We start from the raw sequence: 56,429 nt of genomic DNA, 5'->3' as shown, positions 1-56,429 counted from the left end.
GCAACCGATTCAAACATGAAATGTAAATTTGCGAATGTCTTAAAATGGACACGCGCAGGCGTCTTACTTTGATCGTTATCCGTCGCGTCGGGGTGGAACCGCGGAGCACGCGCGTTGCAGCCGTCGCATTTTCGCGGAAAGGAATTTTGCCGATGGCAACACGTCTACAAAGACTTGCAGAATTTGATGGCAATGGCGAACCGTCTCCCGATGAGGCGGTGCAGGTTTTATGCGAGGATAAGAGCGGGACCTATCAGCTTCCCTTCGCATGCCGCCGGGTCAACGGCGAATGGCGCAACAGCGAATCCGGAAGTCTTGTCGAAGCGATGGTCGTCGGGTGGAGGCGGCCCCGGGAGGCGCGATCCTGACTGAAGAGCCGCAGCAGCCTTCAGACGCGATCACGCCCCGCGCCGACCTGATGCTTACTTCTTCGCCTTGGAAGCAGCGTAACGCGCCTTGGTCTCGGCGTTCATGGGATAGAGGCCGGGCAGTTCCGCGCCGTTGTTGACCTCGTTGACGATCCAGCCCTCCATCGCCTCCTGCTCCGGACCTTCCGTCAGGATCAGCTCGAGGAATGCCTGCGGGATCAGCACCGCGCCATCCTGATCGGCCACGATCACGTCATCGGGAAACACGGCGACCCCGCCGCAGCCGATCGGCTCGCCCCAATTGACGAACGTCAGTCCGGCGACCGACGGCGGTGCAGCAGCCCCGTCGCACCATACCGGCAGGCCGGTGCCGAGCACGCCCTCAACATCGCGCACCACGCCATCCGTCACCAGCGCCGTGACGCCGCGCTTCGCCATGCGCGCGCAGAGAATGTCTCCGAAGATGCCCGCGTCGGTGATGCCCATCGCGTCGACAACGGCGATGCAGCCCGGCGGCATCGCTTCGATGGCGGTCCGGGTTGAAATCGGCTTCGACCACGATTCCGGCGTCGCAAGATCTTCCCGCGCCGGCACAAAGCGCAGCGTGAAGGCCGGACCGACCAGACGCTCCTGTCCCGGACGCAACGGCCGCGACCCACGCAGCCACACATTGCGGAGCCCCTTCTTGAGAAGGATGGTCGTGATGGTGGCAGTCGTGATTTTCTTGAGCGTGGCGATGGCTTCAGGCGAGAGCGACATGGGAAAACTCCGGTGTGGTGTGCCACGCCTTTTTGCGAAAGCCCGGCTTGGCGTCAAGGCGACATTCGCGTGACCGGTAATGTCCGCTTATGTGCGGCGATAACACCAACTTATTTGCCATTTGACCTGGAGTATCGGACAAAGGGGCGTCGATATCGAGATCCGGCCCGTCGATGACCCCGCCCCGCATCCTCCCGTCTGGAGACACTGCCTTGGTGGTCGAATTCGGCCGCAGAATCGATCCGGTGGTCAACCGGCAGGTCCTTGCGCTTGATCGCGAAGTCGCCCGCGAAGCCGTCACCGGGGTCACGGAGACTGTTCCGACCTATCGCTCGCTGCTGGTTCATTACGATCCGCTGCGGATCGATTTCGCAACCCTGTCGGAGAAACTGCTGACGCTCGCGCAGCGGCCCGTTCCCGCGCAAGCCGTCATCAGGCGCTGGCGTGTTCCGGTGGTCTATGGCGGTGAGCACGGTATCGACCTCGACGATGTCGCGCGTGCGCATAACATCTCGACTTCCGAGGTGATCGCCAAGCATACCGGCGGCGACTACCGCGTCGCAATGATCGGCTTCACGCCGGGCTTCGCATATCTCGGCGGCCTCGATCCCACCATCGCCACGCCGCGGCGTGAGACCCCGCGGACCGAAACACCGCCCGGCACCATTTCCATCGGCGGCGTGCAGGCCTGCGTGCAGTGCCTCGCCGCTCCAAGCGGCTGGCACCTGCTGGGGCGAACGCCTGTCCGCACCTTCCATCCGCATCGCGATCCGGTGTTCCTGATGGAGCCAGGAGATGCCGTCACCTTCCATGCCATCAAGGCCAATGAATTTGCCTCGCTTGATCGCGCTGCTGAGCAAGGCGAAGCCGTCGCCGAACTGATTGCGTCATGAGCAAACTCGTCGTCGTTACAACCGGGCCCGCAACCTCGGTTCAAGATGCCGGGAGGTTCGGCGCACAACGCTACGGTCTCACCACCAGCGGCGCGATGGACCGTGTGTCGCTGGCGATGGCCAATACTCTTGCAGGAAATTCTCCGCTGGCCGCGGCCATTGAGATCGGGCCATTCGCGACCGCTTTCACGGCACGCAACGGAGCCGTGCGCGTCGCACTATCGGGAGCCGCGCGCGTCGCGGACGTTGCAGGCTCGCCGCTGCTGACGAATGAAACAGCACTGATTGCGGAGGGCGAAACGCTCAGGCTGGGCGCAGCGCGGAATGGCATGTTTAGTTATCTCGCGATCGAAGGCGGCATCGCGGGTGAGCCGGTTTTCGGAAGCCTGTCGGTCAACGCTCGCGCCGATCTCGGCAGTCCCTTCCCGCGCCCGCTGCAGGTGGGCGATGCGCTGGACGTCGGAACCGCGCAGATTGCCCCGCACGAGCGCGCGCTGGATACGTTCGACATTCCACAGGCACCTATTCGCGTCGTGATGGGACCGCAGGATGACGAGTTCGGCGCTGCGTGCGATGTGTTTCTCAACAGCGAGTGGCGGATCTCCGCCACCAGCGACCGCATGGGCTATCGGCTGGAAGGACCGAAAGTTGTTCACCCAGGCGGCCATAACATTGTTTCCGACGGCGCGGTTCACGGCAGCATTCAGGTGCCGGGTAACGGACAGCCCATCGTGCTGATGGCGGATCACGGGACGACCGGGGGTTATCCCAAGATCGCAACAGTGATCAGCTCCGACCTTGGACGATTGGCGCAGGCGCAGTCTGGCGCCATCATTCGCTTCAAGGCCGTCAGTGTCGAGGACGCGCAGACCGAAGCGCGCAAACTTGCGAAATTCATCCACGACCTGCCCGGCCGCCTTCATCCCGCGGGTGGATCGAGCCTCAATCTTATCGAACTGCAAAAGGCCAATGTCGCCGGCGTCGCGGTGAATGCCATCGACGAGCCGTAACCTGATTCACGAGGCGTATCATGAGCGTTGATCTCAACAGCGATCTCGGCGAAGGATTCGGTGCGTGGGACATGGGCAGCGATGACGCCATGCTCGGCCTCGCCAGCAGCGTCAATGTCGCCTGCGGTTTTCACGCCGGTGATTCCGACATCATGCTCAGGACTGCGAAGCTCGCAAAGGAACGCGGCGTCAGCATCGGCGCGCATCCGGGCTACCGCGATCTGCACGGTTTCGGGCGGCGGCCGGTGCCGGGGCTGAAATCGTCCGAGATCGAGACCATGGTTGCCTACCAGATCGGCGCCTTGCAGGCGGTCGCCGCACTGGCCGGTCACAAGGTGACCCACGTCAAGGCGCACGGCGCGCTCTCGAACGTTGCATGCGCAGACGACATGACCGCGCGCGCTATCGCGGCTGCGATCAAGGCTGTTGATCCGAACCTCTATTTTGTGGTGCTACCAAACACCGCGCTGGTCCGCGCGGGCGAAGCCGCCGGGCTGAAGCTGATTTATGAGGTGTTCGCCGACCGCGCTTATGAGGACGACGCGCAACTGATGGCACGAAGCAAACCGGGATCGGTTCTTCATGACGCCGACCAGATCGCGCAGCGTGTGGTTCGCATGGTTCAGGACAATGCCATCACTGCCGCATCCGGGAAAATCATTCCGGTGAAGGTCGATACCGTCTGCATTCACGGCGACACGCCCGGCGCGGTCGACATCGCACGCAGGGTGCGCACTGAACTGGAGAATAGCGGCGTTACCGTCGCGCCGTTCAACTCGCGGCGCTAGCTTCCATCGGTTGAACGACGTCTGTCTGCGCGATCAGCCGCTTCAGTTCCGGAATGCACGAGCCGCAATTGGTGCCCGCTTTCAGTTTTGCGCCGATGTCAGCCGCAGTACGCGAACCTTCCGCGATTGCACCACAGATCGCATTCCGCCCGACGCCGAAGCAGGCGCAGACCACGGGACCATCGCTCGCGACGCCATCCGCTGATTTGCCAGACAGCAGAAGTCGCCGCTGGTCGTCGCTGACCGCTTCTGCAGCGAATGCCACTTTTACCGCGTCCCAATTCAGCGCGTCGGACGCCGGCCCGATAAACAGGCAGGCTTCAAGCATGTCGCCGGAGAACTGTGCCGCGCGGTACACCCCGTGAGCCGCATCTTCGTACTCGGCGACGTGTCCTGTCTCGCCCTGCGCCGCGAGAAAGGTTCTCCAGTTTGTGGCATCGAGATTGCTGGCGAGCAGATAACCATATCCGCCGGTGACCGCCACGCGCGACCACCACACGCCTTTCGGAAACGCCACGGGCTTGCGTGACAACACAAAGCCGCGTTGCGCGAACGCAACCGCCTCGATCGCGACCGGCGTGGCCTTGTTCTCCGGCTGACCGGAGAACGGATCGGTGAACGGCGCAACCAGCGCCCCTATTCGCCCGGACGCAGAATTTTCCTGACTCCAGTGAATTGGCGCGAACAGCATGCCGCGCTGCTGCCGCTCGCTGACGACGACCTTCAGGATGCACTGCCCGAGATCGGTCGCAAGACGCGCATAACCACCGTCAACGATGTCAGCCTGCGCGGCGTCGGCCGGATGAATCTCCACATATGGTTCGGGCAGATGCTGACCGAGACGCGGACTGAGACCGGTGCGCGTCATGGTGTGCCACTGGTCGCGGATGCGTCCGGTGTTGAGCCGCAGGGGTCGCGCCGCCGAGATTTCTCCGCGGAGCACCGGCACGTCCGGCGCGATAAAGTGCCCCTTGCGATCCGGCGTGAAATATCGCCCGTCGGCGAAGAAGCGCGACTGCGGTTCTGTCGTTCCTTTCGGAGCCGGCCACATGAACGACGGCATCGTGTCGAACTCATCGTCGGCAACCGACGCCATCGCCCCGATATCGAAATCGCGGCTGCCGCCATTTTCAAACGCCGACAACTCGACGTGCTCGCGGAAAATGTCGGCGGCTGAGTTATAGGCGAATGCCGCGCCGTAACCGAGGCGCTTCGCAACCTCGCTCATGATCCACCAGTCCGCTTTCGCCTGCCCCGGTGGCGGCAGGAATGCGCGCTGACGTGAGATCCGCCGCTCGGAATTGGTCACCGTACCGGACTTCTCGCCCCATGCATGTGCGGGCAGCAGCACATGTGCGCCGGAATTGATGCTGTCGTTGGACTGCACATTCTCGGAAATCACCAGCAGATCGAGCTTGCGCATCGCTGCGCGCACGGCGTCCGCGTTCGGCAGCGACACGGCGGGGTTGGTGCCCATCACCCACAGCGCCTTAATCTCGCCGCGGCCGATGGCCTGGAACATCTGCACCGCCTTGAGCCCTTCATGGGTGGCGATGTGCGGTGCTTTCCAGAACCGGCGTACGCGGTCGATGTCCGGCGGCGTGAACCCCATATGGGCGGCGAGCTGATTGGCGAGACCGCCGACCTCACGGCCGCCCATGGCGTTCGGCTGACCAGTCAGCGAGAACGGTGAAGCCCCCGGCTTGCCGATACGCCCGGTCGCGAGATGGCAGTTGATGATCGCATTGACCTTGTCGGTCCCTTGCGCCGACTGGTTGACCCCCTGCGAATAGAGCGTCACGGCACGCGGCGTTTTGGCAAACATCTGGAAAAAAGCCGCGACGTCGGATTCGGAGAGGCCCGTCGCGAGCGCAGTCGCGGGAATGCTGCCGGCAATGCTGCGCGCCTTCGCCAATGCTTGATCGAACCCGGCCGTATGCTCCTCGATGTAGGCGCGGTCGAGCGCGCCGTTATCCGCGAGGTATGTCAGCAGTCCGCTGAACAACGCCGTATCGGTACCGGGCTTAAGACCAAGAAACAGATCGGCGTCGCCTGACGTCTCGGTCTGACGCGGATCGATGACCACGATACGCGCGCCTCGCGTCTGCTTGTTGGCGATCATCCGCTGAAACAGGATCGGATGACACCACGCTGCATTGGACCCGACCAGCACCAGCAGATCGGCCTGGTCGAGATCTTCGTAGCAACCGGGCACCGTGTCCGAGCCGAAGGCGCGGCGATGCCCTGCGACCGACGAGGACATGCAGAGCCGCGAGTTGGTGTCGACATTGGCCGTGCCAATGAATCCCTTCATCAGCTTGTTGGCGACGTAGTAATCCTCCGTCAGCAACTGGCCTGACAGATAGAAGCCGACCGATCCGGGTCCATGCTTGGCGATAATGTGCTGAAGCCGGTTGGCGATGTGATCCAGAGCATCGGTCCACGCCACCTGCTCAAGCTTGCCGTTCGAGCAGCGGATCATGGGATCCAGCAATCGCTCGCCGAGGCCCAGAGTTTCGCCAAGCGCCGAGCCCTTGGAACACAGCCGGCCGAAATTCGCCGGATGTTCGGGATCACCCGCGATTGTCGCGCCGCCCTTGCCGTCGGGCGCGGCGATTACGCCGCAACCAACGCCGCAATAAGGACAGGTGGTTTTTGTGGGAGCGAGGGATGGACCGGCGTTTGTCATGCGGTTCCCCGCACGACAAACGGATCAGAGGTCAGAACGGATGGTACGAGAGCGTGCCGAACACGATGGCAGCGATCAGTGCGAGCGCGCTGTAGACCGCGAGCGTATGAACGCGATCGTCCGGCTCCGCTTGGGCGGAGGCCGCCCGGGCATGGGCTTCTATTCCAGACGCAATATCGCTCATCGCCGATCTCCAACCGATCACGTGAGACGATATTGAATTGCTTTATCAGCCACTTACAAGGCGCGCCGCGAAAAGACGATAAACTTGCCCCGCCCTGCGCCACAGGAGAGAAAATTCCTCCCCTGACGGTCTGCAGAGGATGAACTGTCTCCGGCGGAACCGGCGATTTACCCCTGCCTGCCATCAATAGACGTCCTGCTGATAGCGGCCCTTCTTCTTCAGATCGGCTACGAAGGCGATCGCTTCGTCCGTCGATCGCGCGCCGAACTGCGCGGTGATGTCGACCAGCGCGCGCTCGACATCCTTCGCCATTCGCTTGGCGTCACCGCAGACATAGACATGCGCGCCGTCCGCCAGCCAGTTCCACAGCTCGCGGCCAACCTCGCGCATCCGATCCTGCACGTAGAATTTCTCTGCGCCATCGCGCGACCAGGCCAGCGACAGCCGCGTCAGCAGACCGGATGCCTTCATCGCGTTCAACTCATCGGAATAGAAGAAATCGTATTCGCTGCGCTGATGGCCGAAGAACAGCCAGTTTCGGCCCGGCGCCTTGGTCGCCTGCCGGTCATGCAGGAACGCGCGGAACGGCGCGATGCCGGTGCCCGGACCGATCATGATGATCGGCGTGTTCGGGTCCTGCGGCAGGCCGAAGCCATGCGCCTTCTGAACGTAGACACCAAGCTGCTCGCCGGGATTGATCCGCTCGGCGAGAAACGTCGATGCAAGGCCAAGGCGCTTGCGTTTGCCGATGACGTAGCGCACCGCATCGACGGTCAGGGACAGCTTGCCCGGCGTGGCGTTATGCGACGACGAGATCGAGTACAGCCGTGGCTGCAATGGCTCCAGCGCCTCGATGAAGGCTTCGGGATGCGGTCGGACGCCGGCAAACTTCTGCAATGCCGCCAGCACGTCGAGATTGGCTGCATCGCCGTCCGGATCATCGCCCGACGCCAGCGCCCGCGCCTTCTCGCGCTGTGCGCCGCCGGTCACGAACGAAATCAGCTCGAACAGCGTATCCGGCGCAGGAGACAGGGACACATCGTTGAGCAAGACCTCGCGCAGCGGCTTGCCGTTCACTTCCGTCATGTGCGACGCGCCGAGCATTGCAATGATCTGGTCCACGAGACCGAGATCGTTGGCGGCGAACACGCCGAAGGAGTCACCGACGACATAATCGAGACCAGCCTGCGAAAGGTCGAACTCGATGTGCCAGGTCTCCTTTTCCGAGCCGGGCTTGTTGACCAGGCGGCGCGACAGGAAGGAAGCCTTTACGGGATTGTCACGCGATCGGCCCGGTTCTCCCGTCGGCGCGGCGGCGACAGGCGCTGCGGCGGGTGCACTCGCAGGCGCTGATGCGGCAGCGGGCGCTTTCTCGAGCTCCTCGTAAAGAGACTTGAGCATCCGTGCGGTTTCCTTGCCGCCCGGAACGCAGAGGTTGAGCCGTGCCTCGGACTTGTTGGCGATCACCTCCGAATAATCGTGGCAGTTGTAACCGCACTGGCCGCAATCCTGCTGCGCCATCGCCGCCATCATCTTGCGGCGGATCGGACGCCCCTCGGCAAGTTTCATGCGCTCCGCGATAGGCATGGTCTGATCGTGCCATGGCGCTTCGCCGTCATCGCCATCGCCAACGGCGCCATTCATCACCGCCGCGCCCTGCTCCGCCGACAGCGGCGTCACGGCGTTGTCAAGCGACACGAGACCGGCAAAGAACCCATTGAGCCAGGAACGCTGCTCCTGCGAAAACGGCGCGGTTTCCGGAATGATCTGAAGCTGCGCAGGAGGTGTAATCTGGTTCATCACACAGCCTCCAGTTCGGTCATGCGCTTGAGGTCGTCGATCTCGGTTCGCTTGGCGAAAGCGATAAACGTCTCGTCTTCGGAGGCACGATTGGCGACATACGCCTTCAACACACGCTCGACGGTACGCGGTGCATCCACCGCCTTCACGTTCTGGAACAGCTCGCGGCCCATCGTAGCTTCGGTACCGAACCCGCCGCCCACCAACAGGTGATACCCATCGACGGTGTCACCATCGTCATTGATCGGAACACGTGCACCGATCAGGCCAATGTCGCCGATATAGTGCTGCGCGCATGAATGGTGGCATCCGGTGAGATGAATGTTCACCGGCGTTTCCAGCGGCACGCGCTCCTCACACCACGCGGCAATCTCGTCGGCGCTCTCCTTCGTGTGAGCCGCGGCGAAGCGGCAACCGGTCGCTCCTGTGCACGCGATCAGGCCGGCACGCAGTGCGGACGTCGTTGTCGCCAACCCCAAAGCCTCGATGGCAGCGGTGACGGTCGCAACGTTGCCGTCCGACACTCCGGAAATCAGCAGATTTTGCCAGACCGTAAGACGGATATCGCCATCGCCGAAATCCGCCGAGAGCTTTGCAAGTCCGCGAATTTGCTCCGGTGACAACCGTCCGAGCTTCAGCGCAACGCCAATCCAGTTCAGGCCTGCCTGCTTCTGCGGGTGCACGCCAATATGGGCCAGGCGATCATAGGCCGGGCGCGGTGCGATGGCTTCCGCGGGGACACGCGCCAGCTTGCGGCCGAGCTTCTCCTCGACGGCGGCGAGAAACCTGTCGAAGCCCCACGAGTCCAGCACGTACTTGAGCCGCGCCTTGTTACGGTTGGTCCGGTCGCCGTGTTCGATGAAGACGCGCACGATCTTGTCGGCAACGTCGGTCGCTTCCTGCGGCTTCAGAATGACGCCGGTGTCGCGGGCGAAATCCTTATGGCCGGTGATGCCGCCCAGCGCCAGCCGGAAGTAAATGCCGGGCTCGACACCGTGACCATCAAGCACCTCGACGGCCTGAAACGCGATGTCGTTGGTCTCTTCCAGAGTCGCAATGCGCCCTGCTCCGTCGAACGCCACATTGAACTTGCGCGGCAGGCCGTACAGCGAACGGTCGTTAAGAATGTGGAAATGCCATTCGCGGGCATAACGCCGCGTATCGAGGATCTCCTGCGAATCGATTCCCGCAGTCGATGTACCGGTGACGTTGCGGATATTGTCAGCGCCAGAACCGCGCGAACAAAGACCGAGATCCTGCAACCCCTCGATGATGTTGATTGCGTTCTTCGGCTCGATCTCGCGAAGCTGGAGATTGGCGCGCGTGGTTACATGCGCATAAGGGCCGGCGAAATTCTCGGCGAGATCGGCCACACCTGCGAACTGCCAGTGCTTGAGGATGCCGTTCGGAATCCGCATGCGGCACATGTAGGATGCCTGCGTCGGCGCAACGTAGAAGATGCCGTAATAGCGCCAGCGGAAATTGTCCGGCGGCTTCGGCGCTTCGTTGTTCTCCGCCTGCTTCACCAGCCGCGGATAGGCATCGAACGGATGCTCCTCGCGCTTGAATTTCTCCTGATCGTTGAGCTTGCCGCCAGCGGCAACGGCGCGGTCCTGTGCCTTGATGTGAATGGCGTCAGGCCCAACCGGCTCGGACTTCGTCGGCGCATTGGTGCGTGCAACACGCGAGGCAGAGAGCCCTGACACGAATCCTTCGAGATATCGCTTCTGGTCCGGAGAAAAATCGCTGGACATGTCTCATGCGGCCTTCGGTTGTGCAAGCGCGCGGCCGAACATCATGTCGCCACGGATCGCTTCGATGGACGCCGTTGTCCTGATCAGTTCGAGGTACCAGAGCGCGTCCTGCGTATCGCCGACCAGGACCGCTCCCTTGAGGCGGCCATCGGCCACCACAAGCTTCTTGTAAGTGCCACGCCGTTCGTCATTGAACACAAGCGTCTCGGCGCCGGACTCGCCGAGGAAATCGCCAGCCGAAAACACGCTGACGCCGGAAACCTTCAAATTCGTGGAAACGACGCTGCCGTTGTACTGCGCCGAACCACCCGCAAGATGATCGGCAAGGACCCGCGCTTGCTCATAAGCGGGTTCAACGAGCCCGTAACACGTGCCGCGATGCTCAGCACATTCACCGAGCGCAAACACATCGGCATGGCCCGTCCGCAACTGATCGTCGACGACGATGCCGCGATTGACCGGCACGCCAGCATCCTTCGCCAGCGCGACATTCGGCCAGATGCCTGCGGCGAACACCACGGCGTCGGCGGCGATCACCCGCCCGTCCGACAGTTCGATACCCTGTGTCGTGTCTTCGCCGAGGATCTGTTTGGTGTTGGCGCCAAGCAGAACTTCAATGCCCTTGCTTTCCACCAGCCGCTTCAACAGCGCTGCCGCCGGCGCATCGAGTTGCCGTTCCATCAGGCGGTCCATCAGATGCAGCAACGTCACCTTCGACCCCGCCTTGGCAAGGCCGTAGGCTGCTTCAAGACCGAGCAGTCCGCCGCCAACCACCACCACGCGCTTCTTCTCACGTGCCAGTTTCAGCAGCAGATCCACGTCACGGCTGTCGCGAAACGTATGAACGCCCGGCAGGTCCGCGCCGGGCACATTCAGCCGGATCGCAGTAGAGCCCGTGGCAATGACCACCTTCGAGAACGGAACGGCTGCGCCGTTCGCCAGATGAATCATGCGGTCCATCAGATCAACAGAGGTGGCGGCGCAGCCGTATGTCAGCGTGACGCCGCGATCGCGCCACCACGAGGCCGACCGTAGTTCGATCTCCTGCGAGGTAGCCTCGCCCGCCAGCACCGACGACAGCAGCACGCGGTTATAGGCCAGCCTCGGCTCGTCACCGATCACGGCAATGGCGTAACGGCCGAGTGCGCGCTTCGCCATTTCGTCGACAAAGCGGGCTGCGGCCATTCCGTTGCCAATGATGACAAGAGGTTCGCTCACGTCACGTCCTCACACCAATGCCTCGATCAAGCCGCCTCGACGAAACGATGACGCTCATAGAGGAATTCGAGGACGCGCTGGCGGCACTTGAGGTAGATCGGGTTGGACGCCAGTTCGAGCCGCTTGCGCGGGTGCGGCAGCGGCACGTCCAGCACTTCACCGATTCGTGCGCTCGGGCCGTTTGTCATCATCACAATGCGGTTGGACAGCAGCACGGCTTCATCGACGTCGTGGGTGATCATCATCACCGTGTTGTTGAGCTTCTGGTGCAGCGCCATCACCGAATCCTGGAGATGGGCGCGGGTCAGAGCATCGAGCGCGCCGAACGGCTCGTCGAGCAGCAGGACCTTCGGCTCCATCGCGAGCGCACGGGCGATGCCGACGCGCTGCTTCATGCCGCCCGAAATTTCCGAGGGACGCTTGTCCTTGGCATGGGTCATCTGCACGAGATTGAGGTTATGCAGCACCCATTCATCTCGTTCGGCGCGGGTCTTGCTCGATCCGAACACCTTGTCGACGCCGAGGCGGACGTTGTCGTAGACCGTCAGCCACGGCAGCAGGCTGTGGTTCTGAAACACCACGGCGCGATCCGGGCCCGGCGAATTAACCTCGCGGCCTTCGAGCAGCACGCCGCCCTGGGTCGCCGTCGTCAGCCCGGCGACGATGTTCAGCAGCGTGGACTTGCCGCAACCGGAGTGACCGATAATCGAGACGTAATCGCCCTGCTCCACAGTAAGATTGATGTCTTTCAACACCTCGCTTTGAGTAGAACCGCGGGTGAAGACCTTATCGACATGATCGAGCTTGAGATAAGCCATTGTCATTCTCCCTCAGCTTGCCTGAACGCCGCGCGTCGCGATGTTGCCGACGAAGGCAACCATGCGATCGAGCACAAATCCGACGATGCCGATGTAGGCAAGCGCCACGAAGATGTCGGACAGCCGTGATGAATTCCACGCGTCCCAGATGAAGAAGCCGATGCCGACGCCGCCGGTGAGCATTTCAGCCGCGACGATCGCGAGCCACGACAGGCCGATGCCGATGCGCAGACCGGTGAAGATGTAAGGTGCCGCCGACGGGATCATGATCTTCCAGAAGAATTCGAGCGGATTCAGCCGAACCACGGCGGCGACGTTGCGATAGTCCTGCGGAATATTGCGGATGCCGACCGCGGTGTTGATGATGATCGGCCAGATCGAGGTGATGAAGATCACAAAGATTGCCGATGGATTGCTGTCACGGAAGGCCGCGAGCGAAATCGGCAGCCACGCCAGCGGCGGAACCGTGCGCATCACCTGGAAGATCGGATCGAGACCGCGCATCGCCCAGACTGACTGGCCGATGATCGCGCCGACCAGCACTCCGACCACGCTCGCAAGGCCGAAGCCGACAGCGACGCGCTGAAGTGATGTCAGCACGCGCAGACCGAGACCGATATCCTGAGGCCCGGCGACGAAGAACGGATCGATGATGAGGTCCTTGGCATCGGCCCAGATGCGGGACGGCGACGGCAGCGTCGCGCCCGGCTTCATGCAGAGAATCTGCCAGACGCCGAAGATCAGGACGAGCATGATGAACGGCGGGACCACACGGGCCGCCAGCGCACGTAAATTCGGAAACAGCGTGTCCGTCAGAAAACTGCGTGATGACTTCGGCAGCGGGACGACCGCTGCGGTCGAAGCCGGCGACGGCGCCGGTGTCGGAAGAGTGCTGGTCGTTTTGGCGAGCGGCATGTTCATGAGATTGCCTCGGTTGTGTTAGGTGCGAGGCCGCCCCTGCGTGGGGCGGCCCGCAGGGTCTCAGGCATCGATACGCTTGATCGACAAACTCTTGAGGTACGCCGACGGATTTTCAGGATCGAAGACCTTGCCGTCGAAGAAGGTTTCCTTGCCGCGCGACGTGCTGGCCGGAATGTCGGCCGCGGCGACGCCGAGCGCCTTGGCTGCCGACTTCCAGATGTCTTCGCGGTTGACCTTGTCGACCAGCGCCTTGACGTCCGTCGTCGGCTCGAACTTGCCCCAGCGGATGTCTTCGGTGACGAACCATGCGTCATGGCTCTTGAACGGGTAAGACGCGTGGTCCTGCCAGAACTTCATGAACTGCTTGGTGCCCTTCTCGACGCGGCCGTTGCCGTAGTTGATGTCGCCGTTCGCGCGGCCGATGATGTCGGCGACCGGCACGTTGAACCACTGACGGCGTCCGACGATCTCGGACATTTCGGCGCGGTTCGCGGGCTTGTCGCACCACTGCTGCGCTTCCATCACGGCCATCAGGATGGCCTGTGTCGCCTTCGGATACTTGTCGGCATATTCGGCGCGAATGCCGAGCGCCTTCTCCGGATGCTTGGACCAGATCTCGCCGGTCGAACACGCCGAGAAGCCGATGCCCTGATTGACGAGCTGTTCGCCCCACGGCTCGCCGACGCAGAACGCGTCCATGTTGCCGACCTTCATGTTCGCCACCATCTGCGGCGGCGGAACGACGATGGTCGAGACGTCCTTGTCGGGATCGATGCCGCCGGCAGCGAGCCAGTAGCGGATCCAGAGGTCGTGGGTGCCGCCGGGGAAGGTCATGGCGACCTTCACTTCCTTGCCTTCGGCCTTCTTCTTGGCGAAGGCTTCCTTCAGCGCGGATGCGTCCGCGGTGACCTTGAGATCCTTGTAGTCGTTGGAGACCGAGATCGCCTGCGCATCGAGATTGAGGCGTGACAGGATGTACATCGGCGTCGGCACGTTGTTCTGCGTCACCTTGCCCGCCGAAATCAGATACGGCATCGGCGTCAGGATGTGTGCGCCATCGATGCCGTTCTTCTCGCCACCGAGGACGAGGTTGTCGCGCGTCGCGCCCCAGGACGCCTGCTTGGTGACTTCAACGTCCGGCACGCCATGCTTTGCGAAGATTCCCTTTTCCTTGGCGATCACAAGCGGCGACGCGTCCATCAGCGCAATGTAGCCAAAGATCGCCTTGGTCACTTCCGGTCCGGCGGTCTGCGCGAATGCGCCGCCGGGGAAATTCAACCGCGCCGCCGCCAGCAATGCCGCCGTTCCCGCACCGGCCTTGAGCAGCGCACGGCGGCTCATCTTGCTGTCCATCGCCATTCCCGCTTTGCCCCGCTTCGTGATCTTGGTCATCGTGTCTGGTGTCCTTGTCCGGTTGCCATTGTCCTGTTGCCTTGTCGGTCCGCCTGCGCTCACGTCCTCGTCGCCCAAACAAAAAGCCGCCCTCGAGGTGCGCGAGTGCGGCTCCTCGAGACAGCGGCGTTGCTGCGTGGCTCATCGTGGAGCCGTAGGCCTTCGTCCTGACCTGCAACTACCTATTCAAGGATCGTGCCAGCCGCGTGCGACGCAGCAAATTCATATTTTTCAGGGAGTTATGTTGGTGCCCTTGCAGAAGGCAGCTACCTTTGCGGGCCTGCCCCGACGGCAAATGCCTGTTTTTTGCGCGGCGCACAAAATTTGTGCAGGTAATATTGAACTAGGAATCGCTGCTAGGGCTGACGCCGCTTTATGGCGACTGAGGCAAGATGCGCGCTGACGTTATTGGCGTCGAACGACGGACCATCAAAGGCCCCTACGCCGTCCTGGACGCTGTGTACCGGCACCTTCTGTACCCCGAGGGCCGCGTCGTAAAGATCAGGCCGGAAGACCTTTTTCGCAGTCTCCAGCGCCTCCGGTGAATAAGCCGCCTGCCCCCAGCGAACCATCTGGGCGTAAAGCCATGCAGCCTGCACGGGATCGGGCCGCGCCGCGCCCTCGCGGCCGATCAGGAGATAGCGCCCGCTTTCGCGGAATGTCCCGTCGGGCGAGATCTTCAGCCGTCCGTCGAGCGTGCGCCGGATGACCTCGGGATCGACGCCTATCCGTTCAGGAGCCCCCAGAATGCGGGACACCTCGGCCCGGTTATCCGGATTTTCTATGAAATCTGCGGCACGTCCATGCGCGCGCGTCAACTTTGCGAGGGTTTCCGGATTTTCCAGAGCCCACCTCTCGCGCACCGCCAGCACCTTTTCCGCTGCGCGTTCGAGAATGTCCGAGACGTAATGCAGAATGTGCCCGACGCCGAGATCGACCGCGACCGAGTTCCACGGCGCACCGACGCAGAAGGCATCGACATGGCCATTGGCCAGGCTGTCCACCATGTAAGGCGGCGGCAGCACCACCAGCCGCACGTCCTCGTCCGGATCGACGCCACCGGCCGCCATCCAGAACCTGAGCTGGTAGTTGTGGGTCGAGAACGGGAACGTCATGCCGAACGTCAGCGGTTCGCCCCCGCTCTTTCGCCGGGCTGCGACAACCCGCGCCAGCGCCTTCGCGGTCACCAGTGGATGGGCCGGGTCACCATCGGCCTCGCCGATGATCGCGGCGTGAAGCGCCGGGGACACCGTGATGGCATTGCCGTTCAGCCCGAGATTGAAGGGCGTAACGATCGGCACCTTGACCTGGGACAGGCCGAGCGTCGATGCGATGGCGACCGGCGCCAGCAGATGCGCGGCATCGAACAGGCCAATGTTGAGCTTGTCGCGGACGTTCGACCACGACACTTCGCGTACCAGCGTGACGTCGAGGCCCTCAGCCGCGGCGAAGCCCTTGTCCACGGCAACGATCAGCGCGGAGGCGTCCACCAGCGGGATGAATCCGATCCTGAGCGGTGTATCTGTCATTTCAACAACTCCGCCGCGGTAATGATCGATTGGGCGATTTCGCCGATCTTCTTTTTCTCGCGCATGGCGGTGGAGCGGATCAGCACATAGGCCTCTTCCTCAGTCAGCCCCTTCGCCTTCATCAGCAGGCCCTTGGCGCGATCGAGAATCTTGCGGTCTTCCAGCGCCGACTTGGTGCGGTCCAGCTCGTCCTGCAATTTGGAGAAGGCGTTGAACCGCGAAATGCACAGGTCGAGGATCGGTTTGATCCGCTCCTTCTTGAGCCCGTCGACGATGTAGGCCGACACTCCGGCCTCGACCGACTGCTGGATTGAGGCGGCGTCGCTTTGGTCCACGAACATGGCAATCGGCCGCCGCACCGCGCGGCTGACCTGGAACATCTGTTCCAGAACGTCGCGGCTGGGGTTTTCAAGGTCGATCAGGATGACATCTGGATCGATACGATAGATGCGCGCCAGGAGATTGTGCATCTCCGGAATGTGCTCCACACTGGTAAAGCCCGCGTCGCGCAGCCCCTCCTTGAGGATTGCAGCTCTGATCGGGCTTTCGTCGACGATAACTATCTTGAACGACGAATCCGCAGCCATTCAGTACTCGCATTCCGGCAAAACAGTCCTAGCATGCCCGCCCGCTCGGCTTAAAGCCTTGTATTTAGGGCAGATCAGGGATAGCTCCTGCATTCTCCCAACAGGTCGGAAGCTATGGAACAGGGCGTCGCCCCAAAAGTCAGTTTTGTGTCGCTTGGATGCCCCAAGGCTCTGGTGGATTCCGAGCGCATTATCACGCGGCTGCGGGCCGAGGGTTATGAACTGGCGCGCAAGCATGACGGCGCTGACCTGGTGATCGTCAACACCTGCGGGTTCCTCGACAGCGCCAAGCAGGAATCGCTGGGCGCCATCGGTGAAGCCATGGCCGAGAACGGCAAGGTCATCGTCACCGGCTGCATGGGCGCGGAACCGGAACAGATCGAGAAGGCCTACCCGAACGTTCTGTCGATCACCGGACCGCAGCAATACGAAAGCGTGCTCGACGCCGTGCACCGCGCGCTGCCGCCGCTGCACAACCCGCACATCGATCTGGTGCCCCCACAGGGCATCAAGCTGACGCCGCGCCACTACGCGTACCTGAAGATTTCCGAAGGCTGCAACAACCGCTGCACCTTCTGCATCATCCCGAAGCTGCGCGGCGATCTGGTCTCGCGGCCAGCCAACGACGTGTTGCGTGAAGCCGAGAAGCTTGTCGCGGCCGGCGTCAAGGAATTGCTGGTGGTGTCGCAGGACACCTCGGCCTACGGTGTCGACATCAAGTATGCGACCAGCATGTGGAAGGACCGCGAGGTCCGCGCGAAGTTCTTCGACCTGTCGCGTGAGCTTGGCGAACTCGGCGCGTGGGTGCGGCTGCAGTACGTCTACCCCTACCCACATGTCGATGAAGTCATCAGCCTGATGACCGAGGGCAAGGTGCTGCCCTATCTCGACATCCCGTTCCAGCACGCCTCGCCTGACGTGCTGAAGCAGATGCGCCGCCCGGCGTCGCAGGACAAGACGCTCAATCGCATCAAGAAGTGGCGCGAGGAATGTCCGGATCTCACGCTGCGCTCGACCTTCATTGTCGGCTTCCCCGGCGAGACCGATTCCGATTTCCAGTATCTGCTCGACTGGCTCGATGAAGCGCAGATCGATCGCGTCGGCTGCTTCAAGTACGAGCCGGTCGCGGGCGCGACCTCGAACGCCATCGAGAACCCTGTGCCGGACGAGATCAAGACCGCGCGCTGGAATGCGCTGATGGCACGTCAGCAGAAGATTTCCGCGCAGCGCCTCAAGCGCAAGGTCGGCACCCGTCAGCAGGTCATCATCGATGAAGTCGGACCGACCGTGTCGAAGGGACGCTCGAAGGCCGACGCGCCGCAGATCGACGGCAATGTGTATGTGTCCAGCCGCCGCCCGTTGAAAATTGGCGACATCGTCACCGCGAAAATCGATCGCGCGGATCAGTACGACCTGCACGGGACCGTGGCGCGGTTCTAAAAGACTTCTTCGTCATTGCGAGCGAAGCGAAGCAATCCATCGCGTGGTGCAATAGAGTGGATCGCTTCGTCGCGAGCGCTCCTCGCAATGACGGAAAACTACGGCTTCAAAATCCCCGAGCCCGTGGTCACGCGGCTCTCGAGATCACGGTGCGCCTTCTGTGCATCCTTCAGCGCATAGGCGTGATTGATCGGTACATGCAGGGTGCCGCTGATGACGGCGGCGAACAGCGTATCCGCACCCTCCATCAGCTCTTTGCGCGTTCCGACGTAATCATTCAGCTTCGGACGGGTTGCGAACAGCGAGCCGTGATTGTTGAGCTCGGCGATGGAGAACGGCGGCACCGGCCCCGATGCGTTGCCGAACGACACGAACAGTCCGCGCTTTCTGAGTGACTTCAACGATCCGGCGAACGTGTCCTTGCCAACGCCGTCATAGACCACATCACAGAGTTCACCGCGGCTGATCTGCTTCACGCGTTCGGCGAAATCTTCCTGATTGTAGAGGATGACGTGATCGCAGCCGTTGGCCAGCGCGAGTTTCGCCTTCTCCTCGGTGCCGACAGTGCCGATGACATTCGCGCCCAGCGCCTTCGCCCACTGACATGCAAGCAGGCCGATGCCGCCGGCTGCTGCGTGGATCAGCACACGATGACCGGGCTCGACCTTGAACGTCTTGAACAGCAGGTACCAGACCGTCAGCCCCTTGAGCATCAGCACCGCCGCCTGCTCATGCGAGATGTGATCCGGCAGCTTCACCAGCTTGTCGGCGGGAATGTTGCGCTCGGTCGCGTAGCCGCCGAGATTGAAGTAGTACGCCACGCGATCACCAGGATGGAAATTGGTCACGCCCGGACCGGCAGACACCACTTCGCCAGAGGCCTCGTTGCCGACAACGAACGGCAGGCCCGGCGCTTTATAGAGACCGGTACGGTAATACGTGTCGATGAAGTTCAGGCCGATGGCGTGCTGGCGGATGCGGACCTCGCCGGGACCGGGCGGAGGCACCTCAACATCCTCGTAGATCATCACTTCCGGACCGCCCACCTGATGGACGCGCACAGCCTTGGTCATGGTTTCTCCCGGCCTTTTCTCAAGCAATCTCAACCGGGAGCGAAGTCCATCGGCAGCGAATTGTCAACGCGGACCAAAGCCGCGCCGGATCAGCCTTTTTGCAGGCTTGTCCGCTTCCTGCGATTGCGCTTGGCAAGAATGTTGAAGAATTCAACCGACGCCGAGAAGCAGATCGCCACGTAGATGAACGCACGAGGAATGTGAAAGTGGAATCCGTCCGCGACCAGCGCCACGCCGATCAGAACGAGGAACGCCAGCGCCAGCATCTTCGTCGTCGGGTGCTCCTTCACGAACGCGGCAACAGGTCCGGACGAGACGTACATAACGCCGACGGCGATGATGACAGCGGCGACCATGATCTTGATATCGTCCACCATGCCGATCGCGGTGATGATGGAATCGATCGAGAACACCAGATCGATGACGATGATCTGGATGATGACCCAGAAGAATGCGCTCGGCGTGGCCTTGGCGGTTTCCTCGACCTCCTTGGCTTCAACCTCGGCATGAATTTCATGGGTCGCCTTGGCGATCAGGAACAGGCCGCCGACGATGAGGATAATGTCGCGCCACGATAGAGCGAATTTCGCGACAGTGATAACCGGCTGAGTCAGACCAATCAGCCAGACCAGGATGCTCAAGAGCGCAATCCGGAAGACCAGCGCCAGCGCCAGGCCGATCTTGCGGGCGCGCTCTGCCTGTTCGGGCGGAATGCGCGATACGATCACCGACAGGAAGATCACGTTGTCGATGCCAAGCACGATTTCGAGCGCCGTCAGAGTCAGCAGCGCGGCCCAGGCTTCGGGGCTCGTCAATAATTCCATCATGCGCGGTTCCCACCAAACAGTCTGATCAGAACATCACTCAGAAGAATGTATGCGCCGATGGCGCACAGTCCGGCAGTGACCCACCACGACACCTCGAAATTGGCAGCAATCGCGATCATTGCCAATATTGCCCAGATCACCAGCAACGCGATGTTCAGTTTGCGGAATCGCGTGGTGCGAAGCGGATGCATCACGTTGAACGGCACGAAGGTCAGCGCAACGAGAATCGCGAGCGCGATGCTGCCCACGACGGCTGGCGGTTTCAGCAGGAACAGATAGAACGCCGCGCCATTCCAGAGCGCCGGAAATCCGCGGAAATGATTGTCGTCGGTCTTCATGCGCCGGTCGGAAAAATACAGCGCGCCGGATACAACGATAGCGGCGCCCAGCACATATGTCGCCAGCGGGATCAGAAGACCGCTGGCGGTGATGGCATAGGCCGGCACAAACACGTAGGTCAGGAAATCGACCACCAGATCGAGCGTATCGCCGGACCAGTTCGGCAGCACGTCGCCGACGTTGAGCCGCCGCGCAAGCGGTCCGTCGAGGCCGTCGATCAGCAGCGCCAACCCAAGCCAGCCGAACATCCCGGCCCAGTGTTCCCTGACCGCCTCCAGCATGGCAATCAGCGCAACCGCGCCGCCCAGCGCCGTGAAAATATGAACACCGAACGCGGTCACGCGCATTCTGGCGGGAAACGGAGGCTGATCCTGCGGGCCGGGCTCGCTCATGTACTCTCGTCACTAACAGGATTCCCGGCACTTTGCATATCCGGTGCCGGCGGATTCGATTGTGACAGGCGCGAACCGGATTTGCCTTAAATGCCCCCTACGATGACAACCTGATATCCATTGTGACACCGGAAAAATCCGGCGATAGGTAGCCTATGACCGAGCCTCGATCCGCATCGCAAAACTATCACACCGCCGTCGTAGGCGGCGGTCCCGCCGGGCTGGCCACGGCCATCGCACTGGCCCAGGCGGGCGTCGATACCGTTCTGGTCGCGCGCCGCTCGCCCTATGCCGACAACCGGACCACGGCCTTGCTCGGCGGCTCGGTGGATTTTCTGCAATCGCTGAATATCTGGCGGCGCTGCACCGGCGCCGCCGCCGCGCTGCGCACGATGCGGCTGGTGGACGACACGCGCCGCCTGATCCGCTCGCCGGAGGTGAAGTTCTCGTCCGACGAGATCGGTATGGAGGCATTCGGCTACAACATCGAAAACCGTCTGCTGATGGTTGCGATGGAAGCGCGCGCGGCCGAGCTGCCAAATCTCGCGCGCGTCGATGACGACGCCCAATCGATCGTCGCCAACGAAACGTCAGTCATTATCACCACCAAGGACGGTCAAACCCTTAGCGCAGCGCTGGTGGTGGGCGCCGATGGACGGCACTCACTGTGCCGGGAGGCCGCCGGCATCGGCGTCAAGCGCCGCGATCTTGGTCAGTCGGCATTGACCCTGAACGTGACGCATACCCGCCCGCACGGAAACTGCTCGACCGAGTTTCACACGGAATCCGGTCCCTGCGTATTCGTGCCGCTGCCCGGCAACCGGTCCAGCATCGTCTGGGTGGTGAAGCCGGGCGAAGCCGAGCGGTTAAAGAACCTCGACGAGGACGCACTCGCCCTTGCCGTCGAACGCCAATCGCATTCGATCCTCGGCAAGCTGACCATCGCGCCGGGACGTCACGTCTTTTCGTTGGCGATTGAGAATCCCGATCATCTTGCCGCGAAGCGCATCGCGCTCGTCGGCGAGGCCGCGCATGTGCTGCCGCCGATCGGGGCGCAGGGTCTCAACATGGGACTGCGCGATGCGGCCGATCTGGCGGAGATCGTGCGCGATGCACTGTTGATGGGCAGTGACCTTGGCGACGACACGATCCTGCAACGTTACGCCCGCGCACGCCGCGCGGACGTGTTCAGCCGCACCTTTGCGGTGGACATGGCAAACCGCACCTTGCTCAGCGATTTCCTGCCGGCGCAATCACTCCGGGCCGCCGGGATGCACGTGCTGAACACGGTCGGTCCGATCCGGCGGCTCGCAATGCGCGAAGGACTGTCGCCCTCGTGGCGCGGACGTTAGCTCCGGGCACAGGTCCTTACCGAACCGGCACCAGATGCACGCGATCGATTGTGCCGCCGCTGGTGGCAAAACTCTTCATCGCGGCTTCGATCAACGCATCGACCTTGGCAACATCAAAAGCCGGGGCGGCCGCATTCAATTCCAGATCGGTTTCGACAACCAGCACCGTCTCCACGCCGTCCTTGTCGATTTCAATCGTCGTCCGGATGCTTTTGGCATTGGGATTGTCAATCGTCATCGGAATGCTCCTTGCGATCCATCGGAGCATAGCACAGCCGCGTTTCTATGGCGGCACCGTCCGCTGGCCAGGAATCCGCTCGATCACGGAAAAATCATGCCGTTCTTGATCATCCACATGACGCTGGTCAGCGTCACCACGGATACGAACGTGCCGATCAGAACCAGCGTCGAGGCCGGTTCGATCCAGGTATCGTACTGACGCGCGATCACGAACACGTTGAGCGCCGGCGGCAGTGAGGCCAGCAACAGCGCGGTCGCAGCCCACTCCATCGGGAACGGACCGAGCAGGATCAAAAGGCCGAACACGATCAGCGGATGCAGGATCAGCTTGACGGCGATGACCCCCGGCACTTCCCATGGCACGCGCTCGAACGGCCGCAGCGCGACGGTCACGCCGAGCGCGAACAGCGCGACCGGTGCGGCAGCGCTTTGCAAAAACTGAAACGTGTTGTCGAGCGCGACCGGCACCGGGACATGGAAGGCCGCGACCAGCACACCGAAGTATGACGCAATGATGAGCGGATGCAGCAGGATCTGTTTTGCAACAAGTCCGATGGTCGGCAACAGTGGCCGCCGCTCGCCGTCCGTCAGCACCATCAGCAGCGGCACGGTCGTGAACAGGAAAATGGTATCGAAACAGAAGACCAGAGCGACGGGTGCCGCGGCCTTCGCGCCCAGCGTGGCAAGCGCCAGTCCCGGTCCCATGTAGCCGATGTTGCCGTAGCCCCCGCCGAGGCCCGCCATCGCGGATTCGCGTGTCGAGAGCTTTGCGATGAATTTCGCGCCGAACATCGACAGGAAGAATGCGCTCGCGGTCGCAAGCGTCGTGGCGATCACGAAGGGCGGATTGTTCAGTTGTTCGAACGGCGTTCTTGCAAGCGTTCTAAAGAACAGCGCCGGCAGCGAAACGTAGAGCAGGAAGAAATTCATCCACTCCAGGCCAGCTTCCGGAAGACGTTTATATTTCCCGCAGGCATAGCCGATGAAGATCAGCCCGAAATACGGGAGAGCGAGATTTAGAATATCGATCATTGGGATACGCTTATTATGCCGCGCGGCACCAGAGAACCGACTGCGGCGCAGGGGAGCCCCTCACCCGCCCGATTCAGGCGTAAACCCCTAGCATCGGCCACAATCATGGTCTATTCGACGGAGGATGATTAAAGCTCGCACCGCCAAGTTTCAGATCGGCCAGATCGTTCGCCACCGGATTTTCTCTTTCCGTGGGGTGATTTACGATATCGATCCGGAATTCAACAACACGGAAGAGTGGTGGCTGTCGATCCCGGAAGAGATGCGGCCCCACAAGGATCAGCCGTTCTATCATCTGCTGGCCGAAAATTCAGAGTCCGAGTACGTCGCGTACGTCTCGGAACAGAACCTGCTGCCTGACGAGTCAGGCGAGCCGATCCGGCATTCGCAGGTCGCCGAGATTTTCGTCAAGGACAAGTCCGGCAGCTATCGTCCGCGCAATCCATCGCTGAACTGACGGCTTCGGCTTAAGCCTGCTTCCGCCCGTCCCGCTCCTTCACCAGCGCTTCAAGCTCCTCGGTCTGCTGCGCGATGCGATCGGCGTTGCGCTCCTCGTTCTGGCCGCCGGACACCGCCGCCGCCTGCTCGATGAGTTGCCGGATGTTGTCCCGCACGATGGCGATGCGGTCTTCGAGTTCGGGAAGCGAGAGTGCACTGTAGTCGGACATGAAGTTCTCCTGTGGCGGTGCGCCATGCATCGCTCATTCTGCAACGCGCAGCGAACTATGCCCGTTCCGTAACCAATAAAAAAGGCGCGCATTGCTGCGCGCCCTTTGTTCGTGTGCGAAAGACCGCGTTACTTCGCGGCGGGATTGGCGGGCGGAGCCGCGTTTTCCAGCTTCTGGCGGGCTTCCGCCGCGCGCTTCTGAAGCTCTTCCTGCAGCTTCTTCTGGGTCTCTTCAAACACCTTCGGGTCGGTCGGCGGGCCGTCGTAGGCCTTTGCGAACTCGGCAAGCGGAAGCGCCAGGGTCAGCGGGGCGCCGTTGGCGTTGATCGCCTGCACGACGAGGTTCTGGCCCTTCTTCATCTGGCCCAGCATGTCCGGGGTCACTTCGTAATCCGACATGCAGCCGTTGGCGAAGCAGATCACGTAGGGGCTCTGCTGCGGCGCGTTCTGGTCGACGATAATACGGGTGCCGTGCACGAGCTGCATGCCGAGCGGCAGGGTGACGCGAAGCAGCTTCTTCGGCTCGCCTTCCGGCTCGATGATCACGGCGGCAACGACAGGCTGGCCGGATTCGATGCGACCGTCCTTGCCGGTGAAGCACACCTGCTTGGCGTTGGCATCCTGGCCCTTCATGCAGAACTTGGTCCAGGGCTGGTAGATCAGCTGCACCTGCTGGTCAGCCGGAGGCTGCTGGGCAGCGCCCGCGGCAGGAGCCTGCTGAGCGGCCGGAGCCGGTGCCTTCGGTGCGGCCTTCGGAGCAGCCTTGGGAGCAGCAGCCTTCGGAGCCGGAGCGCCAGGGGCTGGCGCGGGTGTCTGGGCCTGGGCGCCGGAAATGCCGGCAGCGGCCAAAAAGGCGCCCGCGGTCAAAGCGGCGAACACCCGGCCGCGCGGCAAGGCCTGCGCGGCCAAGATACGGAAATTCATTGTGGAAAACCCTTTCTGAACCTTAACGCCCGCTCCCGTTCGGGACCCGGATGCCTGTTTGTTCGGCGGCTGTCTCGGAGCCAATTGAGGCGGTTACGTGACAGTGCCCGCAGCCTTCCTCGAATAGCCCGCCTTCAATACAACGGCGAACGAAAAGATCAATGCCAACAGTGATATTTGCGGGTCGCAACCCGTATTATCGGAGTTGAACGTGGTAAATTTTCGCGTGAAGTCAGCCGAATCAAACCGGGTGCCATCCGCAGTGCGCCGCAGCGGTCAAAGCTGGGCGCGAAACCTTGGCTGCGTGGCACTGATCTGGGCCGGACTAAGCGCGACAGACCTCCGGGCCGAGCCCACGGGCCAACGAGATTCCCCAGTTCCGGCTCACGGTATCGCCATGCATGGCGTCCCGGCCCTGCCCGCGAACTTCGCTCATATGCCTTACGTCAATCCCGACGCGCCAAAGGGCGGCCGGATCATTTTCGGGCTTCTCGGCGCGTTCGACAGCCTCAATCCGTTCATCGTGAAGGGCATCGCGGTTCAGCAGGTCCGCGGCTACGTCATCGAAAGTCTGCTGGCGCGCGGCCATGACGAGCCGTTCACGCTCTACGGTCTGCTCGCGCAAACCGTCGAGACCGACAGCAATCGGACCTATGTCACGTTCCGGCTCAATCCGCTGGCGCGGTTCTCCGACGGCAAGCCGGTGCTGGCGGCCGACGTGCTGTTTTCCTGGCAGTTGATGCGTGACAAGGGCCGGCCCAATCACCGGCTGTATTACGCCAAGGTCGAAAAAGCCGAAGCGCTGGACGAACGTACCGTGCGGTTCGATTTCGGCGGCGCGAACGACCGCGAATTGCCGCTGATCCTGGGCCTGATGCCGGTCTTTCCGAAGCACGCCATCGATGTCGCAACCTTCGAGGACACATCCCTTACCGGTCTGATCGGCTCGGGCCCCTATCGGATCACCGGCGTCCGCGCCGGGCAAAGCGTGACCATGACGCGCAATCCGGACTATTGGGGCCGCGACCTGCCTATCAACCGCGGTATGTGGAACTTCGACGAGGTTCGTCTCGACTATTACCGCGAAGCCAACGGTGCGTTCGAAGCGTTCAAGCGCGGCCTCTACGATTTCCGGATCGAGAACGAGCCGCTGCGCTGGCACGAGGGATACAATTTCGCCGCGGCGAAAGCCGGTGACGTCATTCGCGACGAAGTCAAGCCGGGCACGCCGCAGCCCTCTGAATACCTCATCTTCAATACGCGCCGTCCGGTGTTCACGGACATTCGCGTTCGTGAAGCATTGACGCTGCTGTTCGACTTTGAGTGGATCAACCGCAACTACTTCTTCGGTCTGTATGGACGCTCGGCCGGATACTTCGCAGGCTCCGAGCTGTCCGCCTACACCCGCCCGGCAGACGCGCGTGAGAAAACATTGCTTGCGCCTTATGCGGCAAGCATCCGCCCCGATGTGATGGACGGCAGCTACCGCCTGCCCGTCACCGACGCCTCGGGGCGCGACCGCGCATCACTGCGGGCGGCTCTCGCGCTACTGGCACAGGCCGGTTACCAGCTCGACGGCACGGTGCTGCGGCAGAAAGCCAGCCGGAAGCCGTTGACGTTCGAGATCCTGGTCACCACGCGGGATCAGGAGCGCATCGCGCTGGCCTATTCCCGCGATCTCAAGCGTGCCGGCATCGACGTGGCGGTGCGCGCCGTGGATGGGGTGCAGTTCGACCAGCGCCGCCTCGCCTTCGACTTCGACATGATCCAGAACCGGTGGGACCAGTCGCTCTCGCCGGGCAACGAGCAGGCATTCTACTGGGGCAGCGCTGCTGCCGATAATCAGGGCACCCGCAACTACATGGGGGCGAAGTCACCGGCCGTCGATGCAATGATCGCCGCCCTTCTCGAGGCACGCGAGCAATCCGGCTTCGTTCCGGCCGTCCGCGCGCTCGACCGGGCGCTGATCTCGGGCTTCTACGCTATCCCGCTTTATAACGTTCAGCAGCAATGGCTCGCGCGGTGGAATCGGATAGAACGGCCAAAGGCCACTGCGCTCACCGGGTATCTGCCGGAGACGTGGTGGCAAAAGCCGGGCGCGAAAGCGCCTTAGATGACCTCTTGATGTCGTGACCGCGTGAGCGAGACCTTGCAGACCACGCCGACCTCAGCAGCGACCTCGTCAGGCGCGCCGCTGACGCTCGACGATCTGTTCCGGCGCACGGTGCTGCGGCAACCCGACGCGATCGCGCTGATCGACCCGCCGAACAAACACCGCGTCACCGGCACCCAGCCGCAGAAACTGACGTTCGCGCAGGCCGATCAGGCCGTCTCCGCCATCGCAGCGCGCTTTGTGGAGGCCGGGCTGCCGCCGGGCTCGATCATCGCCCTGCAGATGCCGAACACTGTCGAGTTCGCGGTGACCGTGCTGGGCGCACTTCGTGCCGGCCTGGTGGCGGCGCTGCTGCCGCAGCTCTGGCGGCAGTCGGAACTGACCGGCGCGCTCAACCGGATCGGCGCCCGCGCCATCGTCGGCGTCAGCCGCATCGAGATTGTGGACCATGCCGAACTCGCCCTGAACGCGGCGGTCGAAGCCTTTTCGATCCGCCATGTGTTTGGCTTCGGCCACGATCTGCCGGAAGGCATGGCGCCGCTCGAAATCACGACCAGTGGCATGAATGGCTGGCTGCCGCCTGCGCCGCCTGATGCGCGCAGACCGGCGATCATAACGTTTGACGTCACGCCGGATGGATTTCGTGCAATTCCGCGCAACCATCTGCAATTGATCTCGGGTGGTCTTGCGATCTTCCTTGAAGCCGGCCTCCCGCAAGGTGCAAGGCTGTTGTCCGCGATTGCGCCGGCATCGTTCGCAGGCTGCGTGTCGTCCGTGGTGACCTGGTTGCTCAGCGGCGGATCGCTGGCGCTGCATCACCCGGCGGACCTGCAGGTTCTCGAACAGCAGATCGTCGACGAACACCATGACACACTGATCGCGCCCGCCCCGCTGGCGCTCCGGCTTGTGGAGAGCGGAACGCTGGCGCGGCCCCAGGTCGCCATTAGGAACGTCATCGGACTGTGGCGCACGCCGGACCGCGTCATGGCGAGCGAAGACTGGCAGGATACCGGCACCACGCTCACCGATGTCTATCTGTTCGGCGAAGCCGGCCTGTTCGCCGCCCGGCGTCTCACCGACGGCGCGCCGGTGCCCATCACACCTGGCTCGTTCAGCGCACCACGTGGCGCGGCAAGCTCGAAAGCCATCGGCGAGATCATCGTGACCCCGAAGGCGACGCTCGCACTGCGCGGCACGATGGTGCCGGTCACGGCCTATCGGATTTCATCTGACGACCCGCTGAAGGAAGCGGCTGCTCCGGACTACGTCGATACGGGATATGCTGCGCATGTTGATCGTACGACAGGCGCCATCGGCATCACCGCACCGCCCGTCGGAATTGTCGGTGTCGGCGGCTATCGCTTTCTCGCGCAGGATCTTGAGTCATGGGCGAAACGCCTCGCAGCAGGCGCGATGCTGACCGCATTGCCTGATCAACTCAACGGCTTCCGCCTCGCCGGACGCGCCGGAGATAACCGCCGCGCGCGCGAAGCGCTCGGCGAACTGGGCCTGAATCCACTGATGGTGGATGCATTCCGCGACCGTTCCAGCGGAACCTGAGCCCCTCATTTCATCAATCGCATTGACCTGCCATTAACAGGCGCGGTTTAGGCTTCGCGCGCTGCCGACACTTTCGGCTGTTCCACGGTTTCTGTGAGTCACTACACCATGTCGCAGCAAGGCCCGATCCTCACTGTTTCAAATCGGGAAGGCCGAACCCTCGCCGACGCGATCGCGCAGGTGAAGACATTTCCGCTGGTGGATGTGGGCTGGCCGGATGCGGCAGACGCCATAGCAAGGCTGCGGCCAGCAGCCGTACTCGCGGCCGATCTCGACGGTCACGACGCTGCATTGGCAAGTCTGGCGAAACAAGCCGCGCAAGCCGATCCCTACCTCCCGGTTCTGGCCGTCGACCCCGGCACAGTGTTGCCGCAAAATGTTCTTCCGTTCACACAGGTCGGCCGAAACGCCGAGCGCCTGGTCAGCAGGCTCAATGCCGCACTGCGCGTGCGCGCGCTGCACGTGACGTTGCTGCGCCGTCTGGCAAACGAACGTTCCACGTCTACCCGCATGCCGACGAGTGATCCCATCGACGACGCGACGGTCCTGCTGATCGGGCGCGGCGCGGGCTATCCTGCCCTGTCGGTCTCACTCGGCGAACGGATGGGTGTCGTCGGCGCGCTCAGCATCGAGGCCGCCGCCAAGCACCTCAATGCCCGTGAACTCGACGGCATCATCATCGGTGACGGGTTTACCCTGCGCGTACTCGATGCGTTTCTGACCGTGCTGTCGGAAGACTCCCGGTTCCGTAACCTTCCTGTTCTGGTGGGAAGTGGAACTGGTCTGACCGCCGGTTACGACCTGCCCAACCTTGAAATCTCCAACGGCGATCCGCACACGGTCGCAACCCACGCCGTCCCGCTGATCCGGCAGCAGGCGTTCGAGTCGCGCATCGCACGCGCACTGAAATCGATTGACGTCGGCGGCCTGCTCGATCCGCGCACGGGATTGCTGAACGAATACGCCTTCAGTCGCGATTTCGAGACCGCCGTGACCGACACCCAGACGCGCGGCGCGGGATTGTCCGTCGCCCGCATCACCTTCGCGCAGGGCTCGATCTCGGAACGCATGCGCCTCGACGCGGCGCGCATTCTCAGCCGCCTGATGCGGCGGATGGACTTCGCCACGCTGGATGAAGAAGGCGCGATCGTCGCGGTGTTCGCCGAAACCGACCTGCGCAACGCGCACGCCATTGCACGGCGGCTGACCAGCGTGCTGAGGCACACGATGTACAGGACCAAGCGCGACCAGCGGCTCGATCCGCAGGTCACCGTCGCAACACTGATGCCCGGCGATACGGCGTCCGCGATCCTCCGGCGGCTGCACACCGAGGCGCAGCGGGTCGCGTCCTAAAAGAATTTTACTTTCGATATCGTCAGGAACAATCGCACCGGCTTCGCATTGGTGAGCCTCTATTCCCTTTGGAGGATACCATGAAGAAGATTGCACTCGTCGCCGCATCGCTGGCCGTTCTCGCCGGTCCGGCACTCGCGCAGACCAGCGGAACTGCTCCTGCTGAAGCCAAATTCTCGACCGTCGCGAAGGACGAGATGTTCAGTTCGAAGCTCAAGGGCCTGAACGTCTACAACCAGAAGGACGAAAAGGTGGGCGAAATCACCGATCTTGCCATCGGCAAGGGCGAGCAGATTCAGGCCATGATCCTGTCCGTCGGCGGGTTCCTCGGCGTGGGCGAGCATTACGTCGCTGTGTCGCCTTCGTCCGTGCGTGTGAGCTACAACAAGGACAAGGACACCTGGACTGCGAAGATGAACACGACCAAGGAGGCGCTGAAGGCCGCACCTGAGTTCAAGTATCCGAAGTAACGGCTCCTGCTAGATAAGCTCTTCGTCATTGCGAGGAGCATTTGCGACGAAGCAATCCAGCTCCTTAGATTCCAAGACTGGATTGCTTCGCTTCGCTCGCAATGACGGCGCGGAACATCACGCCGCCTTCTTGCCTTCCGCCAGATTGGCAAGATCGCGCAGGATCGTGGTCGTGCCTTCGACGCGCTCCTCCGCCGTCTCCCATTCCTGGAAGAATACCACTTTCATGTCCGGGCGAACCTTGGCGGCTTTGCCGTGGCGGCTGATGAAGAACATGAGCCGGTCCGGATGCGCGAATGAGTTATCGCGGAATGTAATGACCGCGCCCTTCGGGCCGGCATCGACCTTCTCGATGTTGGCGCGGCGGCAGTACGACTTGATCGCCGCAATCTTGAACAGCCAGCGCACTTCATCCGGCAACGGCCCGAAACGGTCACGCAGCTCCGCGCCGAAGTTTTCGATCTCGTCCTCGGTGTCGAGATCCGCAAGACGGCGATACAACGACAGCCGGATCGAGAGATCAGCCACGTAGTCTTCCGGAATAAGGACAGGCATGCCGAGCGTGATCTGCGGCGACCAGCGGTCCGCGACCGGCTCGGAGATGCCGGCCTTGAGCGAGAGGATCGCCTCCTCCAGCATCGATTGATACAGTTCGAAACCGACTTCCTTGATGTGGCCCGACTGTTCCTCACCGAGCAGATTGCCTGCGCCACGAATGTCGAGATCGTGCGACGCGAGCTGGAAGCCCGCGCCGAGGTTGTCCAGCGACTGAAGCACCTTCAGGCGGCGTTCCGCCTGCGCGGTGATCTTGTGCGTGGATGGCAGTGTGAACAGCGCATAGGCGCGCAGCTTCGAACGGCCGACGCGTCCGCGCAGCTGATAGAGCTGCGCGAGGCCGAACATGTCGGCGCGGTGCACGATCAGCGTATTTGCGGACGGAATGTCGAGACCGGACTCGACGATGGTTGTTGAGAGCAGCACGTCGTACTTGCCGTCGTAGAACGCGGACATGATGTCCTCGATCACCGTCGGCGGCATCTGGCCGTGGGCGACGGCGACTTTCATTTCCGGCACGTGCTTGTCGAGGAAGTCCTTCACCTCCGCGAGATATTCGATGCGCGGCACGACATAGAACGCCTGACCGCCCCTGTATCGTTCGCGCAGCAACGCCTCGCGGATCATCAGCGGGTCGTGCGGCGCGACAAAGGTGCGCACCGCGAGACGATCGACCGGCGGAGACGCGATGATCGACAGTTCGCGAACGCCTGTCAGCGCCAGTTGGAGCGTGCGCGGGATCGGCGTAGCCGATAGCGTCAGCACATGGATCTCAGCACGCAGCTGCTTCAGCCGTTCCTTGTGGGACACGCCGAAGTGCTGTTCCTCGTCCACGATCAAAAGGCCGAGATCCTTGAACTTGATGCTCTTGCCGAGCAGCGCGTGGGTTCCGACGATGATGTCGATATTGCCGTCCGCAAGATCCTTCTTGACCTGCGTCATCTGCTTGGGCGCGACAAGGCGCGACGCCTGCGCAACGTTCACCGGGAACCCTTTGAAGCGTTCCGTGAATGTCTTCGTATGCTGCCGGGCCAGCAACGTGGTGGGCACGACGACCGCGACCTGCTTGCCATCCATCGCGGCGGCAAAGGCTGCGCGCAGCGCAACCTCGGTCTTGCCGAAGCCGACGTCGCCGCAGATCAGGCGATCCATCGGACGTCCGGCATCGAGATCGTGCAGCGTAGACGTGATCGCGCCGAGTTGATCCTCGGTTTCCTCATAAGGGAAACGCGCGCAGAACTCGTCATACGTGCCTTGGTGAATCGGGAACTTCGGTGCCTCGTGAATATGGCGTTCGGCGGCGATCTTGATCAGTTCGCCGGCGATCTCGCGGATGCGGTTCTTCAGCTTGGCCTTGCGCGCCTGCCATCCGCCGCCGCCTAACTTGTCCAATTCGACATTGGTCTGGTCAGAACCATAGCGCGACAGCAGTTCGATGTTCTCGACGGGGAGAAACAGCTTGGTCTCGTTGGCGTAGTGCAGTTCGAGACAGTCGTGCGGCGCGCCGCCGACCTGCAGCGTCTGCAATCCGACAAACCGCCCGATGCCGTGTTCGACATGGACGACGACATCGCCGGTGGCCAGCGACGTTACTTCGGAGATGAAATTGTCGAGCTTGCGGCTCGCCTTGCGTGGACGCACGAGGCGGTCGCCAAGAATGTCCTGTTCGGTGATGAGCGCAATGGCCTCGGTCTCGAAACCGGACTCGAGGCCGATCACCGCAAGCATGGTCTCGTTGCGCGGCGTCGCCTGCACAGCGCGCCATGTGTTGACGCTGGTGGTGTTGAGCAGCTTGTGATCCTTCAGCATGCTCGCCATACGATCGCGCGAGCCTTCGGACCACAGCGCGACAACGACCTTCTTGCGCGCCGCCTGCAAGCCGTTGATATGCGCCACCACGCTTTCGAAGACGTTGACCTTGGTATCGCCACGCTCCGGGGCGAAGTCGCGTCCCTGCCGCGCGCCGACGTCGATGACGCCCTCGCCTTCGGGCAGCGCGAACGGCGTCAGCCGCGCCAGTGCGCTATTGGCGAGCAGCGAGGTCCATTCCGCCTCGGTGAGATAGAGCCGGTCCGGCGGCAGCGGCTTGTAGATCGCGCCGCCGCCAGGAGTATCCATCGCCTCGCGCCGCGCCTCATAATAATCGTTGATCTGGGTGAACCGTTCGCGGGTGGCGTCCTCCGCCAGAGGCTCCATGACGATGGGCGCTGCGCCGAGATAGTCGAACAGCGTGTCCATCCGCTCCTGAAACAGCGGCAGCCAGTGCTCCATGCCCGGATGGCGGCGGCCTTCGCTCACCGCCTCGTAGAGCATGTCGTCGCGGTCCGGCGCGCCGAACTGCGCGACATAGCCCATGCGGAAACGCTTGATGGTTTCGGTGACGAGCTGGAATTCCGACACCGGCACGAGATCGAGTCCGCGCATGTCGAGCAGCGTGCGCTGGGACTCCGCGTCGAAGGTACGGATCGATTCCAGCGTGTCGCCGAAGAAGTCGAACCGCACCGGCTGGTCCAGCCCGGCCGGAAACAGATCGAGGATGCCGCCGCGCACGGCATATTCGCCGGGCTCGCGCACCGTCGAGACGCGGTTGTAGCCGTTGTGCTCAAGCCACGCCGCGATGTTATCCATCGGCACGCGATGTCCCGGGGCGACCGACAGTGCCTGCGCCGCGACCACATCGCGCGCGGGCACGCGCTGGACGATGGCGTTGACGGTGGTCAGCACGATCAGCGGCTTTTCGCTGCCCTGAAGACGCGAGAGTTTCGCCAGCGTCGTCAGGCGCTGCGCCAGAATGCCGCCATGGGGCGAGACACGGTCATAGGGCTGGCAGTCCCATGCCGGAAACTGCATCACTGACAGGTCAGGCGCGAAAAACTCCAGCGCGCGGGCCAGTTGCGCCATCCGCGGGCCGTCGCGGCAGACCACGGCAAGGCTGATCGCAGGCGGGTTCGGCTTGGCCGCGACTGCGCGGGCCATGTCCGACACCACCAGCGCCTCGGCACCATCGGCAACGTTCGACAGCGTCAGCGCATGGCCGGGCCGCAACGCCTGAGCCGGAGATTTCGCCGAAGCCTTCATGAGAACCGGCTCGTATCCAGGAACTGCTTGATGCGCACGAAGATGCCGTCCTTGTAAGGGGACGTGAGCGGCTGCGCGCCGCTGAATGCCGCGTAAAGATCGGGGTCTGGCAATTCCATCAGGCCTTCGAGATCGTCCAGATCCGCGTCCGACAACGCGGCGATATGCACATCGGCGAAGCCTCCGAGGATCATGTCCATCTCGCGCGTGCCACGATGCCAGCAACGGAACAGCAGTCGCTTGCGCCGGTCGTCGAGGCCATCGCTTGATCGTGTCGTTCCCGTCATGTCCTGAACTCTCTCCAACGCAAAAAGCCCGGACGGTGCCGGGGAGGCTGATATAGCCGTCATGGCAACCGATGTCAGCATTTCTCTGATCTTGCATTCGGGATATGCAAAAGCGGCGGCAAACGTCCCAATTGAGTCGATCTGAATGCGTCCGTCCCTGCTCAATCCCCTGTTCGCCCCCGTCACCAGCCTCACAGGCGTGGGGCCGAAGCAGGAAAAGCTGTTTCGCTATCTGCTGGGCCGCAGCGAAACGCCGCGTCTGGTCGACCTGCTGCTGCACCTGCCAACCAATGTGATCGACCGCCGCACGCGGCCGACTATCGCCGAAGCTGTTCCGGGAACCGTGGTGACGCTCGAAGTCACCATCGACCGTCACCGGCCCGCGCCTCCCGGCCGCTCCCGCGCGCCGCATCTGGTCTATGCGAGCGACGAGACCGGCGATGTGGTGCTGACCTACTTCCGCGCCAAACCCGAATATATCGAGAAGTTGCTGCCGAAGGGCGAGAAGCGCTACGTCTCCGGCACCGCGCAGATGTTCGACGGCACGCTCCAGATTGTGCATCCCGACCGCGTCGTGGACGAGGAAGGCCTCGCCAAGCTGCCGCAGATCGACACCGTGTATCCGCTGACCGAGGGTCTCGCCATCGGTTCGATCCGCCGCGCCATGGCGCAGGCGCTGCAAAAGCTGCCCGAACTGCCGGAATGGATCAGTCCCGAGGTGCTGCGTCGCTGTAAGTTTCCACCACTGAGCGTGTCGCTGCGTCACGTCCATGAACCAACCGAACTGACCGACATCCTGCCGCAAAATCAGTTCTGGTCGCGGCTGGCGTTCGATGAGTTGCTGGCGGGACAACTCGCGCTGGCGCTGGTACGTGCGCAGCTTCGCCGCCCCGCCGGTGTCCGCAATGCCGGCGACGGACATCTGCGGCACAAGATCATCGATGCCCTGCCCTATGCACTGACGAACTCGCAGCAGGAAGCGGCGAAAGCCATTGCCAGCGATCTCAACGAGCCGGTGCGGATGCTGCGACTTCTGCAGGGAGACGTGGGCTCAGGCAAGACCGTCGTGGCTCTGCTCGCCGCTGCTGCCGTTGCCGAAACCGGCAAGCAATCCGCGCTGATGGCGCCGACGGAAATCCTTGCTCGTCAACATATCAAAACTATTGCGCCCCTGGCGGAGCGCGCCGGGATGCGGGTCGCGATCCTGACCGGCCGCGAGAAAGGCAAGGAACGCCGCGAAATCATCGCAGGGCTCGCGGATGGTGAGATCGATCTGCTGGTCGGCACCCACGCACTGATCCAGGACGATGTGATCTTCAAGGATCTGGCGCTGGCGGTGGTCGATGAACAACACCGCTTTGGCGTGCGCGAGCGGCTTGCGCTCACAGAGAAAGGCGAAGCGGTCGACGTGCTGGTGCTGAGCGCCACGCCGATCCCGCGCACGCTGGTGCTCACCTATTTCGGCGACATGGACATCTCCGAATTGCGCGAGAAGCCCGCCGGACGCCAGCCCATTGATACCCGCGCGGTGGCCGACAGCCGCACCGGCGAGATCATCGACGCAGTTGGCCGTGCCATCGACAGCGGAAAGCTGGTCTACTGGATCTGCCCGCTGGTCGAGGAATCCGAGGCTGAGGGAATCGAGCATCTGACGAATGCGACGAGGCGGTTCGAGATTTTGCAGAAGCGGTTCGGCGATCGTGTCGGCCTGGTCCACGGCCAGATGAAGGGCACGGAAAAGGATCGCGTGATGGCGCAGTTCGCTGCCGCCGAGATTCAGGTGCTGGTGGCGACCACGGTGGTCGAAGTCGGCGTCGATGTGCCCGCTGCCTCCATCATGGTGATCGAGAACGCGGAGCGTTTCGGTCTGGCACAGTTGCATCAGTTGCGCGGGCGTATCGGGCGCGGTTCGGAAGCCTCGACCTGCCTCCTGCTCTATCACGAGCCACTCTCGGAGATGTCCGCGGCGCGGCTGAAGGTGATCCGCGAAACAACCGATGGGTTCCGGATCGCCGAGGAAGATCTGCGCTTGCGCGGCGAAGGCGAAGTCCTCGGCACCCGCCAGAGCGGCCTGCCCGGCTATCGCATCGCGCGGCCCGAGGTCCACGCGCAACTGATCGCGCAGGCACGCGACGAAGCGGTGCGGATCATGCAGGACAGTCCGAAGCTCAAAGGCGCGCGCGGCGAAGCGCTACGGTGTTTGCTCTACCTGTACGAGCGCGACGAAGCGCTGCCGTTGATCGGCGCGGGTTAGCGAATTCAAGATTGCGCCGCGCGCTATCACTTCTTACGCGCAACGATGAAAGGCCGGTTGTCGTAGCCCTTGGTCGAATGGCGTTCGGTTGAAAGAATGTCGAAGCCCGCGGCGGATATGCAACGACTCAACTCCGCTGCACTGAAAACGCCGGCATGGGGCGCCTTGCCGATTGCGCGCATTGCAGGCAGGACGAACCGGATCAGCGGGTTCATGTCGCCAACGCAAGGAGTCTTGGAAATGAACAGACCATCGGCGGCAAGCAGGCTGTGGATGCGTTGTAAGGTGCCCGGCAGATCGCGAACCAGATGGAGATAGTTAAACCCAAGAACTGCGTTGAACTGCCCGGTCTCATCAAGCTCAAGCGCCTGAGCGGTTGACGTGCGAAATTCAAGCGCAGGGACAGGAGCTGCAATGCATTTTTCTTCGGCAATCATGATCATGCTGGCCGAAAAGTCCGTGGCGAGATAACTTCTCACATCACCCGCGAGTTGCAATGCTGTCGTTCCGGTGCCGCATCCAAGCTCCAGGACCCGATCTCCCGCACCCAACAGAGCGCGAGTCCGATCCAGCGTGCGTTCGTATCCATCCCTATCCGCAATCGCGGCCTTGGCATATTTTTGTGATGCCCGGTCCCAGAAGCGGGTATCGCTCGCAACGCTCATTCAACATGCTCTCTCACAGGACCGCCAAGTTTATGCGCTGACAGTGGCTCATGGCGGAAGCCGCAGCATGTCTGCCTTTCAGCGCTGAGCTCACGGACATTGAAAGCGGGCAATCGCGAATGACGCGCGCCCTACTCCACCTTCGCCGGCGTTTGCGATGCCGTTGCCACGCGCGCGGCATTGGCCATCTCGGCCAGCGCGTTGACCTTCTTCTGTGCGTCGCTGCCGGGCTGCACCACGCCCGCCGACATGATCAGTGTCGCGGCGGCGTCGGTGCTCATATCGACCTCGATGAGTTTCGATTTCGGAACATAGAAGAAGAATCCGGTGGTCGGGTTCGGCGCGCATGGCAGGAACACCGAGATGAACTCGTCGTCCTGTGGAAGCTTCGTGGCGATCTCCGTGCTCGGCGGCTGGGAGATCAGCACGATCGACCACATGCCCGGCGACGGGAACTCCACCAGCCCCACCTTGCGAAAGCTGGATCCGTTGCCCGAGAACAGCGTTTCGAACACCTGCTTGAGGCCGCGATAGATCGCCCGCACGACCGGCATACGGCCGAGCAGTCCCTCGCCGAATTCGACCAGCGTTCGCCCGATCAGATTGGCAGCGAGGAAGCCGAGGAACGTCAGCGCGAACACCGCGACGATCAGTCCCGACCCCGGCAGACCGAACGGCAGATAGGTCTCGGGACGATAGGCGACCGGCACGAACGGCCGAACGATGCCGTCGACCCAGGTGACGAACCACCAGACCAGGTAGATCGTGATCGCGATGGGACCGGCAATGATCAGGCCGGTGAGGAAATAGTTGCGGAGCCGCGCCATCGCGCCGCGCGGCGCGCCGGCCGGCGGTACGGGCGGCAGGCCTCCCGGAATCATGTTGGGGCTAGTCTCATTCATTGGCGAGCCAAATCATCCTCAAGCGAAACACTATCTTGGCGCGTATTCTGATCGCAAAACCGGTGCCCACTTTTGCGGAATACGCGCGGGAACACCATCGCAAATCATTGCGACACCACTGTATCAGACTTTTCGGGGCGAGAACGGCCCGCGCTGCGACCGTTTGTCTGCCCGCGCCTTACTCAACGGTCACAGATTTGGCGAGGTTCCGCGGCTGGTCGACGTCGGTGCCCATCACCACGGCGGTGTGATACGCCAGCATCTGCACCGGGATCGCATAGACCAGCGGCGTCACCGTAGCCGGCATGTCAGGCAGGATGATGGTGACCAGCGAGTCGACGGTCGCTTCCTTGGCGCCCTGCGCGTCGGTCATCAGGATAATCCGGCCGCCGCGCGCCGCGACCTCCTGCATGTTCGAAACCGTCTTCTCGAACACGCGGTCGTACGGCGCGATCACGACAACAGGCATCTTCTCATCGATCAGCGCAATCGGGCCATGCTTGAGTTCGCCGGCGGCGTAGCCTTCGGCGTGAATGTAGGAAATTTCCTTGAGCTTCAGCGCGCCTTCCAGCGCCAGCGGATAATTGGTGCCGCGGCCGAGATAAAGCACATCCTGGCTCTTGGCGATGTCGCGGGCGAGCTTTTCGATTTGCGGTTCGAGCGCAAGCGCCTGCGTCATCAGGCGCGGCACTTCGATCAGCGCATGTACCAGCTTGGTCTCGTCTTCAGCAGACAGTTCGCCTCGCGCCCTGCCCGCGGCGACCACGAGCGAAGCAAGCGCGGCAAGCTGACAGGTGAAAGCCTTGGTCGAAGCGACGCCGATCTCGGGTCCAGCCAGCGTCGGCAGCGCGGTCTCGCTTTCGCGGGCGATGGTCGATGTGGGAACGTTGACGATGGAGATGGTGTGCAAGCCCTGCGACTTGGCATAGCGCAGCGCCGCCAGCGTATCGGCGGTTTCGCCGGACTGCGAAATGAAGATTGCAAGATCGCCCTTGCGCAGGGGCGCTTCGCGGTAACGAAACTCCGACGCCACGTCTAGTTCGACCGGCAGCCGTGCGAGGCGCTCGAACCAGTACTTGGCAACGAAGCCTGCGTAGCTTGCGGTTCCGCAGGCCGTAATCGATACCCGCTGAATATCCTTGAAGTCGAACGGCAGCTTGACCGGCATGGACACCTTCTCGGTGGCCATGTCGACGTAGTGCGCCAGTGTGTGACCGACGACTTCAGGCTGCTCGTGGATTTCCTTCGCCATGAAGTGGCGGTAGTTCGCCTTGTCCACCAGCGATGTGGCGGTGTTGTGCTTGACGATCTCGCGTTCGACCACGGCGTTCTTGTCGTCATACACGGTCGCATCGCCGCGCGACAGCACAACCCAGTCGCCGTCATCGAGATAGCTGATGGTGTCGGTAAAGGGTCCGAGCGCAATGGCGTCGGAGCCGAGATACATCTCGCCGTCGCCGTAGCCAACCGCGAGCGGCGAGCCCTTGCGCGCGCCGATCATCAGGTCCTCTTCGCCCTTGAAGATGAAGGCCAGCGCGAATGCGCCATGCAACTGCGGAAGCGTTGCCTTCACGGCATCCGCCGGAGACAGGCCCTTGGCGAGATATGAATTGACCAGATGGGCGACGACCTCGGTATCGGTCTCGCTGGAAAACTTCGCGCCCTGCGCTTCGAGCTGCGCGCGCAGGTCACGGAAATTCTCGATGATGCCGTTGTGAACCACAGCGACATTGTCGGTCGCATGCGGATGGGCGTTGTTCTCGGTCGGCTTGCCGTGGGTGGCCCACCGCGTGTGACCGATGCCGATATGCCCCTCGAGCGGCGATGATTTCAGCACCGCTTCGAGGTTTTTCAGCTTGCCCTTGGCGCGGCGGCGATCGAGCAGCACGCCTTCCAGCGTGGCGACGCCCGCGGAATCGTATCCGCGATATTCAAGCCGCTTGAGAGAGTCGACCAGTTGCTCGGCAACCGGTCCCCGTCCAAGAATTCCTACAATTCCGCACATGCGGTTCGATGTCTCCAGCCCGCCCTGATGCGGCCTTATGTACCGAGGAATAACACGGTTCTGCCTCAACAATTGTTGCGGATTGAGACAGGGTAAACCGTTAACGAAAACAGTCAGGTAGGGCGCGGGGCCTTACTTTGGACTTTTGGGCTTCCGATTGAGCATTTTCATGTCGCGGAATCGCTTTGCCCAACCTTCGCGCACCGCCTGATCGCTGCGTTCGACGGCCAGCGAATCGTCCGGCACATCCCGGGTGATGACCGAGCCCGATCCGATAAAGGCACCGGTGCCGATCTTGACCGGCGCCACCAGCGACGAGTTCGAGCCCACGAAAGCGCCGGCGCCGATCTCGGTCCGGTGTTTGTCGAAGCCGTCGTAGTTGCAGGTAATGGTGCCTGCGCCGATATTGGCGTTCGCGCCGATATGGGTATCGCCGATATAGGTCAGGTGATTGACCTTCACCCCGGCTTCAAGATCGGCGGCCTTGGTCTCGACGAAGTTGCCGATGCGCACGCCCTCGCCCAGCACCGTGCCTGGCCTCAGCCGTGCGTAGGGACCGATGGACGCGTTCTTGCCAATGCGCGCGCCGACGATGTTCGAGAACGAATGAATCACCGCGCCGTCGTCAATGCTCACGCCCGCACCGATCACGACAAACGGCTCGATCGTGACGTCCTTGCCGAAGGTCGTGTCTGCCGAAAGGAAAACCGTGTCCGGCGCGATCAGCGTCACACCGGCATCAAGTGCCGCCTGCCGCAGCTTTCGCTGCATCACCTGTTCGGCTTCGGCAAGCTGGGCCTTGGTGTTGATTCCGCGCACTTCGTCCTCGCTGGTTTCGATGACCACTGCCCGCAAGCCGAGTTCGCGCACGATCGCCACCGCATCCGTTAGATAGTACTCGCCCTTGCTGTTGCCATTGCCGATACGATCGAGGATTTGCAGAGCGGTCTTGCCCGCAAACGCCATGACGCCTGCATTGCAGAGTGCCACCGCGCGCTCCGCCGCGCTCGCGTCCGCGTGTTCACGGATCGCTACAAGCTGCCCGCCGTCTTCCAGCAATCGTCCATAACCAGTCGGATCGGCGGCCCGAAAGCCGAGTACCGCCAGCGCCGTGCCGTCCTTCAACGCGGCACGCATGCGCTCGAACGTCATGGCGTCGATCAGCGGCGTGTCGCCGAATGCAATGAGGAGATCGTCAGCACCCGCCGCGATGGCTTCGCGAGCCGCCAGCACCGCATGAGCCGTGCCAAGTCGCTCACGCTGCACGAAAGTGCCGGCCTCCGGACGAACTCTCTTGATCTCGTCGATCACTGCCTGATGGTCCGGCCCGACCACCACAGCGACGGCATCGCTCTTACCGGCTGGCGCAGCCCCCAGCACGTGGGCTATCAGCGGCCGTCCCGCAACTGCATGCAGCACCTTGGGCAGGCTGGAACGCATTCGCGTGCCCTCGCCGGCTGCGAGTACGATCGTAAGAGTTGATCTGCCGCTCATGCTTTTTCCTGTGCAGCGTGCGGGTGCGCCAGCGTGGTCTTACCCGAGAGCGCCGGGCGACAAAAGCATTTTGGGGGGCTCTCGCCAGCACGCATGTGGCCCGGCTTCTGTTAATCTTTACGCAATGATTCGCAGGGCCGCGGGAGGGCCCGACAGTCCCATGACCAAGGATCGCAACCATTTCCGCGATGATCTGACCGAGGATGACGGTGCCGGCTGGATCAATCGTTTTCTCGCGGAAGAGGACGAGTTTGGCGGACCTTCGATGTGGCGTCTGGCATCCTGGGGCGTCGGTACGGTCGGAGCGCTGATCGTTGCGATTCTTGCGACGCGCTCACCGGCGGCGATTAACCGCGATCAAATGGCGTCCGCCGAACTTGCACGGCAGTCCCAGCAAGTTCAGTGGATCGCAAAGGAAAGCCAGAACAAGGCGCGTGAACTTGCCGCAGCCGTCGAGACGCTAAACAGCGACCGCGACCGCCTTTACGCGCGTGTGACCGTGCTTGAGCAGGGACTGGATTCCGTTACCGGCGCCCTGGCGCGGCCTGCTCCGGCCCCTCCACCCGCAACATCACCAGCGGCTGCGGCTCCTGCACCGGGAGTTCTCCCGCCGGTTGTTGAAGCTGACCCCATCGGACCGGTCAAACCAGCCGAGGCGAAAACCGAACCTGTGGCGCAGCTTCCCAGGATCGCGCCGGTCGCCACTGCCCCCGCCGCACCGTCTCCTCCTGCCAAGGTTACCGAGCAGAGGGCTGAAACGTCAGCTACTGACCAACCTCCGGCCCCAGCCGTCACAGCTGCCATCCCGCCGCCAACCCCGGCACCTGTTGAAACGCCGTCGGCAGCTATCGTGCGCAAGACGGAGTTCGGTATCGACCTCGGCGGCGCGAATTCGATCGAAGGTCTGCGCGCAGTGTGGCGCGGTGCAGTCAAGAGCAACTCAGAACAGCTCGCATCGCTCCAGCCGATCATCGTCGTGAAAGAGCGTCACGACGGTTTGGGAATGCAACTGCGGCTCGTTGCCGGACCGTTGTCCGACGCTGCGGAAGCGGCCAAGCTGTGTGCGGGAGTGCTGACCGAGAGCAACCGGCCTTGCGAAACGGCTCTGTATGAGGGGCAACGGCTGAGCATGATCAGCGAGAAACAACCGGAGGCGAAGAAGCCAGAAGGTCAGGTTCATCGCTCGAAGCGACGAAGCAAGCAGCGCGGAGAACCCGTGGCAGAACAGCCCAAGTCGTCGTCCTTCAGCTCTTTTTTCGGTAACAAATAACCACTCAACTTTGTGGCCGTCCGGGTTGTATCGCAATCCGTTCCGAACCATATTCGGCGCATGAAAAAAGAGCCGTTCAGACTGACCCCTTATCAGGTGCAATGGATTTTGATCGTGGGATTTCTCACGATCGGATACGCATTGTATCTGCGTTACATGGCCATTGAGTTTGCGCAGGTTCGGCTCGAATGCGAGGCCGGTCTGCAAACCATGCTGTGCAAGACGCGGCTGACGATGACCTATCTGTTCAAGAACTACGTGTTCGGAATAGCCGCGCTGGTCATTGCGACACTGCACTTCATCCGGCCATCGATTGTCACTCTCACCGCCGGGCTGGTCGCAGCGTGTTTCGGGATCGTGCTCTACAATATCGGCCTGTCGGGCATCGCGATCGCGCTGCTTATTCTTGGGTTTGCGCGACCCGCGCCCGCGACAGCGTAAGCGCCAAAAGCAGATACAATCCGCAAGTCCATAGCGACTGCCAGTTCGCAGGCCCCTCGTTGAATCCGATATAGATCGCGGAGAGCGCGAGAGCGCCTGCGAAAACGGACTCAGTTATCGGGCGCGTGCCCTTTGCTGGCCTGTTGAGCGCCGTCAGCAGTACAAACGGGACGACAGCCATGGTCAGCGCCGCGAACTGGAAATCGCGGTAGCGTGGATCGAAGACGAAGCCGAGCGCGGTCTGGGTGGCCAGCACAGTCGTAATCAGCAGCACGATCCCAAGAATGGTCTGCATGCGCGAGCCCGTGCGATACTCTCGCGGTCCGATAAGTTCCATGAACGTCGGAAGACTGCGCCCGTACATCACGGTGTTGGCGACGATCAGCGGCGACAGCACAGCGGCTCCGAACAGCAGGATGCCGACGGTCCAGCCGCCGAGACCGAGGCTTTCGACGATCAGCTTGTCGTACGCCACGCCGAGAAGCGCGCCGCCCGCAGTTGCGCAGATCGCGACCGTGACCCACGAGCTCAGGTGCGGCGACCAGGGCCTGCGGCGCAGCGTCAGCAGCGCCACGCCAAAGACGAGCGCCGAGAAAATCATGCCGGCAACGGCATAGATCTTTGCGCGCGGGAAGTTGGTGATCGGCTCGCCAGCGGGATATTTCAGATCGCGGGCGCCGTCGGCGTCGAACAGACCCCAGTGGCCGCCGACAGTGCCTTCCCACATCCGCTTCCAGGGCTGGTCGTAGGCCTCGATCAGATTGACCCGGAACTTTTCCTGACGGGCAAGCTGGAGGATTTCGGAAACCACCCGGGCCTGATTGGCCCGTGACGGCAGCGCGCCTTCACGCATGCGGCCCGCGCTTGGCCAGCCGGTTTCTCCGATCAGGATTTCCTTGTTCGGGAACGCAACCGCCATCCGCTTGCGGATCGCGTCGACGTGGTTGGCAGCATGGCGAGCACGAATCGGGAAGTCTTCCCAATACGGAAGAATGTGAATCGTAACGAAATCGACGGCGTCATAGACGTCACGGTTCTTGAGCCAGAACTCCCAGACATCGGCATAGGTGACCTGGATAGCTCCGACCTTCGACTTCACGTAGCGGATATTCGCCGTGAGGTCGGCAGCGGTCATCTCGCCGCGCAGAAGCACCTCGTTGCCGACAATGACCGCGCCGACGACGCCGGGATATTTCTTGGCGAGCCCGATGGCGGTTTCCATCTGCGTGCGGTTGTCGACGCGATTGGTGCCGATCCAGATTCCGAGCATCACCTTGAGCCCGGCCTTCTGAGCGAGTTCCGGAACCTGATCGAGGCCGTTGCCGACCGAATAGGTCCGGATGCAGTCGGTGACCTTGGCAAGTTGTGCCAGATCCTGCGCGATCTGCTCCGGCGCAATGATCAATCCGGGCTGAAGGGGATTCTGAGCCCCGCGGAACGGTGCGTAGGAGACGCATTCAAGCTTCGCGGAAGGGTCGATCGGGGCGCGCGCCAATACAATCGGCGTGGCCAACCACCACCAAATTGCGGCAATAGCGCTCAGGGATATGACCAGAAGGGCCAGTGGCGTACGAAGGGAAATGGGTTCCGTCCTCCAGGGAGGCACGTCGATAACCGGTCGCCGCCGGTCTGCCAAGACCCCAGTCAATGGCTACCCCCGGTCTTCTCGTCGCACACCTTCATTACGGGGGCATCAAACTTCCGGCTTGCTGGACAAAAACATAAATGTCCTTCATGTGAATCAGGCAGTTGCGGTAGAGGCAATCTTCTGCCGCATTGGCAGGGCATCTGTGTGGGCGGCGCGCGGCGGCCGGCACGCCATCAATCGGGGATTTCATGCTTCGGGTACGTACCGGGTTTCGAGTTGCGGTTTTTCAGCGAGTCGCCGTTCCGGCCCTTGCTTTGTTTGTCGGGATCGGGGCTGCAATCGCTCAAAGCGGTGACCTCCGGGCCCAGGACACGGCCCCCAAACAGGCGGCCCCGGCCGACGCAGCCAAGGAAAGCAAGCGCAAGGCCGACGAGTTCGTCGAGGCGGCCCAGGCGATTAACGGTCCTGCCGGAAACCCGGAATGTGTCTGGCTTGGACGGCGGGTGGTCGGGTTGATGTGGCGCGACGACCTCGACACGGCGTTCCGTCACCTCGACCTCTATGAGCGCTTCGGCTGCCCTGGAGGGCACATCCAGGCGACTTTCCGCTGTGTCGTGAGGTTCGGCGCCACGATCGACCCCAAGGTCGCTGAGACCCTCAACGGCCGTGTGCACGCGTGCTGGATCAATCCGGCGGCCCAACCACAGGCAGCCGCTGCGCCACAGCCCCCGGCTGCTGCACCCGCGGCAGCGACACCGCCAGCACCCGCGGCGGCGCCTGCTCCGGCAACACCGGCCAAGTAAGCGCCGAAGCGCTGGCGGAACAGGAACGAGCCGATCCCGTATTCATTGGGTATTCATACGGTCTCGGCTACGCCCTCAAAAGGCCATGTCGCCGTATGAGTTGTTAAGCCGCGCAGCATAGATAAGCTGCCATCAACGCTGACGAACCGAGGGGACAGGTTCGCGATCCTGCCACGTTCGGCCCCGTATGGTTTTCCTTGATGCGCGCCATCGTTGCTGTCCTCCTCTGCGTTACTGCTGTCCACGCGGCCATCTGGGGCCTCCTGAGGGATGAGCAGAAGGCACCCGACTTCAACGGAATGTTGCCCAGCTTGTCCTACGCCCCGTTCGAAGGCGCAGGACACCCGGACGTCGACAACATTCCTAACAAGGAAAAAATCCGCGCCGACCTCAAGAAACTCGCGACGATGACCAAGGCCATCCGCCTGTACTCGTCGACGGGCGGCGTTGAGCTGGTTCCCCCGATTGCCGCCGAATTCGGCCTCAAGGTCACGGTCGGCGCCTGGATCGACAAGAACGCAGAGCGAAACGAACGCGAAATCGTCGCTGCCCTCGAACTCGCCAAGCGAAACAGCAACGTCATCGGCATAGTCGTCGGCAATGAAACCATCTACCGCGGCGAACAGAAGGTCGAAGACCTCATCGAGCTGATCCAGCGCGTCAAAAAACAGACTAATGTCCCTGTTACGACTGGCGAAATCTGGAACATCTGGCGCGACAATCCGCAATTGGCCTCGGCGGTCGATTTCATCGCCGCGCACATCCTGCCGTACTGGGAAAACTTCACCGACAAACAGGCTGTCGATCAGGCGATGTATATCTATGGCCTGCTGCGGGATACCTTTCCCGGCAAGCGCATCGTGATCGCCGAGTTCGGCTGGCCAAGCGCGGGCTACAATCTCAAGAACGCCAACCCCGGCCCATTTGAACAGGCCTCCGTGCTGCGGAACTTCGTGACCCGCGCTGAGGCCATCGGGATGGACTACAACATCGTCGAAGCGATCGATCAGCCTTGGAAATTTTTCGAAGGCGGCGTTGGACCTTACTGGGGCGTTCTTAATGCATCACGCGAGCCAAAATTCGCATGGACCGGCCCCATCGTCGATCCGGATTACTGGAAAATTGCAGGAATAGCCCTGCTGATCGGCGTCCTGCTGTCGCTGCCGATCCTGCGCCTGGCCCATCCAACCGTGATGCAAGCCATCATGCTGGCCGCTGCGGCAAACGGAGTGGGCGCATGGTTCGCAACTGTGTTCGCCTACTGGAACATGCACTACTTCGTCTTCGGCTCGGCCTTTGCGCTGACCTTGGGCCTCATTCTGCTCATACCGCTGGTCCTGATTGCGATGGCCCGGATCGAAGAGATCGCGACCATTGCTTTCGGGCGCAAGCCTTCGCGCCTGATCTCGGCGGCTGTCCCCGCTCCGCCTGAAGGTTACGCACCAAAAGTCTCGATTCACGTGCCTGCGTATTTCGAACCGCCTGAGATGCTGAAGCTGACGCTCGATGCGGTGTCCCGGCTCGATTATCCGAATTTCGAATGCGTGGTGATCATCAACAACACGCCCGATCCGGCGTTCTGGCAGCCGATCCAGGACCACTGCCGCGCTCTCGGCGAGCGCTTCATCTTCATCAACGCCGAGAAGGTGCAGGGCTTCAAGGCCGGTGCGCTGCGGATCGCCATGGAGCGCACGGCCCCGGACGCGGAAATCATCGGCATCATCGACGCCGACTATGTTGTCACGCCGGACTGGCTCAAGGATCTGGTCCCGGCTTTCGTCGATCCGCGCGTGGGTCTCGTGCAGGCTCCGCAGGAACATCGTGACGGCGACCGCTCGCTGATGCACTACGCCATGAACGGCGAATATGCCGGATTCTTCGACATCGGCATGGTGCAGCGGAACGAAGCCAACGCCATTATCGTCCATGGCACGATGTGCCTGATCCGCCGTGCGGCGATGGACATGGCGGGCGGCTGGGCAGGTGACACGATCTGCGAAGACACCGATCTCGGTCTTGCGATCATCGAGCACGGCTGGCTGACGCACTACACCAACAGGCGCTACGGGTATGGCCTGCTGCCGGACACCTACGAGGCCTTCAAGAAGCAACGTCACCGCTGGGCCTATGGCGGCTTCCAGATCGTCAAGAAGCACTGGCGCCGGTTCCTGCCCAATGCGAGCAGGCTTTCGCCCGATCAGAAGCGCGAGTTTGCACTCGGCTGGCTGAACTGGCTCGGCGCGGAAAGCCTCGGCGTGGTCGTTGCGATCCTCAACCTGATCTGGGTGCCGATCGTATCATTCGCCGACATCGCCATTCCCGACAAGATCCTGACCCTGCCGATCATCGCGGCATTCATCGTCTCGCTGGCGCACTTCCTGACACTCTACAGGCTGCGTGTGCCGGTGAAGGTCGGCCAGATGCTGGGCGCAATGGTTGCGGCAATGTCGGTGCAGTGGACTGTGTCGCGCGCCGTCGCCAACGGCCTGATCACCGACCACCTCCCGTTCGCGCGCACCTCCAAGGGCGGCCTGTCCCGCATGTCGGTGGAGTTTCAGGCGTTCTGGGAAGCCGTGATCGGCATCCTCCTCATCATCGGCGCCATTGTGCTGGTTGCGTTCAACCAGAAGGAAGTTCGCGAGATCAACATCTTCGCCGGCGTGCTCGTGCTCCAGAGCCTGCCGTTCCTGTCGGCTGTCGCGATCGCGATCCTCGAGAACTCGCGCATCAACGCCTTTGGCTTCTGGAGTTCATCAACAGTGCGTGCTGCGGAACTGATCGGTCTTCGCCGGGAAACAACGCCAACGAACATGACGGTTCAACAGCCGGTCACGTCGGACGTCCGTCCTGATATCAAGTGATTGCTGCGACCTAGTGCGCGGAAATGTCGTCAGCTATTTAATGCTGACGAATGCGCCCCATGCTGCGGCTATTCCCGCTCCGACCAGAACATAGACGGGATGCTGGCAAAACGTATCGCTGTAATTGCACATCGTCTTTCCAAACCGGCCGAGCTGGCCGTGGTCAGCTGCGTAGAAGAGCCCCGAGAGAGCAACCAGGATACCGGCGACGAAATACATTCTTGTTGGCCCTTTTCGCTCCCAAGCCAGCATCGCCGGCTCATCCCACAATGCGAATCCTAGCCGATTGTAGCCGCAAGGATGCGGTTTGACAGGGCACCATGGTGAGCGCGGAGGGACTCGAACCCTCGACCCCATGATTAAAAGTCACGTGCTCTACCGCCTGAGCTACGCGCTCACGTGTCGCGGTGTGTAGGTGGCGGGTGGATGTGGGTCAAGTGCAGGCCGGCATCCTTGTTCAACCTGTGGAATTCACCGCCAAAGTTTAAAAATCCCGGCTTGAGAACGACAATTGACACATGAACAAAAAGAGAACATAGTGAGTTCTCACTGCGGGAGGCTTGGATGGCCGATATATCCTATTATGTAGCCCTTCCGTTCACTGAGGACGACGAAGGGTCCGTTGTGACCGGGACCGCCGAGGAGTTCCAGAGCGCGTCAACGGCGATTCGGCGGGCCGAGACGCTGTCACGCACCTCCGGAATTATCGGCGCGGTCGCCTTCACTCGCTCCGGTAACCCAATGACGGGTGACTTCAAGGACGCCATGGTGCTGAAAGCGTTTGGCAGCGTCCCTACGGATTTGAGCGGCCTGTAGAGGGAGCCATCAGGACCTGCGGTCTTCCTGCTCTTTCAATTCATCTTCGCTGAGATCGATCCTCGGCGTCGCGAAATCATCACTATCAGGATCGACCTTGAACGGCGCGTTCCTGGTGGGATCCAGGCGCCCTTTCCGTTTGCCCTTGTCGGTGGCGTCGCCCTTTTTCTTCTTTCCGGCCATCGCTGGTTTCCTTGCCTGCGCTGCCGGAATGACCGGCATGGTTCCCTAGAATATGGCTGAGGCGAAGCGCATCTGCTACGCCTACTTCTCCAGATTTCGAGGACATGCGCCATGACGGATTCGCCTGCGGCCCCCGAGAACACCGTCCAGGAATTCGACGTGCCGGTGCCGTACATGCAGCGGACGCGCGACTACTATCTGGCCATTGGCTACGACACGCCCTACCGCTGGGCGCACAACGTCGACGCTCCCTTTCAGCCGCTGACGAAGCCCCTGGCGCAATCGCGGGTTGCCATCGTCACCACGGCGGCCCGTTTTGATCCGACGAAGGGCGATCAGGGACCGGGGGCGGCCTACAACGGCAGTGCGAAGTTCTATCAAGTCTATGATGGCGACAGCGGGAAGCAGCACGACCTGCGCATTTCCCACATCGCCTACGATCGCGTGCATACGTCCGCAACCGATATGAACACCTGGTTTCCGCTGGAGCAGTTCCACCGGCTTGCCCGCGAAGGCCGGATCGGTGACGTCGCGCCGCGCTTCTTCGGCGCGCCGACCAATCGCAGCCACCGCGTCACGGTCGACACCGACGCGCCGGATATCCTGGCGCGATGCAAGGCCGACAACGTCGATGCCGTCGTGCTGGTCCCCAATTGTCCCGTGTGCCACCAGACCACGGCTTTGGTTGCCCGGCACCTCGAGGCCAATGGAATTTCAACCGCAGTGATGGGATGCGCCAAGGACATCGTCGAGCACGCTGCCGTGCCGCGGTTCCTGTTCAGTGACTTCCCGCTGGGTAACTCCGCCGGCAGACCGCACGACCTGTCGTCCCAGGCGCTCACGCTGGAACTGGCGCTGAAGGTGCTCGAAAGCGCACCGGGTCCGCAGACCACTGTGCAATCGCCACTGCGCTGGAGCGCAGATGCTTCATGGAAGCTCGACTACAACAATGTCGAGCGCATGTCGCCGGAAGAGCTTGCCCGGCGGCGGCGCGATTTCGATGCACAGAAGGAAGCCGCGCGCGTCAATCGCGTGGCGTGAGCTATTCGCACATCCCTGCCGCCTTCCTCAAGGCGGCATTGATGCGGTCCTGCCAACCCGGACCACCCTCCTGGAAATGCTCAAGGACGTCCTGATCGATCCTGAGTGAGACAAGCTCCCTCACGCCTGGAATGGCAGCTTTCTTTGGAGCGGCTTCCGGCACCTTGGTGGTGACGGACTTGAACGCCGCCTCAGCTTCCGTCTTTGCATCGCTCAGCGTGCGGGGCCGCCGTGGAGGAGAAGCCATCGTTAAACTCCCTCAAACAGCGCCGTAGACAAATAGCGTTCCGAAAATGATGGGATGACCGCCAGAATGGTCTTGCCCGCATTTTCGGGCCGCTTGCCGAGTTCGAGCGCTGCCGCAATAGCTGCCCCCGACGAGATGCCGCCCGGAATGCCTTCCACACGTGCAAGTGCGCGCGAAGTCGCAATGGCCGTTGCACTGTCCACCTTGACAATCTCGTCGATCACCGACCGATCGAGGATATCAGGCACGAATCCTGCGCCGATGCCTTGAATCTTGTGAGGCGAGTGCTGCCCCCCGGACAACACCGGGCTTTCCACCGGCTCGACAGCGACGATCCGCAGCGACGGCTTTCGCGGCTTCAGAACCTGCCCCACGCCGGTGATCGTGCCGCCTGTGCCGACACCGGCGACAAACACATCGATATCGCCATGGGTATCGTTCCAGATTTCCTCAGCTGTGGTGCGGCGGTGAACGTCCGGATTGGCCAGATTCTTGAATTGCTGTGGCATCACCGAATTGGGCGTATTGCGGACAAGGTCTTCCGCGGTCGCAATCGCGCCTTTCATGCCTTGTGCAGCCGGTGTCAGGACGATTTCTGCACCCAGAAACGCCAGCATCTTGCGCCGTTCAATCGACATCGATTCCGGCATAACCAATTTCAGCCGGTAACCGCGCGACGCAGCGACGAACGCCAGCGCAATACCCGTGTTGCCGGAGGTCGGTTCAATCAGCACGGTATCCTGATTGATGACGCCAGCCTTCTCCATCGCGACGATCATCGCCGCACCAATGCGGTCCTTCACGCTGGCGGCAGGATTGAAATATTCAAGTTTGGCGAGAATTTTCGCCTTTACTCCATTCTGTTCCGGCAGACGATGAAGACGGACGATCGGTGTATCGCCAAATGCATCAACGATGCTGTCGTAGATGCGTCCGCGCCCGGGCTGACGTGTCTGTGAAGCGTTTGGGTTTGACTTGGTATCCATGCCCCGGTCCTCCTGATCGATCCATCCGCACCATGAGAGAAAGCTACGCAAAACGAAAGGCTTCGCCATTAATGGCGGTCGCGACCGTGCGCGCAAGAGCAATGATGTTCCCGACCGGCATTGCATCGCAAAAACGGTATTTCGCAAAAGGAACGTATTTGTGTTGCGACAACTTCAAACTTGCATGAGTATATTCCGCGCGAGCTCGAACCCGGAAGGGAGGTCACGATGCCAGCACTTGCTGAACTTCTGTCGACCAAACCGTCACGCCTGCCGCCCCGTATCACTGACCGGCCGATCTGCACGATCTGCGCGGACTCGATGGTCGCCGCAGAAGCGTCCGCGTTTCTTGCCGACAATGTCATCAGCTATCTCTGGACTTGCGACAATTGCGGCTATGGCTTCGTCACGAAGCACTCAAACTATTCATCGAAAATCGTCTGTAACTGAACGCAACTCTCAGCGCGGCACGATATCGCCCCGCGCCCATCCTGCACGAACTGACGCGCGGTAATCGTCGAATGTCCCGGCAGCAATTGCGGCGCGGGCGCCGCTCATCAGGCTTTGATAGTACGCGACGTTGATCTCGGACAACAGCATCGCGCCCAGCGCCTCCTCGGACTTCACGAGGTGGTGCAGGTAAGCCCTTGAATAGCCGCTTGTCGAACGCCAGCCGCTTTCCTCGTCCAGCGGACGAGGATCGTCGGCGTGGCGGGCATTACGCAGGTTGATGACGCCAAATCGCGTGAACACATGGCCGTGGCGGCCGTTGCGCGTCGGCATCACGCAGTCGAACATGTCGATGCCCCGCGCAACCGCCTCAAGCATATCGTCCGGTGTCCCGACACCCATCAGGTAGCGCGGACGCTCCTGCGGCAGGAGTGGCGCGACCTCCTCGATCATCGCCAGCATGACCTCCTGCGGCTCGCCCACGGCGAGACCGCCGATGGCGTAGCCGTGGAAGCCGATGTCAATCAAGGCGCGGGTGCTTTCGCGGCGCAGGTCCGGAACATCTCCGCCTTGCGAAATTCCAAACAGCATGTAGCCGGGCGGCGCGGTCTCAAACGCGCGCTTGCTGCGCTCTCCCCAGCGGAGCGACAGTTGCATGGCGCGTTCGATCTCGGCGCGTTCTGCCGGAAGCCTGACGCATTCATCGAGCTGCATGGCGATATCCGAGCCGAGCAGCCGCTGCACTTCGATGGCACGCTCGGGCGACAACTCCACTTTGGTGCCGTCGATGTGCGAGCTGAACGTCACCGCCTGTTCGGTAACCTTGCGGATCTTGGCGAGCGACATGACCTGGAAGCCACCGGAGTCGGTGAGCATCGGGCCATTCCATGTGGTGAATGCCTGCAACCCGCCTAACGCAGCAATACGCTCGGCGCCTGGCCGCAGCATCAGGTGATAGGTGTTACCGAGAACGATATCGGCGCCAGTATCGCGAATATCGCGCCAGTGGATGCTTTTCATCGCGCCAGCGGTGCCGACGGGCATGAACGCAGGCGTGCGCACCACCCCGTGCGGGGTCGTGAGTTCGCCGGTCCGCGCTTCGCCATCGCGGCCGAGAAGCTTGAAATGATTGGGAACGCTCATGAGCGAGTTTATCGGTCAGGTTGATTTGCGAAACAACAGGGACGCATCGCCATACGAATAGAAGCGATAGCGGGTCTCAATGGCATGAGCGTAGGCTTTCTGCATGGTCTCCAGCCCGCTGAAGGCCGAAACCAGCATGAATAGGGTCGACCGCGGCAGGTGAAAGTTGGTCATCAGAATGTCCACGGCCTTGAAGCGATAGCCCGGCGTGATGAAAATCGCGGTGTCATCGGAGAACGGCTGGATAGTGCCGTCATCCGCAGCAGCGCTTTCCAGCAGCCGCAACGATGTCGTCCCGACGGCGACGATACGGCCACCCCTGGTGCGGGCCTCGTTAAGTGCGGCAGCGGTCTCGCCAGATACGGTGCCCCACTCGGCATGCATCCTGTGGCCGTCGGTGTCGTCAGATTTCACCGGCAGGAACGTCCCTGCTCCCACATGCAGCGTCACCCGATGCAGACCGATGCCGCGATTACGTAAGGCAGCCTCGAGCGCAGGCGTGAAATGCAGCCCCGCTGTTGGCGCAGCGACCGCGCCTTCGCTGACCGCAAACATGGTCTGATAGTCGGTGTTGTCTCGCTCATCAGGCATGCGCCGCGAGGCGATATACGGCGGCAGCGGCGGCGCGCCCACGTCCGCAATCGCCTGATCCAGAACTGGTCCGTGAAACGAGAATGCCAGCGTCACTTCGCCGTTCTCGCCCTTGCTCTCGACCTGTGCGTCCAGATTTCCGAGCAGGCAAACCCGGCCTTCGTTGCCGAAGCGGATGGCATCACCCGGAGTGAGTTTCTTCGCCGGCTTCACCAGTGCCTGCCAGCGAGAGCCGTCGAGGCGCTTGATCAAGGTCGCTTCGATCTTCGGCTCGGTTTCGCGACCGATGCGACGGCCGGTCAGTTGGGCGGGAATGACCTTGGTATCGTTGACCACAAGCTGATCGCCCGGTTGCAGAAACAGCGGCAAATCGGAAACCGTGGAATCCGTCAGCGGCTGGTTCGGCTTCACCACGAGCATGCGTGCCGCATCGCGCGGGCTGACAGGCCGCAGCGCGATGTTGCCTTCCGGAAGGTCGAAATCGAAAAGATCAGTACGCATGATGCTCAAATGTCGATGGCCGGGACATGCCCGGCCATCCGTTCGCAAGCCAGACTACAGCGGCGATCAGGCGGCGTCAGCCGCCATGTGCGCCTTGATGATCTTGTCGGGATTCTGCACGGGTTCTCCGCGCTTGATCTTGTCGACGTTCTCCATGCCCGAGGTCACCTTGCCCCACACAGTGTACTGGCCGTTGAGGAAAGCTGCATCGTCGAAGCAGATGAAGAACTGGCTATCACCCGAATCCGGGTTGGCAGCGCGCGCCATCGATGCGGTGCCGCGCACATGCGGCTCCTTGTTGAACTCGGCTTTCAGCTTCTTGCCGGAGCCGCCGGTGCCGGTACCCTGTGGACAGCCGGTTTGCGCCATGAATCCCTCGATAACGCGGTGGAACACGATGCCGTCATAGAATCCCTCGCGCACCAGTTCCTTGATGCGGGCGACATGACCCGGCGCGAGATCGGGACGCATCTCGATCGTGACCGGCCCCTGCGTCGTCTCCAGGATCAACGTGTTTTCATTGTCTGCCATGATATTTCCTTTGCAGATTGGGAGGCCCGCTATGGCCGGTAGGCCGCGGGCCGCCTGAGGTTGGTTACTTGATGTCGGAAGCGACCTGCACTTTCACCATCTTGTCAGGGTCCTGAACCGGCTCGCCGCGCTTGATCTTGTCCACGACGTCCATGCCGGAGACGACTTCGCCGACGACCGTATACTTGCCGTTCAGAAAGCTGCCGTCGGCGAACATGATGAAGAACTGCGAATTGGCCGAATTCGGTTCGCTCGAGCGCGCCATGCCGACAATGCCGCGCTTGAACGGCACGTTGGAGAACTCCGCCGGAAGGTTCGGATACTTCGATCCGCCGGTGCCATTGAAACGCTGGCCGTCGCCGGTCTGAGCCATGAAGCCCTCGATCACCCGATGGAACGGCACGTTGTTGTAGTAGCCGTCGCGGGCAAGCTGTTTGATGCGCTCGGCATGCTGCGGGGCCAGATCGGTGCGCAGCTTGACGATCACCCGCCCCTTTGTGGTGTCGATAACAATGGTGTTGGCCTTGTCGAGACCAGCCGGAAGCGCCTGCGAAAAAGCTGGCGTTGCAAGAACAATAGCCGCGAGAACGGCAAGGATGCGGATCATGAGAACTCCGGATCAGAGGAAGTTATTTGCCGGCAAATCTTGTTTTCAGGCGCGCGGCGACCGCCTTGGGTACGAAATGGGAGACGTCTCCGCCCATCCCTGCGATCTGACGCACCAGTGTGGCAGTGATCGGGCGGACGGTGGCGGATGCTGGCAGGAAAACGGTGCGGATTTCGGGCATCAGCGTCTGGTTCATGCCGGCGATCTGCATCTCGTAGTCCAGATCCGTGCCATCCCGCAGGCCACGGATCAGGATCGTCGCCCCTGCCCGCTGGGCCGCGGTCACGGTCAAATCGCTGAATGTAACGCAATCGATCTCGCATTTGGCGCTTGCCGCGATCGGAGCGAACACCTCGCGGATCATGTCCTGCCGTTCCTCGACTGGAAACAGCGGAGCCTTGCCGGGGTGGATGCCGATCGCCACTACCAGCCGGTCGACCAGGCTGCAGGCCTGCCGCACGACATCCAAATGGCCATTGGTGACGGGGTCGAACGACCCCGGATAAAGCGCAATACGGGACATGTCCCCTCCTAACCCGGCCCGGCGACCGCCGCAAGCTGGCCGGTTCCCCTCGATAACGCGGGTTTCAGCGTCAAAAATTTTAAGATCTCGTGAACTTTTACCCGCTGCTGCGCGT

Annotated in this window: 53 protein-coding genes and 1 tRNA gene; 19 read left to right on the top strand and 35 right to left on the bottom strand. The window is 62.1% G+C overall.

The genetic code is table 11. From position 1 onward, the window contains the following. The first annotated feature begins 152 nt into the window (after window positions 1-152). On the top strand, window positions 153-368 hold the full coding sequence (locus I554_RS27545) for a hypothetical protein (RefSeq protein ID WP_024578158.1): 216 nt from the start codon (window positions 153-155) through the stop codon (window positions 366-368). Between the two features lie 54 nt (window positions 369-422). Here I554_RS27545 and I554_RS0103125 read toward each other — a convergent pair whose 3' ends face one another. Further along, the gene (locus I554_RS0103125) at window positions 423-1,127 is read right to left on the bottom strand and encodes a ribonuclease activity regulator RraA (RefSeq protein WP_024577985.1); all 705 of its coding nucleotides are present in this window, start codon (window positions 1,125-1,127) and stop codon (window positions 423-425) included. Between the two features lie 173 nt (window positions 1,128-1,300). Between I554_RS0103125 and pxpB the strand changes: the two genes are divergently transcribed. The 3 genes from pxpB to I554_RS0103110 are packed head-to-tail and all read left to right on the top strand — an operon-like array spanning window position 1,301 to window position 3,818. After that, the gene (gene pxpB / locus I554_RS0103120) at window positions 1,301-2,020 is read left to right on the top strand and encodes a 5-oxoprolinase subunit PxpB (protein ID WP_024577986.1); all 720 of its coding nucleotides are present in this window, start codon (window positions 1,301-1,303) and stop codon (window positions 2,018-2,020) included. Continuing rightward, window positions 2,017-3,030 (top strand): biotin-dependent carboxyltransferase family protein, encoded by a 1,014-nt coding sequence (locus tag I554_RS0103115; RefSeq protein ID WP_024577987.1) that lies wholly within the window; start codon window positions 2,017-2,019, stop codon window positions 3,028-3,030. The genes pxpB and I554_RS0103115 overlap by 4 nt, the downstream gene beginning before the upstream one ends. 20 nt (window positions 3,031-3,050) lie before the next feature. After that, on the top strand, window positions 3,051-3,818 hold the full coding sequence (locus I554_RS0103110) for a 5-oxoprolinase subunit PxpA (RefSeq protein WP_024577988.1): 768 nt from the start codon (window positions 3,051-3,053) through the stop codon (window positions 3,816-3,818). Here the strand turns inward: I554_RS0103110 and I554_RS0103105 are convergent. From I554_RS0103105 to I554_RS0103060, 10 genes are all read right to left on the bottom strand, one after another. Then, window positions 3,802-6,507 (bottom strand): nitrate reductase, encoded by a 2,706-nt coding sequence (locus tag I554_RS0103105; protein WP_024577989.1) that lies wholly within the window; start codon window positions 6,505-6,507, stop codon window positions 3,802-3,804. The genes I554_RS0103110 and I554_RS0103105 overlap by 17 nt on opposite strands. Before the next feature lie 31 nt (window positions 6,508-6,538). After that, window positions 6,539-6,691 carry a hypothetical protein gene (locus tag I554_RS27160; RefSeq protein ID WP_192817726.1) on the bottom strand — a complete coding sequence of 51 codons (153 nt, stop codon included), beginning with the start codon at window positions 6,689-6,691 and terminating at the stop codon, window positions 6,539-6,541. 183 nt (window positions 6,692-6,874) lie between these two features. Continuing rightward, window positions 6,875-8,491, bottom strand: a complete 1,617-nt coding sequence (locus tag I554_RS0103095; protein WP_024577990.1) for a sulfite reductase subunit alpha — start codon at window positions 8,489-8,491, stop codon at window positions 6,875-6,877. Then, window positions 8,491-10,245 (bottom strand): NirA family protein, encoded by a 1,755-nt coding sequence (locus I554_RS0103090; RefSeq protein ID WP_024577991.1) that lies wholly within the window; start codon window positions 10,243-10,245, stop codon window positions 8,491-8,493. Before I554_RS0103090 ends, I554_RS0103095 begins: the two co-directional genes overlap by 1 nt. Before the next feature lie 3 nt (window positions 10,246-10,248). Further along, complete coding sequence (locus I554_RS0103085; protein ID WP_029659913.1) at window positions 10,249-11,463, bottom strand: FAD-dependent oxidoreductase; 1,215 nt, start codon at window positions 11,461-11,463, stop codon at window positions 10,249-10,251. Window positions 11,464-11,489: 26 nt separating this feature from the next. Beyond that, window positions 11,490-12,281 carry an ABC transporter ATP-binding protein gene (locus tag I554_RS0103080; RefSeq protein WP_024577992.1) on the bottom strand — a complete coding sequence of 264 codons (792 nt, stop codon included), beginning with the start codon at window positions 12,279-12,281 and terminating at the stop codon, window positions 11,490-11,492. Between the two features lie 12 nt (window positions 12,282-12,293). Beyond that, window positions 12,294-13,202: a nitrate ABC transporter permease gene (gene ntrB, locus I554_RS0103075; protein ID WP_024577993.1), complete on the bottom strand. Its 909-nt coding sequence runs from the start codon at window positions 13,200-13,202 to the stop codon at window positions 12,294-12,296. 60 nt (window positions 13,203-13,262) lie between these two features. Continuing rightward, window positions 13,263-14,594, bottom strand: coding sequence for a CmpA/NrtA family ABC transporter substrate-binding protein (locus I554_RS0103070; protein WP_024577994.1), 1,332 nt, complete (start codon window positions 14,592-14,594; stop codon window positions 13,263-13,265). Between the two features lie 356 nt (window positions 14,595-14,950). Continuing rightward, window positions 14,951-16,123 carry a CmpA/NrtA family ABC transporter substrate-binding protein gene (locus tag I554_RS0103065; RefSeq protein ID WP_024577995.1) on the bottom strand — a complete coding sequence of 391 codons (1,173 nt, stop codon included), beginning with the start codon at window positions 16,121-16,123 and terminating at the stop codon, window positions 14,951-14,953. Then, window positions 16,120-16,710: an ANTAR domain-containing protein gene (locus I554_RS0103060; RefSeq protein WP_024577996.1), complete on the bottom strand. Its 591-nt coding sequence runs from the start codon at window positions 16,708-16,710 to the stop codon at window positions 16,120-16,122. Before I554_RS0103060 ends, I554_RS0103065 begins: the two co-directional genes overlap by 4 nt. 114 nt (window positions 16,711-16,824) lie before the next feature. Here I554_RS0103060 and rimO point away from each other — a divergent pair, with 114 nt between their 5' ends. After that, entirely contained in the window at window positions 16,825-18,150 is a 1,326-nt protein-coding gene (gene rimO, locus I554_RS0103055; RefSeq protein WP_024577997.1) for a 30S ribosomal protein S12 methylthiotransferase RimO, read from the top strand. A 98-nt stretch (window positions 18,151-18,248) separates the two neighbouring features. Here rimO and I554_RS0103050 read toward each other — a convergent pair whose 3' ends face one another. The 3 genes from I554_RS0103050 to pcsA form a co-directional block, all read right to left on the bottom strand. Further along, window positions 18,249-19,223: a quinone oxidoreductase gene (locus I554_RS0103050; RefSeq protein WP_024577998.1), complete on the bottom strand. Its 975-nt coding sequence runs from the start codon at window positions 19,221-19,223 to the stop codon at window positions 18,249-18,251. Window positions 19,224-19,312: 89 nt separating this feature from the next. Further along, window positions 19,313-20,050 (bottom strand): TerC family protein, encoded by a 738-nt coding sequence (locus I554_RS0103045; RefSeq protein ID WP_024577999.1) that lies wholly within the window; start codon window positions 20,048-20,050, stop codon window positions 19,313-19,315. Next, entirely contained in the window at window positions 20,047-20,781 is a 735-nt protein-coding gene (pcsA, locus tag I554_RS0103040; protein WP_024578000.1) for a phosphatidylcholine synthase, read from the bottom strand. Before pcsA ends, I554_RS0103045 begins: the two co-directional genes overlap by 4 nt. A gap of 155 nt (window positions 20,782-20,936) precedes the next feature. Here pcsA and I554_RS0103035 point away from each other — a divergent pair, with 155 nt between their 5' ends. Further along, window positions 20,937-22,133: a UbiH/UbiF family hydroxylase gene (locus I554_RS0103035; protein ID WP_024578001.1), complete on the top strand. Its 1,197-nt coding sequence runs from the start codon at window positions 20,937-20,939 to the stop codon at window positions 22,131-22,133. 16 nt (window positions 22,134-22,149) lie between these two features. On the opposite strand, the gene I554_RS0103030 is transcribed toward I554_RS0103035, so the two are convergent. Then, window positions 22,150-22,371, bottom strand: a complete 222-nt coding sequence (locus tag I554_RS0103030; protein WP_024578002.1) for a hypothetical protein — start codon at window positions 22,369-22,371, stop codon at window positions 22,150-22,152. Window positions 22,372-22,454: 83 nt separating this feature from the next. After that, window positions 22,455-23,405 (bottom strand): AEC family transporter, encoded by a 951-nt coding sequence (locus I554_RS0103025; protein ID WP_024578003.1) that lies wholly within the window; start codon window positions 23,403-23,405, stop codon window positions 22,455-22,457. A gap of 124 nt (window positions 23,406-23,529) precedes the next feature. Here I554_RS0103025 and hspQ point away from each other — a divergent pair, with 124 nt between their 5' ends. Beyond that, entirely contained in the window at window positions 23,530-23,862 is a 333-nt protein-coding gene (gene hspQ / locus I554_RS0103020; protein WP_006020612.1) for a heat shock protein HspQ, read from the top strand. A 10-nt stretch (window positions 23,863-23,872) separates the two neighbouring features. On the opposite strand, the gene I554_RS0103015 is transcribed toward hspQ, so the two are convergent. Together I554_RS0103015 and I554_RS0103010 are read right to left on the bottom strand one after the other, a co-directional pair. Further along, window positions 23,873-24,073: a hypothetical protein gene (locus I554_RS0103015; protein WP_024578004.1), complete on the bottom strand. Its 201-nt coding sequence runs from the start codon at window positions 24,071-24,073 to the stop codon at window positions 23,873-23,875. A 128-nt stretch (window positions 24,074-24,201) separates the two neighbouring features. Beyond that, entirely contained in the window at window positions 24,202-24,996 is a 795-nt protein-coding gene (locus tag I554_RS0103010; RefSeq protein WP_024578005.1) for an invasion associated locus B family protein, read from the bottom strand. Window positions 24,997-25,393: 397 nt separating this feature from the next. Here I554_RS0103010 and I554_RS0103005 point away from each other — a divergent pair, with 397 nt between their 5' ends. From I554_RS0103005 to I554_RS0102990, 4 genes are all read left to right on the top strand, one after another. Continuing rightward, window positions 25,394-27,109 carry an extracellular solute-binding protein gene (locus I554_RS0103005; RefSeq protein ID WP_024578006.1) on the top strand — a complete coding sequence of 572 codons (1,716 nt, stop codon included), beginning with the start codon at window positions 25,394-25,396 and terminating at the stop codon, window positions 27,107-27,109. Window positions 27,110-27,145: 36 nt separating this feature from the next. Beyond that, window positions 27,146-28,669 carry an AMP-binding protein gene (locus I554_RS0103000; protein ID WP_024578007.1) on the top strand — a complete coding sequence of 508 codons (1,524 nt, stop codon included), beginning with the start codon at window positions 27,146-27,148 and terminating at the stop codon, window positions 28,667-28,669. Window positions 28,670-28,777: 108 nt separating this feature from the next. Then, window positions 28,778-30,022 carry a hypothetical protein gene (locus I554_RS0102995; RefSeq protein ID WP_024578008.1) on the top strand — a complete coding sequence of 415 codons (1,245 nt, stop codon included), beginning with the start codon at window positions 28,778-28,780 and terminating at the stop codon, window positions 30,020-30,022. Window positions 30,023-30,102: 80 nt separating this feature from the next. Continuing rightward, window positions 30,103-30,492 (top strand): PRC-barrel domain-containing protein, encoded by a 390-nt coding sequence (locus tag I554_RS0102990; RefSeq protein ID WP_006020618.1) that lies wholly within the window; start codon window positions 30,103-30,105, stop codon window positions 30,490-30,492. A gap of 117 nt (window positions 30,493-30,609) precedes the next feature. Here I554_RS0102990 and mfd read toward each other — a convergent pair whose 3' ends face one another. Both mfd and I554_RS0102980 read right to left on the bottom strand, forming a co-directional pair. After that, window positions 30,610-34,125: a transcription-repair coupling factor gene (gene mfd / locus I554_RS0102985; RefSeq protein WP_024578009.1), complete on the bottom strand. Its 3,516-nt coding sequence runs from the start codon at window positions 34,123-34,125 to the stop codon at window positions 30,610-30,612. Then, window positions 34,122-34,412, bottom strand: a complete 291-nt coding sequence (locus I554_RS0102980; RefSeq protein WP_024578010.1) for a succinate dehydrogenase assembly factor 2 — start codon at window positions 34,410-34,412, stop codon at window positions 34,122-34,124. Before I554_RS0102980 ends, mfd begins: the two co-directional genes overlap by 4 nt. A 145-nt stretch (window positions 34,413-34,557) precedes the next feature. Here I554_RS0102980 and recG point away from each other — a divergent pair, with 145 nt between their 5' ends. Then, complete coding sequence (gene recG, locus I554_RS0102975; RefSeq protein WP_024578011.1) at window positions 34,558-36,666, top strand: ATP-dependent DNA helicase RecG; 2,109 nt, start codon at window positions 34,558-34,560, stop codon at window positions 36,664-36,666. 26 nt (window positions 36,667-36,692) lie between these two features. On the opposite strand, the gene I554_RS0102970 is transcribed toward recG, so the two are convergent. The 4 genes from I554_RS0102970 to glmU form a co-directional block, all read right to left on the bottom strand. Next, a complete protein-coding gene (locus I554_RS0102970) occupies window positions 36,693-37,331 on the bottom strand; it encodes a class I SAM-dependent methyltransferase (protein ID WP_024578012.1) in 639 nt (212 codons plus the stop codon). 131 nt (window positions 37,332-37,462) lie between these two features. Continuing rightward, the gene (locus I554_RS0102965) at window positions 37,463-38,233 is read right to left on the bottom strand and encodes a DUF502 domain-containing protein (RefSeq protein WP_024578013.1); all 771 of its coding nucleotides are present in this window, start codon (window positions 38,231-38,233) and stop codon (window positions 37,463-37,465) included. 178 nt (window positions 38,234-38,411) lie between these two features. Further along, window positions 38,412-40,238: a glutamine--fructose-6-phosphate transaminase (isomerizing) gene (glmS, locus tag I554_RS0102960; protein WP_024578014.1), complete on the bottom strand. Its 1,827-nt coding sequence runs from the start codon at window positions 40,236-40,238 to the stop codon at window positions 38,412-38,414. A gap of 132 nt (window positions 40,239-40,370) precedes the next feature. After that, entirely contained in the window at window positions 40,371-41,732 is a 1,362-nt protein-coding gene (glmU, locus tag I554_RS0102955; protein WP_024578015.1) for a bifunctional UDP-N-acetylglucosamine diphosphorylase/glucosamine-1-phosphate N-acetyltransferase GlmU, read from the bottom strand. 160 nt (window positions 41,733-41,892) lie between these two features. Here glmU and I554_RS0102950 point away from each other — a divergent pair, with 160 nt between their 5' ends. Further along, complete coding sequence (locus tag I554_RS0102950; protein WP_024578016.1) at window positions 41,893-43,002, top strand: hypothetical protein; 1,110 nt, start codon at window positions 41,893-41,895, stop codon at window positions 43,000-43,002. A 60-nt stretch (window positions 43,003-43,062) separates the two neighbouring features. Continuing rightward, the gene (locus I554_RS0102945) at window positions 43,063-43,443 is read left to right on the top strand and encodes a hypothetical protein (protein WP_024578017.1); all 381 of its coding nucleotides are present in this window, start codon (window positions 43,063-43,065) and stop codon (window positions 43,441-43,443) included. On the opposite strand, the gene I554_RS0102940 is transcribed toward I554_RS0102945, so the two are convergent. Next, the gene (locus tag I554_RS0102940) at window positions 43,403-44,956 is read right to left on the bottom strand and encodes a hypothetical protein (protein ID WP_024578257.1); all 1,554 of its coding nucleotides are present in this window, start codon (window positions 44,954-44,956) and stop codon (window positions 43,403-43,405) included. The two genes, I554_RS0102945 and I554_RS0102940, sit on opposite strands and share 41 nt — an antisense overlap. Before the next feature lie 323 nt (window positions 44,957-45,279). Between I554_RS0102940 and I554_RS0102935 the strand changes: the two genes are divergently transcribed. Continuing rightward, window positions 45,280-45,834: a hypothetical protein gene (locus I554_RS0102935; RefSeq protein ID WP_024578019.1), complete on the top strand. Its 555-nt coding sequence runs from the start codon at window positions 45,280-45,282 to the stop codon at window positions 45,832-45,834. Window positions 45,835-46,034: 200 nt separating this feature from the next. Next, entirely contained in the window at window positions 46,035-48,695 is a 2,661-nt protein-coding gene (locus tag I554_RS0102930; protein WP_024578020.1) for a glycosyltransferase, read from the top strand. Window positions 48,696-48,728: 33 nt separating this feature from the next. On the opposite strand, the gene I554_RS0102925 is transcribed toward I554_RS0102930, so the two are convergent. Together I554_RS0102925 and I554_RS0102920 are read right to left on the bottom strand one after the other, a co-directional pair. Beyond that, on the bottom strand, window positions 48,729-48,914 hold the full coding sequence (locus tag I554_RS0102925) for a hypothetical protein (protein ID WP_024578021.1): 186 nt from the start codon (window positions 48,912-48,914) through the stop codon (window positions 48,729-48,731). Window positions 48,915-49,016: 102 nt separating this feature from the next. Beyond that, window positions 49,017-49,092: transfer RNA gene (locus I554_RS0102920), tRNA-Lys, on the bottom strand. 167 nt (window positions 49,093-49,259) lie between these two features. Between I554_RS0102920 and I554_RS0102915 the strand changes: the two genes are divergently transcribed. Next, the gene (locus tag I554_RS0102915) at window positions 49,260-49,511 is read left to right on the top strand and encodes a hypothetical protein (protein WP_024578022.1); all 252 of its coding nucleotides are present in this window, start codon (window positions 49,260-49,262) and stop codon (window positions 49,509-49,511) included. A gap of 9 nt (window positions 49,512-49,520) precedes the next feature. Here the strand turns inward: I554_RS0102915 and I554_RS27155 are convergent, their stop codons facing one another. Then, entirely contained in the window at window positions 49,521-49,733 is a 213-nt protein-coding gene (locus I554_RS27155; protein WP_034461691.1) for a hypothetical protein, read from the bottom strand. A gap of 72 nt (window positions 49,734-49,805) precedes the next feature. Between I554_RS27155 and I554_RS0102905 the strand changes: the two genes are divergently transcribed. Next, window positions 49,806-50,735, top strand: a complete 930-nt coding sequence (locus tag I554_RS0102905) for a glycine/sarcosine/betaine reductase selenoprotein B family protein (protein ID WP_024578023.1) — start codon at window positions 49,806-49,808, stop codon at window positions 50,733-50,735. Between the two features lies 1 nt (window position 50,736). Here the strand turns inward: I554_RS0102905 and I554_RS0102900 are convergent, their stop codons facing one another. Then, window positions 50,737-50,982: a BrnA antitoxin family protein gene (locus I554_RS0102900; RefSeq protein WP_024578024.1), complete on the bottom strand. Its 246-nt coding sequence runs from the start codon at window positions 50,980-50,982 to the stop codon at window positions 50,737-50,739. Between the two features lie 2 nt (window positions 50,983-50,984). Continuing rightward, a complete protein-coding gene (gene cysK / locus I554_RS0102895) occupies window positions 50,985-51,968 on the bottom strand; it encodes a cysteine synthase A (RefSeq protein WP_024578025.1) in 984 nt (327 codons plus the stop codon). Window positions 51,969-52,196: 228 nt separating this feature from the next. On the opposite strand from cysK, the gene I554_RS0102890 reads away from it, so the two are divergent. Then, complete coding sequence (locus tag I554_RS0102890) at window positions 52,197-52,418, top strand: hypothetical protein (protein ID WP_024578026.1); 222 nt, start codon at window positions 52,197-52,199, stop codon at window positions 52,416-52,418. A 9-nt stretch (window positions 52,419-52,427) separates the two neighbouring features. Here I554_RS0102890 and tgt read toward each other — a convergent pair whose 3' ends face one another. The 5 genes from tgt to coaD form a co-directional block, all read right to left on the bottom strand. Continuing rightward, window positions 52,428-53,561: a tRNA guanosine(34) transglycosylase Tgt gene (tgt, locus tag I554_RS0102885; RefSeq protein ID WP_024578027.1), complete on the bottom strand. Its 1,134-nt coding sequence runs from the start codon at window positions 53,559-53,561 to the stop codon at window positions 52,428-52,430. 15 nt (window positions 53,562-53,576) lie between these two features. Beyond that, complete coding sequence (queA, locus tag I554_RS0102880) at window positions 53,577-54,653, bottom strand: tRNA preQ1(34) S-adenosylmethionine ribosyltransferase-isomerase QueA (RefSeq protein ID WP_024578028.1); 1,077 nt, start codon at window positions 54,651-54,653, stop codon at window positions 53,577-53,579. Between the two features lie 66 nt (window positions 54,654-54,719). Next, a complete protein-coding gene (locus tag I554_RS0102875; RefSeq protein ID WP_019197051.1) occupies window positions 54,720-55,184 on the bottom strand; it encodes a peptidylprolyl isomerase in 465 nt (154 codons plus the stop codon). 64 nt (window positions 55,185-55,248) lie between these two features. Beyond that, window positions 55,249-55,791 (bottom strand): peptidylprolyl isomerase, encoded by a 543-nt coding sequence (locus I554_RS0102870; protein WP_024578029.1) that lies wholly within the window; start codon window positions 55,789-55,791, stop codon window positions 55,249-55,251. A 22-nt stretch (window positions 55,792-55,813) separates the two neighbouring features. Continuing rightward, a complete protein-coding gene (gene coaD / locus I554_RS0102865) occupies window positions 55,814-56,314 on the bottom strand; it encodes a pantetheine-phosphate adenylyltransferase (protein ID WP_024578030.1) in 501 nt (166 codons plus the stop codon). Between the last annotated feature and the right edge of the window lie 115 nt (window positions 56,315-56,429).

It is taken from the genome of Afipia sp. OHSU_II-C1 (assembly GCF_000497575.1).
GTDB lineage: Bacteria > Pseudomonadota > Alphaproteobacteria > Rhizobiales > Xanthobacteraceae > Afipia.
This window is presented reverse-complemented; position numbering and strand designations above follow the sequence as displayed.

Excerpts from the sequence above, each read along its gene's own strand:
- hspQ (WP_006020612.1), top strand. The coding sequence starts at position 23,530 with ATGATTAAAGCTCGCACCGCCAAGTTTCAGATCGGCCAGATCGTTCGC.
- I554_RS0103125 (WP_024577985.1), bottom strand. The coding sequence starts at position 1,127 with ATGTCGCTCTCGCCTGAAGCCATCGCCACGCTCAAGAAAATCACGACT.
- I554_RS0102900 (WP_024578024.1), bottom strand. The coding sequence starts at position 50,982 with ATGGCTTCTCCTCCACGGCGGCCCCGCACGCTGAGCGATGCAAAGACG.
- I554_RS0103050 (WP_024577998.1), bottom strand. The coding sequence starts at position 19,223 with ATGACCAAGGCTGTGCGCGTCCATCAGGTGGGCGGTCCGGAAGTGATG.
- queA (WP_024578028.1), bottom strand. The coding sequence starts at position 54,653 with ATGCGTACTGATCTTTTCGATTTCGACCTTCCGGAAGGCAACATCGCG.
- I554_RS0103035 (WP_024578001.1), top strand. The coding sequence starts at position 20,937 with ATGACCGAGCCTCGATCCGCATCGCAAAACTATCACACCGCCGTCGTA.
- I554_RS0103110 (WP_024577988.1), top strand. The coding sequence starts at position 3,051 with ATGAGCGTTGATCTCAACAGCGATCTCGGCGAAGGATTCGGTGCGTGG.
- cysK (WP_024578025.1), bottom strand. The coding sequence starts at position 51,968 with ATGGATACCAAGTCAAACCCAAACGCTTCACAGACACGTCAGCCCGGG.
- I554_RS0102875 (WP_019197051.1), bottom strand. The coding sequence starts at position 55,184 with ATGGCAGACAATGAAAACACGTTGATCCTGGAGACGACGCAGGGGCCG.
- I554_RS0102925 (WP_024578021.1), bottom strand. The coding sequence starts at position 48,914 with ATGTATTTCGTCGCCGGTATCCTGGTTGCTCTCTCGGGGCTCTTCTAC.
- I554_RS0102930 (WP_024578020.1), top strand. The coding sequence starts at position 46,035 with ATGCGCGCCATCGTTGCTGTCCTCCTCTGCGTTACTGCTGTCCACGCG.
- pcsA (WP_024578000.1), bottom strand. The coding sequence starts at position 20,781 with ATGAGCGAGCCCGGCCCGCAGGATCAGCCTCCGTTTCCCGCCAGAATG.
- I554_RS0103005 (WP_024578006.1), top strand. The coding sequence starts at position 25,394 with ATGCATGGCGTCCCGGCCCTGCCCGCGAACTTCGCTCATATGCCTTAC.
- I554_RS0103045 (WP_024577999.1), bottom strand. The coding sequence starts at position 20,050 with ATGATGGAATTATTGACGAGCCCCGAAGCCTGGGCCGCGCTGCTGACT.
- I554_RS0103030 (WP_024578002.1), bottom strand. The coding sequence starts at position 22,371 with ATGACGATTGACAATCCCAATGCCAAAAGCATCCGGACGACGATTGAA.
- I554_RS0103065 (WP_024577995.1), bottom strand. The coding sequence starts at position 16,123 with ATGACAGATACACCGCTCAGGATCGGATTCATCCCGCTGGTGGACGCC.
- I554_RS0102970 (WP_024578012.1), bottom strand. The coding sequence starts at position 37,331 with ATGAGCGTTGCGAGCGATACCCGCTTCTGGGACCGGGCATCACAAAAA.
- I554_RS27545 (WP_024578158.1), top strand. The coding sequence starts at position 153 with ATGGCAACACGTCTACAAAGACTTGCAGAATTTGATGGCAATGGCGAA.
- I554_RS0102990 (WP_006020618.1), top strand. The coding sequence starts at position 30,103 with ATGAAGAAGATTGCACTCGTCGCCGCATCGCTGGCCGTTCTCGCCGGT.
- I554_RS0103080 (WP_024577992.1), bottom strand. The coding sequence starts at position 12,281 with ATGGCTTATCTCAAGCTCGATCATGTCGATAAGGTCTTCACCCGCGGT.
- ntrB (WP_024577993.1), bottom strand. The coding sequence starts at position 13,202 with ATGAACATGCCGCTCGCCAAAACGACCAGCACTCTTCCGACACCGGCG.
- I554_RS0102935 (WP_024578019.1), top strand. The coding sequence starts at position 45,280 with ATGCTTCGGGTACGTACCGGGTTTCGAGTTGCGGTTTTTCAGCGAGTC.
- I554_RS0103090 (WP_024577991.1), bottom strand. The coding sequence starts at position 10,245 with ATGTCCAGCGATTTTTCTCCGGACCAGAAGCGATATCTCGAAGGATTC.
- I554_RS0103095 (WP_024577990.1), bottom strand. The coding sequence starts at position 8,491 with ATGAACCAGATTACACCTCCTGCGCAGCTTCAGATCATTCCGGAAACC.
- I554_RS0102945 (WP_024578017.1), top strand. The coding sequence starts at position 43,063 with ATGAAAAAAGAGCCGTTCAGACTGACCCCTTATCAGGTGCAATGGATT.
- I554_RS0102995 (WP_024578008.1), top strand. The coding sequence starts at position 28,778 with ATGTCGCAGCAAGGCCCGATCCTCACTGTTTCAAATCGGGAAGGCCGA.
- rimO (WP_024577997.1), top strand. The coding sequence starts at position 16,825 with ATGGAACAGGGCGTCGCCCCAAAAGTCAGTTTTGTGTCGCTTGGATGC.
- pxpB (WP_024577986.1), top strand. The coding sequence starts at position 1,301 with ATGACCCCGCCCCGCATCCTCCCGTCTGGAGACACTGCCTTGGTGGTC.
- I554_RS0102905 (WP_024578023.1), top strand. The coding sequence starts at position 49,806 with ATGACGGATTCGCCTGCGGCCCCCGAGAACACCGTCCAGGAATTCGAC.
- I554_RS0103010 (WP_024578005.1), bottom strand. The coding sequence starts at position 24,996 with ATGAATTTCCGTATCTTGGCCGCGCAGGCCTTGCCGCGCGGCCGGGTG.
- coaD (WP_024578030.1), bottom strand. The coding sequence starts at position 56,314 with ATGTCCCGTATTGCGCTTTATCCGGGGTCGTTCGACCCCGTCACCAAT.
- I554_RS0102980 (WP_024578010.1), bottom strand. The coding sequence starts at position 34,412 with ATGACGGGAACGACACGATCAAGCGATGGCCTCGACGACCGGCGCAAG.
- I554_RS27160 (WP_192817726.1), bottom strand. The coding sequence starts at position 6,691 with ATGAGCGATATTGCGTCTGGAATAGAAGCCCATGCCCGGGCGGCCTCC.
- mfd (WP_024578009.1), bottom strand. The coding sequence starts at position 34,125 with ATGAAGGCTTCGGCGAAATCTCCGGCTCAGGCGTTGCGGCCCGGCCAT.
- I554_RS0103060 (WP_024577996.1), bottom strand. The coding sequence starts at position 16,710 with ATGGCTGCGGATTCGTCGTTCAAGATAGTTATCGTCGACGAAAGCCCG.
- I554_RS0103105 (WP_024577989.1), bottom strand. The coding sequence starts at position 6,507 with ATGACAAACGCCGGTCCATCCCTCGCTCCCACAAAAACCACCTGTCCT.
- I554_RS0103115 (WP_024577987.1), top strand. The coding sequence starts at position 2,017 with ATGAGCAAACTCGTCGTCGTTACAACCGGGCCCGCAACCTCGGTTCAA.
- glmU (WP_024578015.1), bottom strand. The coding sequence starts at position 41,732 with ATGAGCGGCAGATCAACTCTTACGATCGTACTCGCAGCCGGCGAGGGC.
- I554_RS0102965 (WP_024578013.1), bottom strand. The coding sequence starts at position 38,233 with ATGAATGAGACTAGCCCCAACATGATTCCGGGAGGCCTGCCGCCCGTA.
- I554_RS0102890 (WP_024578026.1), top strand. The coding sequence starts at position 52,197 with ATGCCAGCACTTGCTGAACTTCTGTCGACCAAACCGTCACGCCTGCCG.
- I554_RS0103015 (WP_024578004.1), bottom strand. The coding sequence starts at position 24,073 with ATGTCCGACTACAGTGCACTCTCGCTTCCCGAACTCGAAGACCGCATC.
- glmS (WP_024578014.1), bottom strand. The coding sequence starts at position 40,238 with ATGTGCGGAATTGTAGGAATTCTTGGACGGGGACCGGTTGCCGAGCAA.
- I554_RS0102870 (WP_024578029.1), bottom strand. The coding sequence starts at position 55,791 with ATGATCCGCATCCTTGCCGTTCTCGCGGCTATTGTTCTTGCAACGCCA.
- tgt (WP_024578027.1), bottom strand. The coding sequence starts at position 53,561 with ATGAGCGTTCCCAATCATTTCAAGCTTCTCGGCCGCGATGGCGAAGCG.
- I554_RS0102915 (WP_024578022.1), top strand. The coding sequence starts at position 49,260 with ATGGCCGATATATCCTATTATGTAGCCCTTCCGTTCACTGAGGACGAC.
- I554_RS0103025 (WP_024578003.1), bottom strand. The coding sequence starts at position 23,405 with ATGATCGATATTCTAAATCTCGCTCTCCCGTATTTCGGGCTGATCTTC.
- recG (WP_024578011.1), top strand. The coding sequence starts at position 34,558 with ATGCGTCCGTCCCTGCTCAATCCCCTGTTCGCCCCCGTCACCAGCCTC.
- I554_RS0103070 (WP_024577994.1), bottom strand. The coding sequence starts at position 14,594 with ATGACCAAGATCACGAAGCGGGGCAAAGCGGGAATGGCGATGGACAGC.
- I554_RS0102950 (WP_024578016.1), top strand. The coding sequence starts at position 41,893 with ATGACCAAGGATCGCAACCATTTCCGCGATGATCTGACCGAGGATGAC.
- I554_RS27155 (WP_034461691.1), bottom strand. The coding sequence starts at position 49,733 with ATGCCGGTCATTCCGGCAGCGCAGGCAAGGAAACCAGCGATGGCCGGA.